The organism is Devosia sp. UYZn731 (assembly GCF_040546795.1).
In the GTDB taxonomy this organism is placed as follows: Bacteria; Pseudomonadota; Alphaproteobacteria; order Rhizobiales; family Devosiaceae; genus Devosia.
This window is the reverse complement of record NZ_JBEPOL010000001.1, coordinates 862,140-917,084: the sequence shown is the minus strand read 5'-3', so window position 1 is coordinate 917,084 and position 54,945 is coordinate 862,140. Positions and strand designations below refer to the sequence as shown.

General features: G+C 63.1%; 59 protein-coding genes and 1 tRNA gene (2 of these 60 running past the window's edge). 33 read left to right on the top strand and 27 right to left on the bottom strand.

Features of this window, described 5'->3' with window-relative positions; all coding sequences use genetic code 11:
- A protein-coding gene (locus ABIB57_RS04300; RefSeq protein ID WP_354038695.1) for a PA0069 family radical SAM protein crosses the window boundary here: on the bottom strand, nt 1-948 show its 5' portion. The gene continues 201 nt to the left of window position 1, outside the view; only the first 948 of its 1,149 coding nucleotides appear in the window; the start codon lies at nt 946-948; its stop codon lies beyond the left edge, outside the window.
- 439 nt (nt 949-1,387) lie between these two features.
- On the opposite strand from ABIB57_RS04300, the gene ABIB57_RS04295 reads away from it, so the two are divergent.
- A complete protein-coding gene (locus tag ABIB57_RS04295) occupies nt 1,388-2,866 on the top strand; it encodes a DHA2 family efflux MFS transporter permease subunit (RefSeq protein WP_354038694.1) in 1,479 nt (492 codons plus the stop codon).
- A gap of 335 nt (nt 2,867-3,201) precedes the next feature.
- Here ABIB57_RS04295 and infA read toward each other — a convergent pair whose 3' ends face one another.
- Complete coding sequence (infA, locus tag ABIB57_RS04290) at nt 3,202-3,420, bottom strand: translation initiation factor IF-1 (RefSeq protein ID WP_299729566.1); 219 nt, start codon at nt 3,418-3,420, stop codon at nt 3,202-3,204.
- Between the two features lie 192 nt (nt 3,421-3,612).
- Nucleotides 3,613-5,265: a cation:proton antiporter gene (locus ABIB57_RS04285; RefSeq protein WP_354038693.1), complete on the bottom strand. Its 1,653-nt coding sequence runs from the start codon at nt 5,263-5,265 to the stop codon at nt 3,613-3,615.
- A gap of 496 nt (nt 5,266-5,761) precedes the next feature.
- On the opposite strand from ABIB57_RS04285, the gene ABIB57_RS04280 reads away from it, so the two are divergent.
- Both ABIB57_RS04280 and ABIB57_RS04275 read left to right on the top strand, forming a co-directional pair.
- Nucleotides 5,762-6,160, top strand: coding sequence for a MarR family winged helix-turn-helix transcriptional regulator (locus ABIB57_RS04280; protein ID WP_354038692.1), 399 nt, complete (start codon nt 5,762-5,764; stop codon nt 6,158-6,160).
- Between the two features lie 69 nt (nt 6,161-6,229).
- Nucleotides 6,230-7,522 (top strand): MFS transporter, encoded by a 1,293-nt coding sequence (locus ABIB57_RS04275; protein ID WP_354038691.1) that lies wholly within the window; start codon nt 6,230-6,232, stop codon nt 7,520-7,522.
- Between the two features lie 3 nt (nt 7,523-7,525).
- Here the strand turns inward: ABIB57_RS04275 and moaB are convergent, their stop codons facing one another.
- The 3 genes from moaB to ABIB57_RS04260 all read right to left on the bottom strand — a co-directional run bounded on the left by moaB (nt 7,526) and on the right by ABIB57_RS04260 (nt 10,304).
- Nucleotides 7,526-8,062 carry a molybdenum cofactor biosynthesis protein B gene (moaB, locus tag ABIB57_RS04270; protein WP_354038690.1) on the bottom strand — a complete coding sequence of 179 codons (537 nt, stop codon included), beginning with the start codon at nt 8,060-8,062 and terminating at the stop codon, nt 7,526-7,528.
- Nucleotides 8,040-9,341, bottom strand: coding sequence for an MFS transporter (locus ABIB57_RS04265; protein ID WP_354038689.1), 1,302 nt, complete (start codon nt 9,339-9,341; stop codon nt 8,040-8,042). The genes moaB and ABIB57_RS04265 overlap by 23 nt, the downstream gene beginning before the upstream one ends.
- 135 nt (nt 9,342-9,476) lie before the next feature.
- Nucleotides 9,477-10,304, bottom strand: coding sequence for a uracil-DNA glycosylase (locus tag ABIB57_RS04260; protein WP_354038687.1), 828 nt, complete (start codon nt 10,302-10,304; stop codon nt 9,477-9,479).
- 165 nt (nt 10,305-10,469) lie between these two features.
- Between ABIB57_RS04260 and ABIB57_RS04255 the strand changes: the two genes are divergently transcribed.
- On the top strand, nt 10,470-12,191 hold the full coding sequence (locus tag ABIB57_RS04255; protein ID WP_354038686.1) for a tetratricopeptide repeat protein: 1,722 nt from the start codon (nt 10,470-10,472) through the stop codon (nt 12,189-12,191).
- A 7-nt stretch (nt 12,192-12,198) separates the two neighbouring features.
- Nucleotides 12,199-13,068, top strand: coding sequence for a 4-(cytidine 5'-diphospho)-2-C-methyl-D-erythritol kinase (locus tag ABIB57_RS04250; RefSeq protein ID WP_354038685.1), 870 nt, complete (start codon nt 12,199-12,201; stop codon nt 13,066-13,068).
- Between the two features lie 161 nt (nt 13,069-13,229).
- On the opposite strand, the gene ABIB57_RS04245 is transcribed toward ABIB57_RS04250, so the two are convergent.
- Complete coding sequence (locus ABIB57_RS04245) at nt 13,230-14,165, bottom strand: polyprenyl synthetase family protein (protein ID WP_354038764.1); 936 nt, start codon at nt 14,163-14,165, stop codon at nt 13,230-13,232.
- Between the two features lie 252 nt (nt 14,166-14,417).
- On the opposite strand from ABIB57_RS04245, the gene ABIB57_RS04240 reads away from it, so the two are divergent.
- From ABIB57_RS04240 to glyS, 8 genes are all read left to right on the top strand, one after another.
- Nucleotides 14,418-15,125: a tRNA1(Val) (adenine(37)-N6)-methyltransferase gene (locus ABIB57_RS04240; protein ID WP_354038684.1), complete on the top strand. Its 708-nt coding sequence runs from the start codon at nt 14,418-14,420 to the stop codon at nt 15,123-15,125.
- A gap of 48 nt (nt 15,126-15,173) precedes the next feature.
- Nucleotides 15,174-16,019, top strand: a complete 846-nt coding sequence (locus ABIB57_RS04235; protein ID WP_354038683.1) for a S49 family peptidase — start codon at nt 15,174-15,176, stop codon at nt 16,017-16,019.
- On the top strand, nt 16,020-16,247 hold the full coding sequence (locus ABIB57_RS04230; protein ID WP_354038682.1) for a hypothetical protein: 228 nt from the start codon (nt 16,020-16,022) through the stop codon (nt 16,245-16,247).
- A gap of 69 nt (nt 16,248-16,316) precedes the next feature.
- Nucleotides 16,317-17,243 carry a glycine--tRNA ligase subunit alpha gene (locus tag ABIB57_RS04225; RefSeq protein WP_354038680.1) on the top strand — a complete coding sequence of 309 codons (927 nt, stop codon included), beginning with the start codon at nt 16,317-16,319 and terminating at the stop codon, nt 17,241-17,243.
- Between the two features lie 252 nt (nt 17,244-17,495).
- Nucleotides 17,496-18,047, top strand: a complete 552-nt coding sequence (locus tag ABIB57_RS04220) for a LemA family protein (protein WP_354038762.1) — start codon at nt 17,496-17,498, stop codon at nt 18,045-18,047.
- 4 nt (nt 18,048-18,051) lie between these two features.
- Nucleotides 18,052-19,971 (top strand): DUF2207 domain-containing protein, encoded by a 1,920-nt coding sequence (locus tag ABIB57_RS04215; RefSeq protein ID WP_354038678.1) that lies wholly within the window; start codon nt 18,052-18,054, stop codon nt 19,969-19,971.
- A 3-nt stretch (nt 19,972-19,974) separates the two neighbouring features.
- Complete coding sequence (locus ABIB57_RS04210; RefSeq protein ID WP_354038676.1) at nt 19,975-20,349, top strand: hypothetical protein; 375 nt, start codon at nt 19,975-19,977, stop codon at nt 20,347-20,349.
- Nucleotides 20,350-20,415: 66 nt separating this feature from the next.
- Nucleotides 20,416-22,440, top strand: coding sequence for a glycine--tRNA ligase subunit beta (gene glyS, locus ABIB57_RS04205; RefSeq protein WP_354038674.1), 2,025 nt, complete (start codon nt 20,416-20,418; stop codon nt 22,438-22,440).
- A 168-nt stretch (nt 22,441-22,608) separates the two neighbouring features.
- On the opposite strand, the gene ABIB57_RS04200 is transcribed toward glyS, so the two are convergent.
- On the bottom strand, nt 22,609-22,947 hold the full coding sequence (locus ABIB57_RS04200; RefSeq protein ID WP_354038672.1) for a hypothetical protein: 339 nt from the start codon (nt 22,945-22,947) through the stop codon (nt 22,609-22,611).
- Between the two features lie 64 nt (nt 22,948-23,011).
- Between ABIB57_RS04200 and ABIB57_RS04195 the strand changes: the two genes are divergently transcribed.
- Entirely contained in the window at nt 23,012-23,992 is a 981-nt protein-coding gene (locus ABIB57_RS04195; RefSeq protein ID WP_354038670.1) for a DUF808 domain-containing protein, read from the top strand.
- A gap of 143 nt (nt 23,993-24,135) precedes the next feature.
- Here the strand turns inward: ABIB57_RS04195 and rnhA are convergent, their stop codons facing one another.
- The 3 genes from rnhA to ispH are packed head-to-tail and all read right to left on the bottom strand — an operon-like array spanning nt 24,136 to nt 26,118.
- Nucleotides 24,136-24,606: a ribonuclease HI gene (rnhA, locus tag ABIB57_RS04190; RefSeq protein ID WP_299729663.1), complete on the bottom strand. Its 471-nt coding sequence runs from the start codon at nt 24,604-24,606 to the stop codon at nt 24,136-24,138.
- On the bottom strand, nt 24,599-25,126 hold the full coding sequence (locus ABIB57_RS04185) for a GNAT family N-acetyltransferase (protein WP_354038669.1): 528 nt from the start codon (nt 25,124-25,126) through the stop codon (nt 24,599-24,601). The genes rnhA and ABIB57_RS04185 overlap by 8 nt, the downstream gene beginning before the upstream one ends.
- The gene (ispH, locus tag ABIB57_RS04180; RefSeq protein WP_354038667.1) at nt 25,123-26,118 is read right to left on the bottom strand and encodes a 4-hydroxy-3-methylbut-2-enyl diphosphate reductase; all 996 of its coding nucleotides are present in this window, start codon (nt 26,116-26,118) and stop codon (nt 25,123-25,125) included. The genes ABIB57_RS04185 and ispH overlap by 4 nt, the downstream gene beginning before the upstream one ends.
- A 75-nt stretch (nt 26,119-26,193) precedes the next feature.
- Here ispH and ABIB57_RS04175 point away from each other — a divergent pair, with 75 nt between their 5' ends.
- The 3 genes from ABIB57_RS04175 (at nt 26,194) to ABIB57_RS04165 (ending at nt 30,522) form a co-directional block, all read left to right on the top strand.
- A complete protein-coding gene (locus tag ABIB57_RS04175) occupies nt 26,194-28,479 on the top strand; it encodes a putative PEP-binding protein (protein ID WP_354038665.1) in 2,286 nt (761 codons plus the stop codon).
- 74 nt (nt 28,480-28,553) lie between these two features.
- A complete protein-coding gene (locus ABIB57_RS04170; RefSeq protein ID WP_354038663.1) occupies nt 28,554-29,099 on the top strand; it encodes a hypothetical protein in 546 nt (181 codons plus the stop codon).
- A 448-nt stretch (nt 29,100-29,547) separates the two neighbouring features.
- The gene (locus tag ABIB57_RS04165) at nt 29,548-30,522 is read left to right on the top strand and encodes a cell wall hydrolase (RefSeq protein WP_354038661.1); all 975 of its coding nucleotides are present in this window, start codon (nt 29,548-29,550) and stop codon (nt 30,520-30,522) included.
- Between the two features lie 30 nt (nt 30,523-30,552).
- On the opposite strand, the gene ABIB57_RS04160 is transcribed toward ABIB57_RS04165, so the two are convergent.
- The 3 genes from ABIB57_RS04160 to ygfZ all read right to left on the bottom strand — a co-directional run bounded on the left by ABIB57_RS04160 (nt 30,553) and on the right by ygfZ (nt 32,833).
- Nucleotides 30,553-31,062 carry a hypothetical protein gene (locus tag ABIB57_RS04160; protein WP_354038660.1) on the bottom strand — a complete coding sequence of 170 codons (510 nt, stop codon included), beginning with the start codon at nt 31,060-31,062 and terminating at the stop codon, nt 30,553-30,555.
- Between the two features lie 112 nt (nt 31,063-31,174).
- Nucleotides 31,175-31,777 (bottom strand): HD domain-containing protein, encoded by a 603-nt coding sequence (locus ABIB57_RS04155; protein WP_354038659.1) that lies wholly within the window; start codon nt 31,775-31,777, stop codon nt 31,175-31,177.
- Nucleotides 31,778-32,023: 246 nt separating this feature from the next.
- The gene (gene ygfZ, locus ABIB57_RS04150) at nt 32,024-32,833 is read right to left on the bottom strand and encodes a CAF17-like 4Fe-4S cluster assembly/insertion protein YgfZ (RefSeq protein ID WP_354038658.1); all 810 of its coding nucleotides are present in this window, start codon (nt 32,831-32,833) and stop codon (nt 32,024-32,026) included.
- 82 nt (nt 32,834-32,915) lie between these two features.
- On the opposite strand from ygfZ, the gene ABIB57_RS04145 reads away from it, so the two are divergent.
- Nucleotides 32,916-34,244 carry a dihydroorotase gene (locus ABIB57_RS04145; protein ID WP_354038657.1) on the top strand — a complete coding sequence of 443 codons (1,329 nt, stop codon included), beginning with the start codon at nt 32,916-32,918 and terminating at the stop codon, nt 34,242-34,244.
- Here the strand turns inward: ABIB57_RS04145 and ABIB57_RS04140 are convergent.
- Nucleotides 34,192-34,863: a DUF2306 domain-containing protein gene (locus ABIB57_RS04140; RefSeq protein ID WP_354038655.1), complete on the bottom strand. Its 672-nt coding sequence runs from the start codon at nt 34,861-34,863 to the stop codon at nt 34,192-34,194. The genes ABIB57_RS04145 and ABIB57_RS04140 overlap by 53 nt on opposite strands.
- 13 nt (nt 34,864-34,876) lie before the next feature.
- Between ABIB57_RS04140 and ABIB57_RS04135 the strand changes: the two genes are divergently transcribed.
- Nucleotides 34,877-35,341: a hypothetical protein gene (locus ABIB57_RS04135; RefSeq protein WP_354038653.1), complete on the top strand. Its 465-nt coding sequence runs from the start codon at nt 34,877-34,879 to the stop codon at nt 35,339-35,341.
- Nucleotides 35,342-35,518: 177 nt separating this feature from the next.
- Here the strand turns inward: ABIB57_RS04135 and ABIB57_RS04130 are convergent, their stop codons facing one another.
- From ABIB57_RS04130 to ABIB57_RS04120, 3 genes are all read right to left on the bottom strand, one after another.
- Nucleotides 35,519-35,797 carry a hypothetical protein gene (locus ABIB57_RS04130; RefSeq protein ID WP_299729694.1) on the bottom strand — a complete coding sequence of 93 codons (279 nt, stop codon included), beginning with the start codon at nt 35,795-35,797 and terminating at the stop codon, nt 35,519-35,521.
- A gap of 94 nt (nt 35,798-35,891) precedes the next feature.
- Nucleotides 35,892-36,257 (bottom strand): TIGR02301 family protein, encoded by a 366-nt coding sequence (locus ABIB57_RS04125; protein WP_354038651.1) that lies wholly within the window; start codon nt 36,255-36,257, stop codon nt 35,892-35,894.
- 34 nt (nt 36,258-36,291) lie between these two features.
- The gene (locus tag ABIB57_RS04120; RefSeq protein WP_354038650.1) at nt 36,292-36,690 is read right to left on the bottom strand and encodes an NUDIX hydrolase; all 399 of its coding nucleotides are present in this window, start codon (nt 36,688-36,690) and stop codon (nt 36,292-36,294) included.
- Between the two features lie 67 nt (nt 36,691-36,757).
- Here ABIB57_RS04120 and ABIB57_RS04115 point away from each other — a divergent pair, with 67 nt between their 5' ends.
- On the top strand, nt 36,758-37,489 hold the full coding sequence (locus ABIB57_RS04115) for an SOS response-associated peptidase (protein ID WP_354038648.1): 732 nt from the start codon (nt 36,758-36,760) through the stop codon (nt 37,487-37,489).
- A 78-nt stretch (nt 37,490-37,567) separates the two neighbouring features.
- Entirely contained in the window at nt 37,568-38,464 is an 897-nt protein-coding gene (locus ABIB57_RS04110) for a DMT family transporter (protein WP_354038647.1), read from the top strand.
- 9 nt (nt 38,465-38,473) lie between these two features.
- On the opposite strand, the gene ABIB57_RS04105 is transcribed toward ABIB57_RS04110, so the two are convergent.
- Entirely contained in the window at nt 38,474-39,034 is a 561-nt protein-coding gene (locus tag ABIB57_RS04105) for a hemerythrin domain-containing protein (RefSeq protein ID WP_354038646.1), read from the bottom strand.
- An 85-nt stretch (nt 39,035-39,119) separates the two neighbouring features.
- Nucleotides 39,120-40,532, bottom strand: coding sequence for an FAD-binding oxidoreductase (locus ABIB57_RS04100; RefSeq protein WP_354038644.1), 1,413 nt, complete (start codon nt 40,530-40,532; stop codon nt 39,120-39,122).
- Nucleotides 40,533-40,730: 198 nt separating this feature from the next.
- Between ABIB57_RS04100 and ABIB57_RS04095 the strand changes: the two genes are divergently transcribed.
- From ABIB57_RS04095 to aroC, 4 genes are read left to right on the top strand one after another with little or no spacing between them, the layout of a single operon-like run.
- The gene (locus ABIB57_RS04095; RefSeq protein WP_354038642.1) at nt 40,731-41,351 is read left to right on the top strand and encodes a histidine phosphatase family protein; all 621 of its coding nucleotides are present in this window, start codon (nt 40,731-40,733) and stop codon (nt 41,349-41,351) included.
- A gap of 60 nt (nt 41,352-41,411) precedes the next feature.
- Nucleotides 41,412-41,654, top strand: coding sequence for an antitoxin (locus tag ABIB57_RS04090; RefSeq protein ID WP_354038641.1), 243 nt, complete (start codon nt 41,412-41,414; stop codon nt 41,652-41,654).
- An 11-nt stretch (nt 41,655-41,665) separates the two neighbouring features.
- Complete coding sequence (locus ABIB57_RS04085; RefSeq protein ID WP_354038761.1) at nt 41,666-42,055, top strand: PIN domain-containing protein; 390 nt, start codon at nt 41,666-41,668, stop codon at nt 42,053-42,055.
- Between the two features lie 48 nt (nt 42,056-42,103).
- Nucleotides 42,104-43,219, top strand: a complete 1,116-nt coding sequence (gene aroC / locus ABIB57_RS04080; RefSeq protein WP_354038639.1) for a chorismate synthase — start codon at nt 42,104-42,106, stop codon at nt 43,217-43,219.
- A gap of 36 nt (nt 43,220-43,255) precedes the next feature.
- Here aroC and ABIB57_RS04075 read toward each other — a convergent pair whose 3' ends face one another.
- From ABIB57_RS04075 to ABIB57_RS04060, 4 genes are read right to left on the bottom strand one after another with little or no spacing between them, the layout of a single operon-like run.
- Nucleotides 43,256-43,990 carry a TlyA family RNA methyltransferase gene (locus ABIB57_RS04075; RefSeq protein WP_354038637.1) on the bottom strand — a complete coding sequence of 245 codons (735 nt, stop codon included), beginning with the start codon at nt 43,988-43,990 and terminating at the stop codon, nt 43,256-43,258.
- Nucleotides 43,987-44,589, bottom strand: coding sequence for an SCO family protein (locus tag ABIB57_RS04070; protein WP_354038635.1), 603 nt, complete (start codon nt 44,587-44,589; stop codon nt 43,987-43,989). Before ABIB57_RS04070 ends, ABIB57_RS04075 begins: the two co-directional genes overlap by 4 nt.
- A 33-nt stretch (nt 44,590-44,622) precedes the next feature.
- Nucleotides 44,623-44,868, bottom strand: a complete 246-nt coding sequence (locus ABIB57_RS04065) for an exodeoxyribonuclease VII small subunit (protein WP_354038633.1) — start codon at nt 44,866-44,868, stop codon at nt 44,623-44,625.
- A gap of 9 nt (nt 44,869-44,877) precedes the next feature.
- Nucleotides 44,878-45,825, bottom strand: coding sequence for a histone deacetylase family protein (locus ABIB57_RS04060; RefSeq protein ID WP_354038631.1), 948 nt, complete (start codon nt 45,823-45,825; stop codon nt 44,878-44,880).
- Nucleotides 45,826-45,891: 66 nt separating this feature from the next.
- On the opposite strand from ABIB57_RS04060, the gene ABIB57_RS04055 reads away from it, so the two are divergent.
- Complete coding sequence (locus tag ABIB57_RS04055; RefSeq protein WP_354038629.1) at nt 45,892-46,818, top strand: L-threonylcarbamoyladenylate synthase; 927 nt, start codon at nt 45,892-45,894, stop codon at nt 46,816-46,818.
- 210 nt (nt 46,819-47,028) lie between these two features.
- On the opposite strand, the gene ABIB57_RS04050 is transcribed toward ABIB57_RS04055, so the two are convergent.
- Nucleotides 47,029-47,964 (bottom strand): DnaJ C-terminal domain-containing protein, encoded by a 936-nt coding sequence (locus ABIB57_RS04050; protein WP_354038627.1) that lies wholly within the window; start codon nt 47,962-47,964, stop codon nt 47,029-47,031.
- A gap of 96 nt (nt 47,965-48,060) precedes the next feature.
- Here ABIB57_RS04050 and pdxH point away from each other — a divergent pair, with 96 nt between their 5' ends.
- From pdxH to ABIB57_RS04030, 4 genes are all read left to right on the top strand, one after another.
- Nucleotides 48,061-48,690, top strand: coding sequence for a pyridoxamine 5'-phosphate oxidase (pdxH, locus tag ABIB57_RS04045; RefSeq protein ID WP_354038625.1), 630 nt, complete (start codon nt 48,061-48,063; stop codon nt 48,688-48,690).
- Between the two features lie 75 nt (nt 48,691-48,765).
- Nucleotides 48,766-49,980 (top strand): DUF898 family protein, encoded by a 1,215-nt coding sequence (locus ABIB57_RS04040; RefSeq protein ID WP_354038623.1) that lies wholly within the window; start codon nt 48,766-48,768, stop codon nt 49,978-49,980.
- Nucleotides 49,980-51,134 (top strand): M48 family metallopeptidase, encoded by a 1,155-nt coding sequence (locus ABIB57_RS04035; RefSeq protein ID WP_354038622.1) that lies wholly within the window; start codon nt 49,980-49,982, stop codon nt 51,132-51,134. The genes ABIB57_RS04040 and ABIB57_RS04035 overlap by 1 nt, the downstream gene beginning before the upstream one ends.
- Nucleotides 51,135-51,383: 249 nt before the next feature.
- Nucleotides 51,384-52,274, top strand: coding sequence for a DUF1499 domain-containing protein (locus tag ABIB57_RS04030; RefSeq protein WP_354038620.1), 891 nt, complete (start codon nt 51,384-51,386; stop codon nt 52,272-52,274).
- A gap of 11 nt (nt 52,275-52,285) precedes the next feature.
- Here the strand turns inward: ABIB57_RS04030 and ABIB57_RS04025 are convergent, their stop codons facing one another.
- Nucleotides 52,286-53,203, bottom strand: coding sequence for an MBL fold metallo-hydrolase (locus ABIB57_RS04025; protein ID WP_354038618.1), 918 nt, complete (start codon nt 53,201-53,203; stop codon nt 52,286-52,288).
- Nucleotides 53,204-53,298: 95 nt separating this feature from the next.
- On the opposite strand from ABIB57_RS04025, the gene ABIB57_RS04020 reads away from it, so the two are divergent.
- From ABIB57_RS04020 to ABIB57_RS04010, 3 genes are all read left to right on the top strand, one after another.
- The gene (locus ABIB57_RS04020; RefSeq protein ID WP_354038617.1) at nt 53,299-53,937 is read left to right on the top strand and encodes a biotin transporter BioY; all 639 of its coding nucleotides are present in this window, start codon (nt 53,299-53,301) and stop codon (nt 53,935-53,937) included.
- Nucleotides 53,938-54,054: 117 nt separating this feature from the next.
- The gene (locus ABIB57_RS04015; RefSeq protein ID WP_354038615.1) at nt 54,055-54,309 is read left to right on the top strand and encodes a GlsB/YeaQ/YmgE family stress response membrane protein; all 255 of its coding nucleotides are present in this window, start codon (nt 54,055-54,057) and stop codon (nt 54,307-54,309) included.
- 22 nt (nt 54,310-54,331) lie between these two features.
- On the top strand, nt 54,332-54,826 hold the full coding sequence (locus ABIB57_RS04010; RefSeq protein WP_354038613.1) for a YidB family protein: 495 nt from the start codon (nt 54,332-54,334) through the stop codon (nt 54,824-54,826).
- Nucleotides 54,827-54,900: 74 nt separating this feature from the next.
- Here ABIB57_RS04010 and ABIB57_RS04005 read toward each other — a convergent pair.
- Nucleotides 54,901-54,945: transfer RNA gene (locus tag ABIB57_RS04005), tRNA-Pro, on the bottom strand (it continues 32 nt past the right edge of the window).

Sequence of the window (54,945 nt, the reverse complement as noted above, 5' to 3'; positions counted from 1 at the left end):
CAGCGACAGCACGTGGCGCACCCGGTCGGGGAAATGGCGCAGCAGCCATTCGCGGAAAATGTCGCGTACTTCGCCGGGCAGGCGCAACAGCACCATGCCGGCGCCCTTGGCGCCCTGCGCCGCCGCCGCGTCGAGAATGCGCTCCAGCTCCATGTCGTTGATCGCCGGGATCATCGGCGCCGCCAGCACCGAAACCGGCACACCCGCTTCGCTGAGCAGCCGGATCGCTTCCAGCCGCCGGGCGGGGGACGACGCACGCGGTTCCATCTTGCGGCTGAGCTTGTGATCCATGGAGGTCATCGAAATGCCCACCTTGACCAGCCGCAGTTTGGCCAATTCGGTCAACAGGTCGAGATCGCGCACGATCAGCGCCGATTTGGTGACAATGCTCACCGGATGCTTGGTTTCCAGCATCACTTCCAGAATGCCACGCGTCAGCTTGTGCTTGCGCTCTGCCGGCTGGTACGGGTCGGTATTGGTGCCCATGGCGATGCGCTTGACCTTGTAGCTCTTGGCTGACAGTTCGGCCCGCAGCGCCTCCACCGCATTGGTCTTCACATAGATATCGCGCTCGAATTCGATCCCCGCCGAATGACCCAGATAGGCATGCGTCGGCCGCGCGAAGCAGTAGGAGCAACCATGCTCGCAACCGCGATAGGCGTTGATCGACCGATCGAAGCCGATATCGGGGCTGTCGTTCGACGTGATGATGGTCTTGGCGCGTTCGAGATGTTCAATGGTCTCGAAAATGGGCAGCGGCTCGACGCTGTTCCAGCCATCGTCGAACCCTTCGCGGCTTTGCTTCTCGAAACGGCCGCTACGATTGGACTGCGCGCCCCGGCCGCGATTGCGGCTCGGGTCCACCAGTTCGCGCCGCGCGAGATCGGCGTCGCGGCTGCGGCTGAGCTTTTCCAATGCTTCGAAAGACGGGGCCTGATAAAGGGCCATGCTGTTCTCCTGCCGGCGAAACCACAGTCGAATCGTGAATTCAACGTCCCCCGAACATAGGGGTTGCATAAGAACATAACAAGAACAGATTTTACGGGGCACACTCCCGCTGCCCATGAGATGGTCATCGCGGGGCCGCCCTTCAATGCCGTTTCAGTTCCACCATCGCAAGGCAGGACTGCGCCGCGGTGGCTGGACAGGATAAGGTCATCGGCCTAAACCAGCCAACCCTTCCGAACCCTGCTGCCGGAAGGCGATTTATTCTTAAGCAGTCGATTTAGTATTGACCCTCGGGGGAGGGCGGATTACTAAACAATTCGCTTAACTATTAAACTCGGCCTGCTGACACACGCTGTCGTGGATTTGTTGCACCACCGTGTCGAAGTGAACCGAAGTCATTCGTCTTTATGGCGATACCGCTCGTATGAAGGGAAAGCCCATGACCACCGACGCTCCAACCTTGGCCGATTTCGAGGCTGCTGCCCCAGCCGAGGACCATAGCGCCCGCAACAAGCTGGTGATCGGCCTGCTGCTGGTCTCGGCCTTCGTGGTGATCCTCAACGAGACCATCATGGGCGTGGCCCTGCCGCACCTCATGGCCGATCTCGATATCACGGCCAGCGCTGCGCAGTGGCTCACCACCGCATTCATGCTGACCATGGCCGTGGTCATCCCGATCACCGGCTTCCTGTTGCAGCGGCTCAATACGCGGCCGGTGTTCATTCTCGCCATGTCGCTGTTTTCCGCTGGTACGCTGATTTCGGCGCTGGCGCCCGGTTTTGGCGTGCTCGTCATCGGCCGCATCGTGCAGGCTTCCGGCACCGCCATCATGATGCCGCTGCTGATGACCACGGTGATGAACCTGGTGCCGCCCGAATCGCGCGGCAAGACCATGGGCAATATCTCCATCGTCATCTCGGTCGCCCCCGCTATCGGGCCGACCATTTCCGGGCTGATCCTGTCGGTGCTCGAATGGCGCTGGATGTTCATCCTGGTGCTGCCGATCGCTCTTGGCGCCCTGGCGCTGGGTGCCTCGCGCATCAAGAACGTCACCACGCCCACCAATGCGCCGATCGATATAGTGTCGATTATTCTCTCTGCCATCGGCTTCGGCGGCCTGGTCTATGGCCTCAGCGGTCTGGGCGAAGCGGCGATCCATGCGCCGCTCGTCTCGCCCTACATTCCGCTCGCCGTGGGCGTCGTGGCCATCGTGGTCTTCGTGCTGCGTCAGTTGCAGTTGCAGAAGCAAGATCGTGCACTGCTCGATCTGCGCACGCTCGCCATCCCGGCCTTCACCATCTCGGCGGCCATGATGTCCATCCTGATGATGGCGATGTTCGGCGCCTTCATCCTGCTGCCGATCTATCTGCAGAACGTGCTTGGCCTAACGACGCTCCAGACCGGCCTACTGCTGCTGCCTGGCGGTTTGATCATGGGCCTCTGCGCGCCAACGGTGGGCAGCCTGTTCGACAAATACGGCCCGGTGCCGCTGGTCATTCCCGGCGCCATCCTGACCAGTGCCGCCTTGTGGAGCCTCACCTTCATTCAGGTCGATACGCCATTCTGGGCGCTGCTGATCGCTCACCTGGGGCTTAGTGTCGGGCTTGCTCTGATGTTTACGCCGCTGTTCACCGTTAGCCTCGGCTCGCTGCCGCCGAACCTTTATTCGCATGGTAGCGCGGTGATCGGCACCACCCAGCAAGTCGCTGGCGCTGCCGGCACGGCTCTGTTCGTCGCCATCCTCACGCTGCAGTCGGCGCGCTTGTCTGCCGGCGGCGCCGATATGCTGACCGCCACGACCGGCGGCATCAAGGCGGCGTTCCTCTGCGGCGCCATTATCTCGCTGCTTGCAGTGGTTGCGGCCTTCTTCATCCGCAAGCCCGCCGGCGGCGCGCCGGGCATGGCCCACGGCCACTAGGCGTCAGAGCAGCCGCAACAATTCAGCGGCAACACCATCGAGGGGGGCGACGTTCCCCTCGGCCCGGCACAGGATCATCGCACCCTCCATCCCGGCCGCCGCACAAGCTGGGTATGACCCGCGAGATGACCGACATCATCGTCGCCGCATCCGGGAATGCGACGCCAAAGGAGCATGTCTGGGTACAGATCGTGGAGGCGCCCGATGGCGGCTGGGGCATTGGCGGCCACGCCTATCTCAATGACGAAATCGCCACCGAAGCGCGCCGCCGCCTCGGCATTGCCCAGGCCAGTTGGCCCAGCGCCGGTCGAGCTGACCGGCGCGACTGCCTGATTCTAGCGGAAGCGGTAAGTAAGGCGACCCTTGGTCAGGTCGTACGGCGTCATTTCGCACAACACCTTGTCGCCGGCCAGCACGCGGATGCGGTTCTTGCGCAGCTTGCCGGCAGTGTGGGCAATAATCACGTGGTCATTCTCCAATTTGACCCGAAAGGTCGCATTGGGCAGCAATTCGGTAACAACGCCCGGAAATTCGAGCACGTCTTCTTTGGCCATGTAGGCTCCTGAGTAGCCCCGAAGCAGGGCCTCGGCAGACGCCGGGCGGGTTCGGGTATGTTGGGATCATCACGTCTGGCAACCGGGTTTCCCCAGAGGCGTCGACAGGCAGAATAATCTGATAAGCCTTATATAGTGTAGTTCACCTGCTTTGTGAACCACTTGCCGGTTCTCGGCTCGCAATGCAGCTATCTATTCGCTGCGCCGCGCGATGACTGCTTGTTCGAGGTCAATATCCTCGAGCATTTCGCGCACAATTTCATCGTCCAGCCGTTCGGCATCGCGCTCCGCCAGCAGGGCGCCACGACGCGCCGCCTGCATCTCGCCGACAATCACCATCATCTTCTCGCGGCCAACGCTGTCATTGGCGCCCCGGCCTGCCGGACTGACGCTGAAGTCGCGTTTCACATTGGCCAGCATGCGATCGCTGAACGCGATCCCCGCTTCATCCTGCTGGGCGTCACGGATTTCCTCCAGCTTTTGCACCGAGGCCTTCTGCGTTGCCGATCGCGCCAGCGCCACCTGCTCCTTGCGATAGGCGATGTCTCCATCATTGGTGATGCCGAGCGCCTTGATCAGCCAGGGCAGGCTCAACCCCTGCAGGATCAGCGTTCCCAGAGCCACCGCAAACGCGATGGTGACGATCAGGTCGCGCTCCGGCAGAATGAGCGGCGTACCGGCCGCCGCCGCCAAAGTCACCACGCCGCGCATGCCCGACCAGGACAGCACCAGATTTTCGCGCCAGCCCAGCGGCTCGGCCAGTTTGGCATCCCGGCTGCGCGGCTGTCGACCGCGCCTGGTCGGCTTCGCATGGATGCTGGCCAGGCGCCGCTCGAACCCTTCTTTACGGCGCGGATGGCTCCACTTCGACAGCACTGCGCTGAACATCACCCAGATCACCCGCACCAGGATCACCGCCACCAGCGTCAACGCCGATAGTCCCGCCAGCGTGCCTAGGCTATAGCCATGCTCGATGGCTTCTTCGACGACGAAGCGGAACTGCAGGCCCATATAGGCAAAGACGAATGCTTCGAGCAGCGCATCGACCACGCTGAGAAATTCACGCTGCTGGATGCGGCCGTCGAACTTGAGGTCCGACGAATTGTGCCCCAGCGACAGGCCGGCAAACACCACCGCCATCACGCCCGATGCCGCCAGCTCTTCCGCCACCATATAGGCGGCGAACGGGGTGATGACCGTTATTGCGGTGACCAAGGTCGGATTGCCCAGGCGCCGGCGCACTTCGTGCACAAACCCGCCCATTACCACGCCCAAAATGGCGCCCACGCCCGCCGCGAACAGGAAATACAGCGCCGCATTGTCGATGGGCATTTTCTCGCCAGTCGCCCCGGCTACCGCTGCGCTGAACAGCGCCAGTGCCGCCGCGTCGTTGATCAGGCTTTCGCCCTTGAGCACGGTCATCAGCCGATTGGGCAATTTAAGCTTGGCGCCGATCGCCACGGCGCTGACCGCATCGATCGGCGCGATCACCGCGCCCAAAATCAGCGCCGCCGGCAGCGACATCACGGGATACAGCCACCCCAGCAGTGCGCCCACCGCCACCGTGCTCACCAAAATCAGCGCCACGCCCATATTGAGGATCGAGCCGATCCGCTTCATGAAGCTGAAGAACGAGAAATTCACCGCCGCCGAAAACAGCAATGGCGGCAGCACCAGCCCGAGGATGATCTCGGGCTCAAGCTCGGTGCGCGGTACGCCCGGCACGAAGGACACCGCAATGCCCACGATCGCGAGGAACAGCGCGGCTTGATACCCCTTGCGCTCGGCAAAGATCGTCAGCCCGATCGCCGCCATCATCACGATCAGGATTTGGGATGCGCCCATGTGCCGTCTCCACCGCCGAGTGTGATCATCGGCTAACCCAGAAATGGCAACGGACAAAGCGGTTTTGATATCGCGCGGATCACCGCCGCGCTTTCTTCTCTCTCCCCATTGTGGGGAGGGGGGCCCCGTAGGGGTCGGGTGGGGGAGCTATCAACGGGCACGGCGCTGGCGGGAAGAACCCCCACCCTCAATCCCTCCCCACAAGGGGGAGGGAGGCAGATCGGGGCTCTCAAGCAGGGGTACGAAGCCGCGAGTTAGATTCGGATTCTGCTATTCCCCAAGCCCTTCTTCTCCCTCCCCCTTGTGGGGAGGGTGGCCCCGCAGGGGTCGGGTGGGGGAGCTATCAACGGGCACGGCGCTGGCGGGAAGTACCCCCACCCTCAATCCCTCCCCACAAGGGGGAGGGAGGCAGATCGGGGCTCACAGGCAAGAGTGCAAAGCGGCGAGTTGGTTTCTCCCCTTGCCAACATGCGGACACGGGCATATACCCGCATCCATGGATCAAACTTGCCTCTGCATCGCCGTCCGTAAAGCCTCGCGCCGCATGACCACGGTCTATGACGATGCGCTGGGGCCTGTCGGCATCAACCTGGCGCAATATAGTCTGCTCAAGAAAATCCGTCGTATGGCACCGGTTTCTCTGACGGATCTTGGCGCCGCCATGGAGCTTGATCGCTCCACCATCGGTCGCAACGTTAAGGTGTTGGAGCGGATCGGCCTGACCCAGGCGGTCACCGGCAAGGACCATCGCGAAGCCACCGTCGAGCTCAGCGAAACAGGGCAGGGGGTACTGACCACCGCCATCCCGCTCTGGGAGCGGGCGCAAGAGCAGATCAATACCAGGCTGGGTGCCGATAAAGTCGCCCAGCTCGAACAACTGCTGGCCGAACTCTGATTTTTCACCCACAAGCGGGTATATACCCGAAGATGGACGCCACATGACTTTACCCGCAGGATGCCAGCCATGATTTCCAATCGTCTCGCCGCCTTCCTCGCGGCCCGGGGCATCCATTACGGTTGGGTCGCCGCCGGCACGACGTTCCTCGTCATGCTCGCCACCGCCGCTGCCATGGGCTCAGCCGGCGTGCTGATCGAGCCGCTGCAAAAGGAGTTTGGCTGGAGCACCACCGAAATCTCCACCGCTTTCGCCATCCGCCTGGTGCTGTTCGGCCTGCTCGGGCCTTTCGCTGCCGCCTTCATGAATCGCTTCGGCATCCGCAAAGTGGTGGTCACCGCATTGATCTTGATCTCAGGCGGTATTCTGGCCTCCTTCGTCATGACCCAGGTCTGGCAGCTCGTCCTGCTCTGGGGCGTGGTCGTCGGTGTCGGCACCGGCATGACTGCCCTAGTGCTCGGCGCCACCGTCGCCACCCGCTGGTTCGACAAGCGTCGCGGCCTCGTCGTCGGCATGATGACTGCCAGCAATGCCACCGGCCAACTGGTCTTCCTGCCGCTGATCGCAGCGCTCACCGAGCAGATCGGCTGGCGCACCGCGCTCACGCTCGTCGTCGGCATCCTGTTGGTCGCCATGCTCGCCGTCCTCGTTCTGATGCGCGACCGTCCCGCCGATCTCGGCCTCGCCCCCTATGGCAGCATCGCCATCGTCCCAGCCCCACCGCGCGGCAACATGCTGTCACTGCTCACCTCACCCATCGCCGCCCTGCGCGACGCCGCCAAGACCTCGGTGTTCTGGGTGCTGTTCCTGACCTTCTTCGTCTGCGGCTTTTCCACCAATGGCCTGATCCAGACCCACTGGATTTCGATCTGCGGTGATTTCGGCATCGCCGCCGTCGGCGCCGCCGGCATTCTCGCCGTCATCGGCATTTTCGATTTCGCCGGCACCATCAGCGCCGGCTGGCTCTCCGATCGCTTCGACAATCGCTGGCTGCTGTTCTGGTTCTATTTCCTGCGCGGCCTGTCGCTGCTTTACCTGCCATTCAGCGGCTTCTCGCTCGAAGCGCTAGCGCTGTTCGGCGTTTTCTACGGCCTCGATTGGGTCGCCACCGTCCCGCCCACGGTCAAGCTGGCTGCCGAACGCTTCGGCCCGGAAAAGGCGGGCCTGGTGTTTGGCTGGGTGTTCGCCGGCCACCAGCTTGGCGCCGCCAGCTCGGCCTTCTTCGCCGGAGCCTCGCGCACCCAGTTCGATAGCTACATGCCCGCCGTCTTCATCGCCGGCGCTCTCTGCGTACTCGCGGCTTTGCTCATTTTGACCGTGGAGCGCCCGGCATCCTTCAAGGCTCGGCTGCAGATGGCCTGAAGCCTAGCGCTCGTCCAGTCGGGGCATCAGCTCGACGAAGTTGCACGGCTTATGCCGATAATCGAGCTGGTGGGTCAAAATGCCTTCCCAGGCATCGCGGCAAGCGCCGCGGGAGCCGGGCAAGGTGAAGACGAAGGTGGTGCCGATCAGCCCCGCCGTGGCGCGCGACTGGATCGAGCTGGTGCCCACCGTGGTGCCCGAATATTGGTGGAACAGCACCGAAAACCCCTCCATCCGCTTGTCGAACAGGGGCTCGATGGCTTCGGGGGTGACATCGCGGCCGGAAAAACCGGTTCCCCCGGTGGTCAGGATCACATCCACCTTGGGATCGGCGACAAAATTCTGCACCGCCGCGCGGATCAACTGGATATCGTCACGCACCACAACCCTGTCGGCACATTTGTGCCCGTCGGCCTCCAGCAAGGACTTCAGCAGGGCCCCGCCGGTATCGGTTTCCAGCGTCCGCGTATCCGAAACAGCGATAACGGCGATCGTCAGCGGAACGAAATTGCGGTCTTCAAACCGGGCTGACTTGAACATCGCTTCTCTCCGCTTCCTCGGTTTCCGCATCGTTTGGCGGGATGTCTTCACTATCAGCCCGGGGGTCGAGCGCAACCGATTCCGGGGTCACCTGCTTGTCATTGCCCATGGGCTGGAACGGCGCGCGGTTGGCCGCCACCGGCGCGCTGCGCACCCGCATGCGCAGGAACGCCGTAACCGCCAAAGCGCCGTGGAAGGCGGCCGTAACGATGAACAGCCCCACCGGCGCAAAAGCGCCCATGATGAACGATGCCACGGCAGGGCCAATCGCCAGCCCCACGCCCAGGATCAGCAGCATGCCGCCGGCGATCTTGGCGAATTCCCCGTCCTTGGCAAAGTCGTTGGCATGGGCAACCGCGACGGCGTAAATCGGATTTGCGCAGAAGCCATAGAGCGCGAACAATACGTACATCATCCAGCCCGCGGAAGGATTGATGATGACGGTCAGCGCTCCGATCACCGCCGCCGATCCCGAAAGCCCGATCAGCACGATGCGGCGGTCGATCCGGTCGCTCAGCCGCCCGAACGGGATTTGCGCCACGGCGCCCAAAATGGCCGCCAGCGCGAACAGGAACGCGATGCCGCTGGCATCCAGCCCCTGCTCATAGCCATAAACTGGCGCCAGCGTGCCGAACGAACCATTGGCCATGCCCACCGAAAATGCCGCGATCGCGGCCACCGGCGAAGTCTTGTACAGCAGCCGCACATCGAGCCGCGCCGAGGCCAGCGGGCGCGGTTGCGGGCTCGAAGTCAGCGCGGTGGGCAGCACGGCGCAGATGAAGCTGATAGCGCCGAGCACGAAGGGGATATAGCCGGCAGTGCCGGTCATCGACATGGCGATCTGGCCCATGGTTGAAGCGGCCATGTTGATGGTGACATAGATCGAGAACACCGTGCCGCGGCTCTTGTTGTCGGCAACTTCGTTGAGCCAGCTTTCCACGATCATCGCCGCGCCGGCAAAGCAGAAGCCGCTGAGCGCACGCAGCACGATCCAGCTCCAGTCGTGAATCATCATCAAGTTGAGTAGGATGGTGACCGTGCCGATCGCCGCCATCACCGAAAACGCCCGAATATGGCCGACCTTGCGCACGATCAGCGGCACGCAGATCGAGCCGGCGACGAAGCCGACCGACCAGCCAGTGCCGATCAGGCCCAGCGACAGCAGTGAAAACCCTTCCTCGGCTCCGCGTACCGAGAGCAACAGTCCCTGCAGCCCACCACCGAACATCAGCAGGGCGGAGCCCAGGAACAGGGCATAAATCTTGATTACGGAGGACATGGACGCTTCCGGCTGGGGGATTTCAAATCATCACGCGATGGTGACCATATCCCGGTGTCATTGTTTCGCACGGCAAAAGTGCGGCGGGATGCGAATTTGTTTGCATCGGCAACGACTAATCGGTGAGCGCAGTGCTTACGCGATCCCCAGCGCGTCGATCTTCTGCTTCAGGCTCAGCATATCGCGCCATGCCTGCTGCTTGGCGGCTGGGTTGCGCAACAGATAGGCTGGATGCAGCGTCGGCATGGCCTCGACGCCATGAGTGCCCACCGTCAATTCGCTCCAGCGCCCACGCATCTTGAGAATGCCGATGGTGGTATTGAACACCGTCTGCATAGCCGGGCCGCCCAGCGTCAGGATTACCTTGGGCGCCACCAATTCCACCTGCCGATGCAGGAAGGGCAGGCAGATCGCCAGCTCCTCCGGCGTCGGGGTGCGATTGCCCGGTGGCCGCCACGGCACTGTATTGGCGATATAGACCTTGGTGCGGTCGAGCCCGATGGCGGCCAGCATGCGGTCCAGCAATTGCCCTGATTTACCGACGAAGGGCTTGCCCTGGCGGTCCTCTTCGGCGCCCGGCGCTTCGCCGATCAACATGATTTGCGCTTGTGGATTGCCGTCGGCGAAACACAATTGCGTGGCGCGCAGTTTCAGACCGCAGCCGTCATAGGCGCCCACAATGGCTTCGAGTTCAACGAGGCTTTGCGCCGTCGCCGCCAGCCCGCGAGCTTCGCCCGGATCGGTAACGAAAGAAGCTGGCGCAGCCGGCGCGGCCTCGGCAAGACCCTGCGGCGCCGGTCGCGATTCTGTCGCTGCCGCAGCCACTTCGGCGGGTCGCACTGGCGGGCGTTGGGCGAACCGGTTGACGGGCTCCTCGCCCACCGCAACGTCCACTCCGGCAGCCCGATACCAGTCGAGCACCGACAGCAATTCGCTGGGATTGAGCGGTCGATCTTGAGCCATGGGCCGACTTATGTCACAGCACTGGACGGCCTGCCAGATGCGGTGGACTGCCACAACAGCACAATGTGACTGCCTGCGTGATGCGCCGAGCTTGCGCGGCAGCCGCAAAATCGACACTGTTTGCGCGAAAACCGGCCTGCACCGGCCAAGGGAGAACTGAGCCTCGTGACCAAGCTTTTCAACCGTCTCACGCGCCCCGCTGTTCTGGCGCTGGCTCTGGGCAGTCTTGCGGCGCCGGTCCTCGCGCAGCAAAGCCCGCTGCCGCAGCAGGCGATGAACATGCTCAACATGCTCAGCCCCAGCGAAACCGGCAGCTATCTGGCGGGTCAACAGGCGCTCAAGGAACTGCGTACCAAGGAAGCCGCCAGCTATTTCATGCAAGCCGCGCAGGCCGATTGGAATAACCCGATCCTGGTCGAGCGCGCCTTTATCGGCTTTGCCGCCGATGGCCAGATTGGCCAGGCTGCCGCGACCGCCAAGCATCTGCTCGAACTCGATCCCAAAAATGAACTTGCGGAACTGGTCGTCGCCACCGAGGCGCTCAAGGAGCGCCGCTATCCGGCCGCCGAATCCGCCCTGTCCGACATCGGGCAGGACAGCTTCACCGCCATTACCGGCGGCATCCTGCGCGCCTGGGCCATGGTGGGCGATAACAAGGCCAAGGACGCCGAGTCCGAACTCGACAAGCTGGGGCAGGGTGGTCTTGAAGACTTCCTGCTGTTCCACCGCGCTTTGATGGCGGAAGCCGCCGGCGATACCGACAAGGCCATCGATCTGGCGGGGCAGGCCTTCGACGCGGAGCCCAATGTCGCCCGCGTCGTTGAAGTCTATGCCCGCATTCTCGCCAATGCAGGCCATTTCGACCAGGCCAAGGAAGCCATCGCCAAGTTCGAGGCCCAGGGCCTAAACCACCCCATCGTCACCATCGTCAAGAATATGATCGATGCCGGCAAGAAGCCGGGCGTCTTCGCGTCCAGCGTGCAGGTCGGCGCCGCCGAAATGTATCATGGCATCGGCGTGGCGTTGTCGCGCGATGGCAGCATGGATCTGTCGATCGTATTCCTGCGCCTCGCGCTCTACCTCGATCCGCAGGCCGACGTGATTTCGCTGGCGCTCGGGCAACTGCTCGATCAGGCAGGCCAGAACGAAGCCGCCAATGCCATCTATGATGGTGTCCCTGCCACCTCGCCGATGAAGCCGACCGCCGTCGTGCGCATCGCGCAGAACCTCGACACCATGGGCGATCGTCCCGAGGCCCTGCGTCGCCTCGGCAATATCGTGGCCACCCGCCCCAATGACCTCGACGCGGTTTCCGTAATGGGCGATCTGTTGCGCTACGACGAGCAATATCCCGCGGCCGCCGACGCCTATACCAAGGCCCTGGCAATCAGCGGTGGGCAAAGCCCGTCCGATTGGCGCTTCTATTACGTGCGTGGCATTGCCTATGAGCGCGCCGGCGTCTGGCCCAAGGCCGAAGCCGATTTCCTCGAGGCGCTCAAGCTCAATCCCGATCAGCCGCAGGTGCTGAACTATCTCGGCTATAGCTGGATCGACAAGGACATGCACTACGACCAGGCGCTGGAGATGATCCAGAAGGCCGTCGCCGCTGTGCCGCAGGACGGCTACATCGTCGATTCGCTAGGCTGGGCCTTCTACAAGCTCGGCCGCACCGACGAAGCCGTGACCACGCTTGAGCAGGCGGTGCAATTGCTGCCCAACGATCCGGAGATCAACGATCATCTGGGCGACGCCTATTGGAAAGCCGGCCGCGAGCTCGAAGCCAAGTTCCAGTGGAAGATCGCGGCCTCGGTCGACACCATCGGCGATGTCAAGAAACGCACCGTCTCCAAGCTGGCCAATGGCCTGACCGCCGACGCTACGCCCTAGCTGCGTGGTGTCGCTGAGCGTCCAGGCAGCACCCGCCAAGGTCAATCTCGCGCTGCATGTTACAAGGCGGCGCGAGGACGGCTATCACGACCTCGAAAGCCTCGTGGTCTTCGCCGACGTGGCCGATGACCTTGAAGCTATGCCGGCCAGGGCCGATACTCTGGTTATCACCGGCCCCTTCGCCAAGGCGCTGGGCAATGGCGATAACCTGATCACCCGCGCGGTCGCAGCCTTCCGTGCACAATGGCCCGGCGCTGTCGAGCAGCCGCTGGCTATGACGCTGCGCAAGAACCTGCCGGTCGCGGCCGGCATTGGCGGGGGTTCCGCCGACGCCGCCGCTGCCCTGCGGCTGATGGCGGGCCTGTCGACCGTGGCGATCCCTTTACTCGAACTCTCGGCCCTGGCCTTGCGCCTGGGCGCCGATGTGCCGGCCTGCCTGCTCTCGGTGCCGTTGGTGGCGCGCGGCGTCGGCGAAATCCTGGCGCCACTCCCCGAATTCCCCACGCTGCATATCGTGCTGGTCAATCCGCTGGTGCCGGTCGCCACTGCCGATATCTTCCGGCGCCTGCGCGCCCATGACAATTATCCGCTGCCCGCTTTACCGTCACCACTCACCCGTCCAGCTCAACTTGGCATCTGGCTGGCCGAAACCCGCAATGACCTGCAGCCGCCAGCGGTCAAGATCGTGCCGGTGATCGGTGACCTGATCGAGCTGCTCGGGCAAACCCAAGGCTGCATCTTGGCCCGAATGTCTGGTTCAGGGGCGACAGTGTTTGGGTTGTTTGGGTCGAGCGGGCAGGCCCACCAGGCCGCTCAGGAGCTGCGGCGGGCACATCCGGAATATTGGGTGGCGGCAGCGCCGATCATGGTGCCGTAGCGTCCGAGAGCCACGATCCGGCCCTCCTCCCCCTTTGAGGGGGGAAATTTCCGCAGACCGGGACTTTGGAAAACAGGGCTTCGGGGTTCGACCTGAGCAACCCCCGCCCTGGCCTTCCCCTCGAGGGGGAGGGGACGATGGAGCCGCGATATCGCGTTTGGCTAGTAAGCCCGGCGCACGCTGAATTCGACCACTTCGGCCAGCAGCGTCTTCATTTCTGAACCAGGCAATTTCGCCAGCGCATCCATGGCAGCCCGCGCATGGGCATCGGCCCGGTCGAGCGTCCGCGTCAGCGTATTATAGCGCCCCATGATCGTGACCACGTCGCGCACCTGCGCCTCGCTGGCCTCCGCGTCGCCCAGCGCCGACGAAATCAGCGCCTGTTCGGCCGGCGTGCCTTCAGCCAGCGCCAGGATCACCGGCAGTGTCATCTTGCCTTCGCGCAGGTCGTCGCCGGTATTCTTGCCCATGGCGCCGCTTTCGCCGCGATAATCCAGCACATCGTCAACCAGCTGGAACGCATTGCCCAGCTCCAGCCCATAGGCCTTGAGCGCCAGCCGGCCGGCATCGTCGGCACCGCCCGCCATGGCACCCACTTCGCAGGCCGCCTCGAACAGCGTCGCCGTCTTGGCGCGGATCACTTCGGCATAATCCTCGGGCGTGGTCGCAAGGTCGCCGGTCTTGGCCAGTTGGAATACTTCCCCCTCGGCCATCGCCGCGGCCGCTGCCGCCAGCACGCCAAGCGCCGCGATATCGCTGGTCTCGACCATCATCATGAAGGCCTGGCCCAACAGGAAATCGCCCACCAGCACGCTGGCCTGGTTGCCCCAGATCATCCGCGCCGCGGGCTTGCCTCGGCGCATGTCGCTTTCGTCCACCACGTCGTCATGCAGCAGGGTCGCGTTGTGCATGAATTCAACGGCCGCCGCGAACTTGATCGCGCTGCCCACGCCGCCACCGAACAGGCTCGCGGCTGCCACGGTCAGCATCGGGCGCAGCCGCTTGCCGCCACTCTCGATCAGATAGCGCGCCAGCTCGGGCACCATTTCAACATGGGAATCGGCGCGCTCCAGGATCAGCGCATTGACCTTGGCCATATCAGCGGAGGTCGCCGTCAGCAGGCGCTCGATCGCGTTGGCGCTGGGAGCCTGTTTTGTTTGCGTCGCCACTGACACCGGCACATCATCCTCGTTTGACCGCATTCGGCAATTCTGGTTGAGCACCGCGTGCCCAGGCATGTAAACTGGCGCCAAACCGGCCATTCGGATGCGATGTCCCTAGACCAGCCAAAAGACTTTGTAAAACACCAAACGCTGACGCGCGATGCCTTTTTGGGCGGCAGGATCACTGTGTCGCAGCCGCGCCATGGCTTTCGCGCCGGACTGGACAGCGTCCTGCTCGGCGCCGCCATTGCCCCCGATAGCACCGCATTGCTCGACCTCGGCTGCGGTGTCGGCACGGCGGGGCTGGTGGCGCTGGCGCACAACCCGGCTTTGGCCGCCTCCCTGGTCGATCAAAATTCCGACATCCTGGCTTTGGCCAGGCTCAATGCGGAGGAAAACCATTTCGCTGCGCGCACCACGGTGATCGAGGCCGATGTCGCGGGGAAGGGCGCCGCCCGCCTCGCTGCCGGCCTGCGCGAAAACGCCTATACCAGCGTCATCGCCAATCCGCCCTTCTTCGACAGTGCCGGCGGCACGCGGGCCCACGACGGCGCCCGCGCCGATGCGCGCCATATGGGGGCGGAAAACCTCGACCTCTGGGTGAAAACCGCGGCCGGTGCCGCTGCCGCCGGGGCCGAAATCATCTTCATCTATCCTGTCGAATCGCTGTCGCCGCTGCTATCGGCCTTCGCCGCCCGCTTCGGCGCCATCACCATATTGCCGCTCAGCCCCCGCGCCGACGCGCCGGTAACCCGGGTGCTGCTACGCGCCATCAAGGGCTCCCGCGCACCCCTGACCATGTTGGCCACCCGCGCACTGCACGATGCAGAAGGCCGCGCCTTTGCCCCCCAATTCGACGCAATTCTGCGTGGGACCGCCCAGCTCGTCTGGTAATTGGCACCAATGCCCCCTAAATCTGGCGCCAACAACATCGGAGCGGGCATGGCGCAGACACCGGCAAAACGGGGCAACTGGTTTAAGCGCCTGCTCGGGCGCGACAAGACCGTCATTCCCGTCATTCGCCTGCAGGGCGTGATCGCCGCCGACCAGCGCCAGGGCCGGCTCAATATTGCCAATGTGGCCCCGCTGCTGGCCCGCGCCTTTGCCATCAAGTCGGCGCCCGCCGTGGCCATCATCGTCAATTCCCCCGGCGGCTCGCCGGTGCAGTCGCGCCTGATCTCCAAGCGCATCCGCGACCTCGCCAACGAGCACAACAAGCCGGTGCTGGTCTTCGTCGAGGACGCTGCGGCATCCGGCGGCTATTTCATCGCCGTGGCGGGCGACGAAATCTTCGCCGATCCATCCTCCATCGTCGGCTCGATCGGCGTTATCATGGCCGGGTTCGGCTTTGTCGACGCCATCGGCAAACTCGGCATCGAGCGCCGCGTGCATACCGCCGGCCGCAACAAATCCACCCTCGATCCCTTCCAGCCGGAAAAAGCCGAGGACGTCGAGCGCATCAAGACCTTCGAACTCGACATCCACCAGGTGTTCATCGATCACGTCAAATCGCGCCGGGGCAGTAAGCTCAAGGGCGCCGACGATGCGCTGTTCACCGGCGAATGGTGGACTGGCGTTCGTGGTCTAGATCTTGGCCTGATCGACGCCATCGGCGACGTGCACGAAGTGCTGCGCAGCCGCTACGGCACGGATATCGTGCTCAAGCCCATTGCCCCCAAGCGCGGCCTGATCAATTTCCCCCGCTTCGGTTTTTCCGCCGAGAGTCTGGTGGGTGACCTCTCCGCCAGCATCGAGGACCGCGCCGTCTGGGCGCGGTTGGGACTCTAGATGACCTACATTTTCCTCCGCCTCGCCATCTATATCGGCATCGCGCTGATCATCTATCTCGGCATTCGCAAGATCTGGCGCGACTGGACCGGCACCTTCAAGAAGGAAGACGAGGACGCCCGCCGCGTCCGCCGGGAACGTGACCTGCGCGAACGCGCCGAGCCCGGCGTCATCGATCTCAAGCGCGACAAGGATGGCACGTTTCGGCCGGGGGACGACAAGCGCTAGGCACAATGCCGATTGACCGGTTCCGCCCGCGCCACTAGGTTCCGGCCGTTATTCAGCCGGACCTGACCCATGACCGATCGCCCCTCCTATATGGACCCACGGAACTCGTTCCAGGGCCTCATCCTGACGCTGCAGCAATTCTGGGCGGAGCAGGGTTGTGTCATCCTGCAGCCCTATGACATGCAGATGGGCGCCGGTACGTCGCATACCGCTACAGTGCTGCGTGCGCTCGGCCCCAAGCCGTGGAAGGCTGCCTATGTTCAGCCCAGCCGCCGCCCCAAAGATGGACGCTACGGCGAAAACCCCAACCGTCTGCAGCACTATTATCAGTTCCAGGTCATCCTCAAGCCGTCGCCAGCCGATATGCAGGAGCTCTATCTCAAGTCTCTCTACGCGGTGGGCATCGATCCGGCGCTGCACGATCTGCGATTTGTCGAGGACGATTGGGAAAACCCGACGCTCGGCGCTTGGGGCCTAGGCTGGGAAGTGTGGTGCGACGGCATGGAAGTTAGCCAGTTCACCTATTTCCAGCAGGTGGCCGGCTTCGAATGCAATCCCGTAGCCGGCGAGTTAACCTACGGCTTGGAGCGTCTGGCCTGCTATCTGCAGAATGTCGACTCCATCATGGAGCTCAACTTCAATGGCGGCAGCGGCGAGGACAAGGTTAGTTACGCCGATGTGTTCCTTCAGAACGAGCAGGAATCGAGCAAGTACAATTTCGAAGCCGCCGATACCGATATGCTATTTCGCCATTTCGCCGACGCGGAGAACGAATGCCGCTCCGTCCTGCAATTAGGCACTAATGGAAATCGTCAGACCATGGCTATTCCGGCCTATGAACAGGTGCTCAAGGCTGCACACAACTTCAACCTGCTCGATGCCCGCGGCGTGATCTCAGTCACCGAGCGCCAGAGCTACATCTTGCGCATCCGCGACCTCGCCAAAGCCTGCGGCGCCGCTTGGCTGGAGACGGCCGGCGGCGGCGCGGAGGGCTAGCACCTCTTCCCATCGCCCCTTGCGGGAGAGGGGCCGACCCGACGCGTTCAGCGGAAGGTCAAGGTGAGGGGGCCGCAAATTCCTGGCGCGGCGACATCGCTTACCCTCATCCGCCTTTCGGGCACCTTCTCCCGCAGGGGAGAGGGAAGCAGTACAGCACTAAATCCCCGTTGCTCTGTAATCGCCGCAATGCCAATGTCCCGCCGGGGCATTGGGGCGGATTTCCGCCTCGCTTTGGAGGCGCTTATGGCCATCTGGATTATTCTCGCTGTCGTCGTCGTCGCGGTCGTCTATGCGATCTCCATCTACAACAGCCTGGTCAAAAACCGGCAGTTGGTGCAGGAGGGCTGGTCGGGCATCGATGTGCAGCTCAAGCGCCGCACCGACCTGATCCCCAACCTGATGGAAGCCGTCAAAGGCTACATGAGCCACGAGCGCGATACCCTGCAGGCGGTGACCGATGCCCGCACCAATGCACAGAGCGCCGCCAATGCCAGCCCTGAGGAACGTGCCAAGGCCGAAGGCGCTCTGTCCGGCGCGCTGGGCCGCCTGATCGCCGTGGCGGAGGCCTATCCGGATCTCAAGGCCAGCACCAATTTCCTGGAATTCCAGCAGGCGCTGCAGACCATCGAAGACGAAATCCAGCTCTCGCGCCGCTACTACAATGGCGCTGTGCGCAACCTGAACACCACGGTGGAGAGCTTCCCCTCCAACCTGATCGCCAACAATTTCAAGTTCGAGAAGGCTGAGTATTTCGAGCTGGAAAACCCTGCCGATCGCGCCGTCCCGACCGTCAAGTTCTGACGCCATGCGCCCCATCGCCCGGCTTCTGCTTGGCCTGCTTGTCGGCCTGCTCCTGGCGCTGCCCGCCGCGGCGCGCGAGGAAATCCGCAATTTCACCGCCGATGTGATCCTGGCCACCAATGGTACGGTCAATGTCACCGAAACCATCGATGTGCAGGCCGAAGGCGACGAAATCCGGCGCGGCATCTATCGCGATATTCCGGTAACCCTGCTCGGGCCCGAGGGCGGCAAAATCCGCCCCGGCTTCGATGTGCTGTCGGTTACCCGAGACGCCCAGGACGAAACCTTCCGCGTCGAGCGCATGGGCGATTTCCAGCGCATCTGGATCGGCGATCCTGATGTCTTTCTCAATCCCGGCAAGCACCGCTACGTCATCAATTACACCATGACGCGCATGGCCCGCACCTTCGCGGACCACGACGAACTCTATTGGAACGCCACCGGCAATTACTGGATTTTCCCGATCGTCAATGCGGTGGCCAATGTGACGCTGCCCGGGGGCGCGGTGATCGCCGACACCGCCGGCTATACCGGCCAGGTTGGCTCCACCGAACAGGCGGTGACCATCACCCGCACCTCGGACAATACCGCCACCTTCCGCACCACGCGCGAGCTTGGCGCCGGGGAGGGGATGAGCATCGTTGTCGCTTTCCAGAAGGGCGTGCTGGTCCTGCCAACGGGTCTCGACGCCTGGCTGCAATGGCTTTCGGACCTGCGTGAGGTCATTTTTCCCGTCATCGCGGCGCTGCTGGTACTGGCCTACAATTTCCTCGCCTGGTCACGCGTTGGCCGGGACCCGGAAAAGGGGACCATCATTCCCCTGTTCCACCCGCCCAAGGATTTCTCGCCCGGCCTCGTGCACTACGTGCACAAATGGGGTTTCGATAAGTCCGGCTGGACCGCCTTCACCGCCACCATTTTCGAGCTGGGCGTCAAGGGCCTGGTGACCATCGACAATTCCGGCGACCACCTGCGCGTCACCGCCACCGGCAAGAAGCCCGACGGCCCGATGTTGTCCGGCGAACAGATCGTTTTCGACTATTTCGCCGCGCAGCGCGAAGTCACCGTCGATAAATCCAACGGTCTGGCCCTGCAGAAGAAGCGCGGTGAATTCGTTTCCGCCATCGAAAAGGAAAATCGCTCCACCTGGTTCAAGAGCAATATCGGCTATGCCGTGTTCGGCTATGTGTTGGCTTTGGCTTTGCTTGGCGCCATGGTGCTGTTCGACGTGCTCGATCCGCTCTGGTTGATCGGCTCGATCATCATTGGCGTGGTGCTGGGCCTGTTCGGAACCTCGTTCAGCTCGCTCGGCAAGGGCAGCATCTTCACCAAGCTGTTCGCCGCCTTCTGGGTCAGCATTGTGGCCTTCAACATCTTTGGCTTCGCGCTCGATTCCCTTACCCACCTGACGGTCAACACCGCTGCCATCGCGGCGATTTCCATCGTGCTGATCACCGTGGTCTTCGCCGTGCTGATGCGCGCGCCCACCATTCAGGGCCGCAAGGTTATGGACCAGATCGACGGCTTCAAGATGTATCTGGAAACCGCCGAGAAAGAGCGCCTCAACATCGCCGGCGAGCCGCCCATGACCGTGGACCGCTTCGAGCGCATCCTGCCCTATGCCATCGCGCTGGAGGTCGAAAAACCCTGGAGCGACCACTTCGAGGCTGAGCTGGCCCGCAACGCCGTCAGCGATGCCACTGGCGGCTATTCCCCGCTCTGGTATAGCGGCGGCAGCGGTTTCGGCGCCGGCAACATGGCCAGCAATATCTCCAACGCCGTCAGCGCCGCCGCAGCCGGCATGACCGCCGCCATGGTCGCGGCCCAGCCAGTGCAGGCCTCATCGTCAGGGTTCAGCTCCGGCGGGGGCGGTGGTGGATCGTCCGGTGGGGGCGGTGGGGGTGGCGGCGGGGGTGGGTGGTAACCTATGAGGGCAGATGAGACGCGCCTTTATCGGCAGGACATCATCGCGCCTGTCGCTGTGCGTCATCTGGTCGAGTATGGCGATACTAACCCGCCGCGACCGGGCCAGTTCGGCTATTGGTACAACTTCATCGATTATGATTTTGCCGATGGTGATCGAACCCTTGTGGCGCGTCACTATTTAGACGAGCCGGGCACAGCCCTATTGCTCGCCATGCCCGACGACGATGACCTGACTCTCCGCGTTCTAGTCTTCCTGCTGATGCGGTTCGAGCGCATCAAGGCGCAAACTCCCAATGGCTATCAACATCTGGCCGCTGCCCAGATGGTAGCGATACGCCAACGCATGGAACAACATCTAGCCGCCTCGGCCAATTGATTGGCATTGGACATCCGACGACGCTCTTGCTAGGCAAACCGCGCCTCTAACGTGTGGTGCGCCGTCATGCCCGAATTGCTGCTCGAACTTTTTTCCGAAGAAATTCCCGCCCGCTTCCAGCGCCGCGCGGCCGAGGATCTGAAGAAGGCCGTCACCAACGCGCTGGTCGATGCGGGCCTGGTCTACGAGGGTGCGCGCGCTTTCGTCACGCCGCGCCGCCTGGCGCTGACCGTGACCGGCCTGCCGGCCCGCTCGCCCGATAAGCGCGAAGAAAAAAAGGGCCCCAAGGTCGGCGCCCCCCAGCCCGCCATCGACGGCTTTTTGCGCGCGGCGGGGCTGAGTTCCATCGATCAGGCCAAGATCGAAAGCGATTCTAAGAAGGGCGATTTCTATATCGCCCAGATCGAAAAGCCCGGCGCCGATGCTGCCACGCTGCTGTCCGCCATCCTGCCCAAAATCCTCACCGATTTTTCCTGGGCCAAATCCATGCATTGGGGAAGCGGCAGCTTCAATTGGGTGCGCCCGTTACGCGCCATCACCGCCACCTTCGGCCAGGAAAACGAAGACCCCGTTGTCATCCCCTTCGCCAGCAATGAGCTGACCTCCGGTCAGACCACGTTCGGCCACCGCTTCCTCGCGCCCGACGCCATCAAGGTGCGCCGTTTCGATGATTACGTCACCGCGCTGGAACGCGCCAAGGTGGTGCTCGATCTCGATCGCCGCAAGGAAATCATCAAGGCCGATGCCGATAACCTCGCCTTCGCCCAGGGCCTGAGCGTCATCGCCGACGAGAACCTGCTGGAGGAAGTCGCGGGTCTTGTCGAATGGCCGGTGGTAATGATGGGCAGCTTCGATCCGGAGTTCTTGAAACTCCCCGAAGAAGTCATCATCGCCACCATCCGCATCAACCAGAAGTGCTTCTGCCTGCGCGACGCCACGGGCAAGCTGGCGCCCAATTTCATTATCACCGCCAATACCATTGCCAGCGATGGTGGCGCCGTGATCACCGCCGGCAATGAGCGCGTTATCCGCGCCCGCCTCAGCGACGCGGCTTTCTTCTACCAGGGCGATCTGACGACCCCGCTGGAGCATGGCCTGCCCAAGCTCGAAGACACCGTGTTCCACGCTAAGCTGGGCACCCAGTTCGCCCGCGTCGAGCGTATCGTCAAATTGGCCGGTGATATCGCCCCCATGGTCGGTGCCGACGTGGAGCGGGCAAAGCGCGCCGCCATGCTCGCCAAGGCCGATCTAACCACCGGGATGGTCGGCGAATTCCCCGAACTGCAGGGCCTGATGGGGCGCTATTACGCCATTGCACAGGGCGAGCCCGCCGATATCGCCAATGCGGTCGAGTTGCACTACAAGCCGCTTGGCCCCACCGACAAGGTTCCCACCGATCCCACCGCCATCGCCGTGGCCCTGGCCGACAAGCTCGACCTGCTCACCGGCTTTTGGGCTATCGACGAAAAGCCCACGGGTTCGCGCGATCCGTTTGCATTGCGGCGGGCCGCGCTGGGTGTGATCCGCATCATTGCCGAAAACGGCCTGCGCTTTCCGCTTCAGGTGGAGCCTGATCTGCTGTCCTTCTTCCACGACCGCCTCAAGGGCACGCTGCGCGATGCCGGCGCCCGTCACGATCTGGTCGATGCGGTGATTTCGACTGACAGCGACGACATCCTCGAAATCATCGAGCGCGTCACTGCCCTTAGCGAACTGCTGTCCTCCGACGACGGCGTCAACTTGCTCGCCGGCTATCGCCGCGCCGCCAATATCTTGGCCGCCGAGGAAAAGAAGTTCAATCTGACCTACAATGGTGCCGTCGATCAGGGCCTTCTTCGCCTGACCGAGGAAACCGATCTGGCCTTCGTCGTCGATGCCGTCCACGCCGCCGTCTCGGCCCATGTCGGCCGCAACGATTACAAGGGCGCCATGGCCGAACTCGCCACCCTGCGCGGTCCGGTCGATGCGTTCTTCACCGCCGTCATGGTCAACGACGACGACTCCATGGTCCGCGTCAACCGCCTGAACCTGCTCAGCCGCCTGCGCGAGACGATGCACCTGGTGGCAGACTTTTCGAAGGTCGCGGGGTAGGGCAGTCGCTCCGGGACTGCAATGGATATCCCCACCCACCGTCCTTCCCGCGGGCTTGACCCGCGGGCCTTTCGCCCCACCAACTGAACGACGTGTCTGCCGCGAGGGGCCCGCGGGTCAAGCCCGCGGGAAGAAAGCAAGCGGGGTGCCGATATTTACCCCCTCAGCCTATTGCGCCGGCAACGCACACAACACGCTGCCCATGGTCGTCGTGAACATGAACGACGCTTCGCCCTTGGCGTCGGTGGTGAAGCTGCCGGTCAGCCCGATATCGGCCAGCGGCCCGCTGAGCGCGTTGACACTATTGCCCGACGAGGCCACCTGGCCGCTGCCGCCCACTGTGGCCTTGGAGTCGAACTGATAGTCGCCGGCCACCTGCAAGGTCAGGATGCCGAAGGCCTTGCCGTTCATGTCGACGCATTGATAAACGCCGGGTGGCGGAAACTGTGCCAGCGCCGGAAGCGTTGCGGTCAGCGTGAATGCGGCGATCAGCAGTATTTTCTTCATGTCCGCGATATTGCGCCAAGGGCCAAGCGATGCCAAGTCACACTAGCGCTACAAAGGATCGACGATGAGCATTGGACTTCTTGCCCTTCTTGATGACGTTGCGGGCCTCGTCAAGATCGGCGCGGCCTCGCTGGACGATGTCGCCGGCCAGGCGGCCAAGGCCGGGGTGAAGGCCGCTGGCGCCGTGATCGACGATGCCGCCGTCACCCCGAACTATGTGCAAGGTTTCCAGGCCGACCGCGAACTGCCGATCGTGGGAAAGATTGCCTGGGGATCTATCAAGAACAAGCTGATCTTCCTGCTCCCGGCGGCACTGATCCTGAGCCTCTTCGCCCCATGGCTGATCACGCCGCTGCTGATGATCGGCGGCGCCTATCTGTGTTACGAGGGCGCCGAGAAAGTCTTCCATGCTCTGGCGCCGAAAAACGCCGAGTCGCATGAGGCCACGCTCGAACCCATTGGCGTCGATCCCAAAGTCATGGAAGATCAACGCGTCGCCGGGGCCATCCAGACCGATTTCATCCTGTCGGCCGAGATCATGACCATCATTCTGGCGGCTATCGACGTGCCCGATTTCTGGACGCGTGCCATGATCCTGGGTCTAGCGGGCGTCTTCATCACTATCGCCGTGTATGGCGCCGTCGCGTTGATCGTCAAAGCCGACGATTTCGGACTGTTCATGGCCAGGAATGCGCGTACCGGTGCTGGCCGGGCAACCGGCCGCGGCATCGTGGTATTCATGCCGGTTTTTATGCAGGTGCTGAGCGTCATCGGCACCGCCGCCATGACTTGGGTTGGCGGCAGCATCGTGGCGCACGGCCTCTTTCAATTCGGCCTCAACGGTCCCGAACTTGTCATCGAGGGGGCCGCCCATTGGGCCGAGCAGGCGCTGCCGTCAATCGCCGGCTTTGCCGGCTGGTTTGCTACGGCGCTCACCGATTTCGTTTTCGGCCTGGTGCTGGGAGCAATCCTGATCCCCATCGCCGGCTACGTGATCGCGCCAGCGTGGAAGGTCATCAAAGGGGTGCTGCCCAAGCGGGGCTAACTTCACCTCTCCCTTCGAGGGAGAGGTCGGCGCGCAGCGACGGGTGAGGGGGCCTTCCACCGGCACTTGACCCAGTAGAGGCCCCCCTCACCCGACCCAAGAGGGTCGACCTCTCCCCCAAAGGGAGAGGTGAAGGAGCGGGCCTAAACGGGCGGCATCAGCGGATCGCGCTTCTTCTGCTTGAACGGCGCCATGCCGTCATTGGCCAATTGGTCCGCGCGCTCGTTCAGGTCGTGGCCGGCGTGGCCCTTGACCCACTTCCACTCGATGGTGTGGCGCTTGGTCGCCTCGTCCAGCGCTTGCCAGAGTTCGAGGTTCTTGACCGGCTTCTTGTCGGCGGTTTTCCAGCCGTTTTTCTTCCAGCCCTTCATCCAGCTCTGCACGCCATTCTTGACGTATTGGCTGTCGGTATGGATTTCGACGGTGCAGGGGCGTTTCAGCGCATTCAGCGCCTCGATCGCCGCCGTCAGCTCCATCTTGTTATTGGTGGTCAGCTGCTCGCCGCCACAGAGTTCTTTGGTCTTGTCACCATATTGCAGGATGGCGCCCCAGCCGCCGGGGCCCGGATTGCCCGAACAGGCCCCGTCGGTATGGATGATGACGGTTTCAGTCATGGTCAGGCCGTTCGTAGATGTGGAATTGGCAGAGCAGCCCGCCGGGCTCGGTTTCGACCCGCGTCGGCTCCATGCCGATCTTGCGGAGGACCGCGAGGGAAGGGGCGTTGCGGGTGTCGGCAAAGCCGATAAAATGGGGAGCGTCGGTGTCCCGGAAGATCCAGTCGCGCAATGCTGAAGCCGCTTCCTTGGCATAACCCTGACCCTGATGCTCTTCAAAGAGCGCGTAGCCTATCTCGGGCTCGCCGGTGGGGGGATAAATGCCGTAGCCGGCCCGGCCTATGAAGGCGCCGTCAGACTTCCGGGTCAGCCGAAGCTTCCCCAATTTGCGGGTTTCGAAGAGGCCGATCCAGCCTTCCAACGTCTTGCGGGCCTGGGTCTCGCTCCAGGGCAGGCCGTCCACGCTCAAATAGCGCGAAACGTTGGGATTGCCATGCAGCCGCACCAGGTCATCGACCTGGTCCATCGTCCAGCCGCTGAGCACCAGCCGCTCGGTCTCGATCAAATCCAGTTCGTTCATTGCCCGGCGGCCGCTGCGATGGTGCGCAATTCCCGCGGAATGTTGAAGGCGATGTTTTCCCGCGCCGTCACCCGCGCCTCAACCTTGATGTCATAGCGCGCAGCGAACGCTTCGATCACCTCGTCCACCAGCTTTTCCGGCGCCGAAGCACCCGCCGAAACGCCCAATGTGCGAATGCCCTCGAGTCGGCTCCAGTCGATCTCCGAGGCCCGGTCTACCAGCATCGAGACCTTGCAGCCGGCGCGTTCCGCCACTTCCACCAGTCGCAGTGAGTTGGACGAATTGGACGAGCCCACCACGATCATCGCATCGACCTCTGGCGCCACCGATTTGATGGCTTCCTGCCGATTGGTCGTAGCGTAGCAAATGTCTTCCTTGTGCGGCCCGTTGATGGCCGGGAACCGCGCCTGCAACGCGCCGACGATTTCGCGCGTATCGTCCACCGACAGCGTCGTCTGGGTCACAAAGGCCAAAGTCTGCGCATCGCGTGGGGTGAACGTGGCCACATCCGCCACCGTCTCGATCAGCGTGATCGCGCCAACCGGCAATTGCCCCATCGTGCCGACCACTTCGGGATGCCCCTTGTGACCGATCAGCACGATCTCGTGGCCCTCGGCAAAATGCCGCTGCGCCTCGACATGCACCTTGCTGACGAGCGGGCAGGTGGCATCGAGGAAGAACATGTTGCGCGTCCGCGCATCGGCCGGCACGCTTTTGGGCACGCCATGGGCCGAAAACACTACCGGCGCTCCGGTATCGGGGATTTCGTCCAGCTCTTCGACAAAGATCGCGCCTTTGTCGCGCAGTCCGTCCACCACATATTTGTTATGCACGATAGCGTGGCGCACATAGACCGGCGCGCCGTATTTCTCCAGCGCCAGCTCAACGATCTGGATGGCTCGATCCACCCCGGCGCAAAATCCGCGCGGGGCGCACAGCAGAATGTCGAGATGTGGCCGCTTTTCCATTCCAGTGAGATGCTTTCTGATCATGGCCAAGTCAAGTCTTGTTGCGGTGACCGGCACTGATGGGCATTATGCAATACGATTGAAGACAAGGACTTATCGGTGAGTTTGGCGCAGGAAATGTTTGCGATTGCCCCCGCTCTGGGGAAGGCAAACCTGTCGGCCAGCCAGCTCAAGCTGCTTGCCGGCAAGGCCCGCTGGATTTTCCGTGTCGGCGAAACCGGCTTTCCCACCATCCCGACCATTGCGATTACCCGGGGCGCCTGGGAGGCTCTGCAGGCCGAACGCGCCCGTAAGGACACGCGGCTGCGCACCCATTGGATCGCCTGCCTGTTCAAGCTGGTGGGCGAGGACGCCAAGCCGCCAACGCTGGTGGTGCGTACTTCCGCCAGCCACCACAATGGCGGGCTCATGCCCGCAAAGACCGGCATCAGCCCGCCAGCCAGCCCTGAGGACGCGGTCGATCCTAGCCGCCCGCTGGCCAAGGCCATCAAGAATGCCTTTGATTCCTACGGCTTCGGCCAAGCCTGGTCTGGCCCAAGGCAGGACGATGACCGCTCGCGACAAATCGTCCTGGTGCAAACGGCCGCCGCGGGCGAGCTCGAGCAGTTCCTGACCCGCAATGCTGTCACCGGCGCGCTTGGCCCGGCCCCCGTCGATGGCTTCGCACTGCCGCGCCTGCCCGAGGGCATCCACGCGCTGGTCAGCCTGCTCGACGCCAAGGCGGGCCGCCACATGACCTGCCTTGTGGCAATTCAGCGCGGCCAAGTGCAGTTCGTCTCCGCGCGCGGCATCCAGGCGACCCCAGCTGCGGAACTCGAAGCCGCCGTCGATCGCGTGTCGCGTAAGGTTTGGTCTGCCCAGAACGCCGTCAGCCGCGTCGATCCGGCCCGCATGGCGCAATTGCTGCATCCGCGGCTGCGCTCCACAGAAAACGCCGCGCCCATCGCCATCGGCCTCGGTGTCGCGCCAGGCGCCGCCAGCGGCATCATCGTGTTCAATCCCGAGGACGCGGCGCGGCTGCGGGCTCGCGGCAAGCACTGCATCCTCGTCGTCAACGAAACCGGCCCAGCCGATATCGAGGGCATGAAGGCCGCCACCGGCATCCTGACCGCGCGCGGCGGCATGTCCAGCCACGCCGGGGTTATCGCCCGCATCACCGGCAAACCCTGCGTCGCCGGTGTTCGTAACCTGTCGGTCGATGCCACCGAAATGATCGCCCGCATCGGCGATCGCGAGTTCCGTAGTGGCGACCGACTCACCATCGATGGTAGCGATGGCCACGTCTATGCCGGCGTGCTGCCACTGGCCCAGCCCCATATCGGCGGCGCCATCGGCACGTTGCTCGGCTGGTCCGACGCCTCCCGCACCATCGAGGTGCGCACCAATGCCGAAACCGTCGAATCGGCGCGAACCGCGCTCAGCTTCGGGGCTGAAGGCATTGGCCTGGCGCGTTCTGAACACATGTTCTTCTCCACCGAGCGCATGGTGGCGCTGCGCCGCATGATCCTGAGCGAGGACGAAGACGATCGTGCCCGCGCCGTCGATGGGCTGGTGGGCTTCCAGACCGGAGACTATTCCGAGCTGTTTTCCACCATGAAGGGCCTGCCGGTCACGGTCCGCCTGTTCGATCCGCCTTTGCACGAATTCCTGCCGCGCACCGATGAGGATATCGAGGAAACCGCCCAGTCGCTCGGCCTTGCCGTGCGCGCTTTGCGATTGCGACTGGAGCGTATCGCCGAGATCAATCCCATGCTCGGTCACCGCGGCGTGCGGCTGGCCATCACCTATCCAGAAATTCTGCAGATGCAGATGCAGGCTGTTATCGCGGGGGTTCGCGCGGCCACCGAGACTCAGGACAAACCAGTCGAGTTCGAGGTCATGGTCCCCTTCGTGTCGACCGTCAGCGAGGTGGCCTGGGTGCGTGACAAGGTCAATGCCATCATCGCCAATTCGGGTGTGCTGCGCTCTGGCAAGGTCAAATTCTCCTTCGGCACGATGATCGAACTGCCGCGCGCGTGCCTCCGCGCCGGCGAGATCGCCCCGCTGGTGGATTTTTTCTCCTTCGGCACCAACGACCTGACGCAGACCACGTTCGGCATTTCCCGCGACGACGCACCCACCTTCCTCGCCGCCTATCAGCGTAAGGGCATCTATGAGCGCGACCCGTTTGTCAGCATCGACGAGAAGGGCGTCGGCGAATTGATCGCCATGGCCATTGCCCGCGGCCGCGCCACCAATCCCGGCCTCAAGATCGGCATTTGCGGCGAACATGCCGGCGATCCAGCCTCGCTGCGCTTCTTTGCCGGTCTCGGCATCGATTATGTGAGCTGTTCACCCTATCGTGTCCCGGTGGCCCGGCTGACCCTGGCGCAGGCGCTGGCTTAACTAACGCGGCCGCACACCCTATATACGTGTGGCGCAGCGCGGCACGAGACCGTGCACACATAGGGATGTTGCTTTTGAAACTTTTGCCGGTTCTGGCACTGCTGCTTTTGCCTCTGCTGCCCGCCACTCCCGCCTTCGCCCAGAGCAACGGCGCGGCCTGCGCCGCCATGACCGATGATCCCGAACGGCTTGCCTGCTATGACGCCATTTTCCGCGCTGCGCCCGGCGATCCCGCCAGCAGCGTGTCGTTCAACTCCGAGCAATTGATCCCCGCCCGGCCCAGCGGCCGCCAGGCCGCAGTGATGACGGTGGCCTGCTCTGCCAAGGTGCTCTCGGTCAAATTTGCCTTTGCGGGCAATACCATGTCGCCCATTGGCGGCGACGCCGGCATCAGCCTGCAACTCGATCTGCAGGCCGCCCGCAACCTGACTTTGCCAACCACGGACGCCAACACCGCACTGCTGGTGACTCGCGACGCCAAGACCTTTCTCGATTCGTTCCAGGGCGCCACGAATCTGACCGTCCGCGTTACCCCGGTCAGCACTCGTTCGCTCACGGTCCGCTTCCGCGTCCAAGGCCTCGACGAAGCGCTCGCGCCGGTCATTGCCGCCTGCGAGTAGGGCGGGGCACCGGCTCCGTTGGTTTTGTCGCCGCACTCTGGCGGCGCGCGGTGCAACTCTTGCCCATGACGGGAGAGAATGGGTGGGGGCGTTCGGAGCCACGATATTTGGATCGAGGCCAAACACCCCCCACCCTCGATCCCTCCCCGCAAGGGGAAGGGTGTCGACTGGAAAAGCAGTTTGTCCCACCGATGGCCCACAATCCTGCGACACAATCCCCCGCCACATCCGCGCCCGCATTTCCCCACGCTGTCGTCACATCGCCCGTTTACCGCCTGCTAACCCTAATCAGACATCATCAGGAACGTCGGCATTTTAGCGTCACTTTCGCCGATCATTAGTTTTGTTGCGTAGTGTTGAGTAGCGTTTGATGGCCCATCCACACCGGCCCGCCGCCCGAAAGGGCGCGGCCAGAGCGGTTGCTCGGCGACATCCTTTTGCCCGTCTGTTGGCATTGGGCGTCATCGGCACCCTGAGTTTCGCGGGCCTTACCGCCGCCGCCCATGGACCCGCGTCCGAGGGGCTGGGCGATCTGGGCAAGCCCATGCCCGCGCTGATCCAGGCCAGCATGGCCGGCTCCAGCACCGATGCAATCATCACCGGCTCGGTCAATACCCTGGCCGATACCGCCAGCTTCTCTGGCCCCAACCGCGCGGGAAAATCCGATCGCCACCGGCCCACGCCGAGCGCCATGGCCATCGCCATGAGCTTCGAGCGCGCCCGCATGCGCATTGCCGAACTGCGCGCCGGCCCGGCCCATCCCGCGCCCGGCCAGTCGCAACTCGCCGATGCCGATCCCATCATCTTGTCGCATGGCGAGGACCAGCCGCGCATTTCCATCGCCGGGCTCGATTCGGCGCTGGATTCAGACGCCTTGCGCGCCATTTCGGGCCTTGCCCCCGAAGGCTCGGTGACGCCCATCCCGATGCAGGCCTCCGAGCAACTGGCCTATGCCCGCGCCAATGCCCCGGCCACGGGTGCTTATGCCGCCGGTGCCGTCATGACGGCCGATGCCAAGCAGCTCTGGTGTCTCTCGACCGCGATCTATTTCGAGGCCCGCGGCGAAAGCTATCGCGGGCAGGTGGCCGTGGCGCAGGTGGTGCTCAACCGCGTCAAGGATCATCGCTATCCCAACACCATCTGCGGCGTGGTCTATCAAAACCAGACGCGCCGCAATTCCTGCCAGTTCTCCTTCGCCTGCGACGGTATTCCAGAGCGCATCGACGATCAAAAATCCTGGGCCCAAGCTGAGGAAATCGCCGGCAAGGTCACCTCGGGCGAGCTTTATCTCACCGAAGTCGCCGACGCGACGCACTACCATGCCAGCTACGTCCGCCCCGCCTGGGCGCCCCGCATGACCAAGGTCACCCAGATCGGGCTGCACATCTTCTACAAGTTCAAACGCGGCTGGCTTTTCGGCTAATTGTGGCAAGCATGCTGGATTTCTTCATCGTCAGCAGGTCGTCGTATGCCGGGTGAACACGCAGGTCACGCCATTGCCGCTGAAAGTCGAGTGGTCGCGGCTGCGGATGTGCACGAAGGAGTTGCCGCGCGCCAGCGGCAACACGACCCAATGGCGGCCAATGCCGATGACTGAAATCGCGCTGGCATTGTCCGACGGCACTTGGTTCACTTCAATGCCCGGATACTGGATATTGTTCGAGAACATTGCGTCGGTCGAATAGGTGCCGGTGGCGGTCGTGGTGATGTCCACATAGCTGACGCGTCCGAATTCGACCTTCTTGATCCGGCTCTTGCTGGTGGGCGTAGTGTCGACCGTGTCGTCGTACTGCACATCGTAGGTGCTGCCTTCGAACTTCACGAGGCCGTTCGGATCGATGCCGGTGCGCGTTTCGTCGGCAAAGGCAGCCATGACGGCGCCCGGCCCGATCGCAGCGACCCCCATGCCGCACAGTACCCCTACAGCCATTCCCAGCAGCACGTTACGATCCGGCAAAGCCATGGCGGTGTGTCCCGAAATGGAGCGAATGTTCGCGCCCTCTTAACACTTCATTACCCATACTGGCGGCGCCGGAGCAAAGTTCATCCTTTGTTAGGGTTAATCTCCACTGGCGCTAGAGCGTGATGGCGTGGAACGCGGCGACAAACCGGTCATGGGCTTCGCGGGTCGGCCAGGGGCGGATCAGCCGGTCAAAGGCGTCGACGTCGAAGGTGGGCATGCTAGGCTCACCGAAGAGTTTTCGCGCTTCGGGCGCCGCAAAGCCTGCCAGATGCACAGCCTCGAAAAACGCCGCCTCGCGATCCGCCTTCTTGATCTGCTTAGTCAGCGCCGCAATGGGCAGGGCCGGCAGCGAAAAGCGCAGGTGGATCGCCCCGAGCAGCCGGTTTTCCACGTCCTTGTAATTGCCGCCCATGGCCGCCTTGAACGGCGAGATAATATCGCCCATCACATATTCGGACGCATCATGCAGCAGCGCCTGCAATTGCGCGGCACCGTCGGCATCAGGATTGTGCGCACGGAACAGCTCCAGCACCAGCACCGAATGCTGCGCCACCGAAAACGGATAATCCCCGATGGTCTGCCCATTCCAGCGCGCCACGCGCGCCAGCCCATGGGCAATATCGCTCAGCTCCACATCGAGCGGGGAGGGGTCCAGAATATCCAGCCGCCGTCCGGACAACATCCGTTGCCAGGCGCGGTCTTTTCCGCGTGCCATGCCGCCCCCCAAATCCGATTGAATTTTAAGGGTAGGGCAGGGCCACCGATTCTTCAAACGGGGAGCTTTGGATGGAGGCGCCTACCCCCACACACTGCCTTCCCGCGGGCTTGACCCGCGGGCCTCTCGCCACCCCACCGCAGCGCGTGCCTGCGGACAGTGGCCCGCGGGTCAAGCCCGCGGGAAGATCGAGTGTAGGAATGGCTGCGGCTGTCTTGGCGCAACCCATCTCGCCTTCCGGTGAACCTAAGCCTCCTCCGCGCTCGCCTCGCCCAACGCATATGGCGCCCATGATGGCAGTTCCAACCTCACCGGCTTCCCCTCCGCCGTAGCCTCTATCCCCGGCCCAAACCGGTCCAGCCGCAAAATCCCCACCGCAACGCCATCCACCACGCGACCAACACTCCCGCTGTCCCGCCCGCCCGCCAGCACAGATCCCGCCACGCCCACCCCATGCACGATCACCGGCCGCCGCCGTGCCGTGCCGCGATGCTTCATCCGGCTGACCACTTCCTGGCCGACATAGCAGCCCTTGGCGAAGTCGATCCCGTCCAAAATATCCATGCCGATATCATGGGCAAACACGCTGTCCGGCGCAAAATCCTGCCCCAGTTCGGCAATCCCCGCCGCAATACGGGCCCGCGCATAATCGCTGTCGTCCGCCACCCAGCCCTTGGCCTCGTCGGCGCTGTCGATCACCCGATAGCCGACACGCCCCTCATGCACCACGCCACCCGGCTCCGCCGCACTGGCCCAGCCAACCCGATGGCTCGCCCGCAAATCATCGATCACCACGCTGGCGCGCAGCCGGTACATTTTCATCCGCTTGAAAAAATCATCGGCCACCGAGGCATGGACATCGAGCCACAGCGCCTCCTGCGCCCAGCCCGCCAGGCCCTCGGCCAGCACCTTGCCCTGTGGCGATAGCAGCGCCCACCAGGCCGCCTTGTTCCCCGCGCTGGGGATCGGGCCGGTCACCACGTCATTGAGTAATTTATGCGCGTCCGGCCCCGAAAAGCGGAACACGGCGCGGTCGGCACGCAAATGGATGGTCATGTTGACTTGCCCAAGATTACTTGCCTCACCGGCGCAGCTTCCGCTAAATCGGCCACGAACGAACGGCGAGCGGGACCAAGACATGACGCACTACGAGCAGATTTTCAAGAACGGCACGCTGGTCAACCACGATGGCACCGGCCTTGCCGATATCGGCATCCGCCATGGCCGCATCGCCGCTTTGGGCAGTCTGTCCGGCGATACTGCCGATCACGTCACCGATTGCCACGGCCTGCACATTCTCCCCGGCGTCATCGACACCCAGGTGCATTTCCGCGAACCCGGCCTGACCCACAAGGAAGATCTCGAATCAGGCTCGCTTTCGGCGGTCATGGGCGGCGTCACCGGCGTGTTTGAAATGCCCAATACCAATCCGCTGACCACCACCCGCGAAACCTTCGACGCCAAGATCGCCGCCGGCACCAACCGCATGCACTGCGATTTCGCCTTCTACGTCGGCGGAACCCACGAAAACGTCGGCGACCTCGCCGTGCTGGAAAGACTGCCCGGTTGCGCCGGCGTGAAAGTGTTCATGGGTTCCTCCACCGGCTCGCTGCTGGTGCCCGATGACGATGGTGTCGAAGCGATCCTGCGCGCCATTTCCCGCCGCGCCGCCTTCCATTCCGAAGACGAATACATGCTCGAAGAGCGCAAGCACCTGCGCGTTCCCGGCGATGCGTCCAGCCACCCCGTGTGGCGTTCGCCCGAAGTGGCGCTCAATTCCACCAAGCGCCTCGTCGCGCTCGCCCACAAAACCGGCAAACGCATCCACGTTCTGCATATTTCGACCGGTGAGGAGATGATTTTCCTCGCCGACCACAAGGATGTCGCCAGCGTCGAGGTCACCCCGCACCACCTGACCCTGGACGAAACCGCCTATACCAAGCTGGGCACCTATGCCCAGATGAACCCACCCGTCCGCGACGCCGCCCACCGCGCCGGCATTTGGGCCGGTGTCGATAACGGCGTCGCCGATATCCTGGGGTCGGATCACGCGCCGCACACGCGCGAGGAAAAGGACCATGCCTATCCCGCCAGTCATTCCGGCATGACCGGTGTGCAGACGCTGGTGCCAATCATGCTCGACCACGTCAATGCGGGCCGCATGAGCCTCACTCGCTTTGTCGATATGACCAGCGCCGGCCCCAACCGCCTGTTCGGCATCGCCAACAAGGGCCGTATCGCCGTGGGCTATGATGCCGACCTGACCATCGTCGACCTCAAACGCACCGAAACCATCCGCAACGCCGACGTCAAATCGCGCGCCGGCTGGACCCCCTACGATGGTGTCTCCGTCACCGGCTGGCCCGTCGGCACTATCCTGCGCGGCAATACGGTGATGTGGCAGGGCGAGTTGGTCAGCCCATCGCTGGGCCAGCCGATGCGGTTTCTCGAGGCGCTGCCGGCGTAGGGGGCCGCCTCCTGTTAAGACGCAGCCAAAGTGCCATTCCGATAAGCGGCAAACCCCAGGCTATCCAAGCATCAAGCGCATAAAACGCCTCAAAGTGTTCGGGTACGCCGAAGACTTTCCATAAACCCAGATAAACCCGGAAGAACAGGGCCCCCGACGTAACCGCCGCCATCATCAACATGCAGGCTCGGTGAGAAGCCACACGCCCACACCGAATATTCCAAATGCCAAGGCCTAGCAGGACTATCCAGGTGATGCCCTGGGCTACAAACCCCGCCGCCGACATTCCCGTCACCGGCACGACTACCGCAACCGGGATCGCGGTAATACCAGCGATAACGATGTTTATCGCCGTGATGCGCCCCACTAAACGGTGCCATCTTGTGCCGCGCAAATATAAAACCAGCGGCACTAGCAACAGCGCCAAACCGCCCGTCACCATGTGAACGGGGAAAATAATCGGCAAAAGTTCCAGTTTCACCGCCAGCGCTTCGGGAAAGCCCTCATTGTCGAAACTTTCGGAAATACCGCGCGCCGCAACATAAATGACAAAACCCGCCAAAGGCGCTAGTATCAGCCATCGGCAAACTGCCACAATCCTTGGGCTAACTTTATCCAAACCGGAGTTCCTGATGGCTCGTCGTACCCACATTATTGCAAGCCTGACACTCGGCCTAGCCCTCAGCATGAGCGGAACTCTGGCATACGCCGCAACCGATCACTACTACGGACGCTGGACTGTAAGCGATGAGAAGCCCGTCTATTCATCTAAAGGCATTCTCTATAAAACTATTGATGTTGCCCCCTGCGGCAAAGATTTCTGCGGCGTTTCCGTTGCCGATGATCACGCCTGCGGCGAAGTTCTATTTCGCTTTTTGACGACCCATGCGGACGATGAAGAGCTAGTTGGCAAGGCCAGGTGGGGCAAGGTCAAGAAAAAGCTGCAACTCGGTTTTGGCACCGTCGAAAACGATCCGCCCTATATGTATCTGGGCTTAGGGTCTGACGATATGGACCTAAGCGGCCGCGAGGGCAGCATTCCCACTTTCCAGGCTGATTATAAGCGGGACGGCGACGCCGCCTGCACAGCAGACTAAAACCAACATCTGGAACCTGTTCCACGTCAGTCGGCGTGGTGAGATGCGTCGGGAAACTCACCACGACTTATGCAGGTTGAGCGTCATCGCCGCCGTTAGCCGACCGCGCCGCTTCCGGGTGGTCAGGCAGGTGCTGTATGAACGCTGGGCGCCGTGGGCGCAGCATTGGGCCGGCTTCTATTGCAGCACGCGGTCCAGATTGTATTCGCCGGTGCGGATGCGCTCGGGCAGCATTTTCACCAGCTCGGCGGTGGCGTCGTCGCCATGCAGCTTGACGAAGGTCGCCAGTGCCGCGAACAGCGAGGCATGGGCCAGGGCGACACTGTCCACCCCGTCGTCCTCGGCGCTATTCCAGGCCTCGGCCAGGTATTCGAGCGCCAACTGCCGCTCGCCATGGTCGTGGTCCACCGTGCCGATGTCGTCGGCTTCTGGGAATGGGGTCTTGCTGATTGACATAAAGGCTGGGTTAGCATGGGTCCGGCGAACCGGCGTGCAAGAAGTAACCCGAAGGTTAACGCTGGCCTAGGAATTAGACTTAACGGGGAAAAGGCTACTCGGCAAAGCGCGTGTGGATATCGCGTGCCACCTGCTCGGCTTCGGTGAGGAGCCGCGTCAGCGCTTCCTTGGCGGCGGGGGTGCAGGCGTGGTGAAACCGCGCGAAGGCCGTGTAGCCGCCGTTGAACGCCCCGGCCAAGCGTTGCCGGCGGTCCTCTTCGGGCTCATCGAGGTTGATGAGGTCTTCCATCTGCGCGCGCCAATCGGTGGTTCCCGCTTGGCAGAGTGGCTGCAGGAAATAGAGGCTGCCCATGATCTCGGCCAACCGCTCCATCTGTGGCTGGTAGAGCGGATCGATGGCCCAGGCCGAGGGGCTGGTCAGCAGCATTGCTGCCGTCACCAATGTTCTGAAAAGCTTCAATTGTGCATCCGCATGCTGGCTCGCTTGCTCTCTATCAGCTTCGCTCGAACAGCGCGAATGCCTTGGCAAGCACAAGATCGAGACGGGAGGTGGTGGGCAGGCTGCCGACCTCTCTGGGGCTGGTCCATTGAACACCGGCGATCTCGTGCGATGGCACAATCTCGCCGGTAAAGCTTTGCGTGGCGAACACGGCCAATTGGAAAACCTTGTCTGCCCCCAGCGCCTGAACCAGGACCGGGCGCAGGTCAGTGGCGGTCAGGCCCAGCTCTTCCCTGATCTCGCGGGCGGCGCATTGCTCGATGGTTTCGCCCGGCTCGATCCGTCCGCCCGGCAGCGTCCACAAATGCTGGTAGGGCGCGTAGGCGCGCTTGATCAGCAGCACCTTTTGCTTGTGGATAAGGGCGACGCTGGCCGCATTGGCTGGACTGCTCATCACCGCTCCATTTGCGATTCTGCTGGCTCGGCACTACCTGTAACCCAGGCGTAAGGAGACCCCAAGCATGTGCGGACGCTACGCATCCACCCTGCCGCCCGAAATGATGCAGGAACTGTTCAAGACGCTCAACAGCATCGAGTTGATGCCGCGGTTCAATATCGCACCGACGCAGCCGGTTGCCGCCATCTGGGAAGAATCTAACCGTCGCGAGGCTCATTTTGCCCGCTGGGGCCTGGTGCCGCGCTGGGTCAAGGACCCGCGCGAGTTTCCGCTGCTGATCAATGCACGGGTCGAGACCATGGCCGAAAAGCCGGCCTTCCGCGATGCCCTCAAGCACGGCCGCTGCATCATCCCTGCCAGCGGCTATTACGAATGGCGCACCAATCCCGACAAGTCCAAGCAGCCGTTTTATATCACCCACGAGGACGGCCATCCGATGGCGCTTGCCGGCCTTTACGCCACCTGGTCCGGCCCCGAGGGCGAGGAAGTCGATACGGTGGCGACCATTACCGTGCCAGCCAACGGGCAGCTCTCGGTCATCCACGACCGGATGCCGGCGATTCTCGAGGGCGACGCGATAGAGCAATGGCTGGACGTGCGCGGCACCGATGCCAGGACCGCCTATCAGTTGGCGCTGCCGCTGGCCGACGGGGCGCTGAAGTTCCACCCGGTTTCGACGCGCGTCAATTCTGCTCGCATGGATGATCCCGCCCTGATCGAGCCGGTCAGCGATGTTCGGCCTGAGCCGGTCATCAAGAAGAAAGCCGGTGGCGGCGCGCAGATGGATTTGTTCTAGCCGCCCGTCGCATCTTCGTGCGGTCGTGCTAGACACTGTGATCATATCGATCCCCTCCAGACTGCTTGCGAGTTCCCCGTGTCCGCCCCCATCCTCCGTGCCGATACCGCCTCCCTCAAGGGCATGGCTCTGGGATTCCTCGCCTATTCGCTGTTCGCCGTGCATGACGCGGTGGTCAAGGGCATCATCATGGAACTGCCCGTTGTTCAGATCCTGTTCCTACGCAGTCTCGTCATCGTCGTGATCACGCTGTCCGTAGGACGCGGTGGAGTACTGACCGGCCTGCGCCTGTCGCCCAACAAGCATATGATGCTCTATCGGGCGGCGCTGACGCTGGCGGCCTGGTGCATGTACTATTCCACCGGCCGCACCCTGCAATTGGCCGAGATGACGACGCTGTATTATTTTGCGCCGGTCTTCACCATCGTGCTGGCCGTGATCTTCCTCGGCGAGCGGCTGACCCTGGCGCGCATCGGCGCCGCCGCCATCGGTTTTTTCGGCGTCATCGTCGCCTGCAATCCCGTCGGCATGAGCCTGGGCTGGCCGTCGCTGCTGGTGCTCGCTGCGGCGTTCTGCTGGTCCGTGGCGATGATCCTGATGCGCACCATCTCCAAAAGCGAGGGCACGCTGGTGCAGACCCTGGCGATCAACCTCTGTTACGTCGTCGTGATGGGCGCGGCCTCGATTTTCTTCTGGCAACCCATGGACGCCCGCAGCATCACCTTCGTCATTGCCGCCGGCGTCATCGGGGGCGTGGCACAATACGCCTTGGTCGATGCCGCGCGGCTGGTCCCGGCCGGCGTGCTGGGAACCGTCGAATATTCGGCGCTGATCTGGGCCTTCGTGTTCGGCTACGTATTCTGGGCAGAAAATCCGTCCACCTCGGTCTATCTCGGCGCCGCGTTGATAGCCACGGCAGGCCTATTGGTCGCCTTGAACGAGCGCCGGCGGGCGCCGGTCCTCGAAATGCCCTAGCCCGTCGGTTCAGGCGCCGATCCCGAAATAGCCGAGCGCGTCGCCGATCTCTTCTTCCTCGTATCCGAGATGCGACAGCAGCACGCGGCCAAGCGCCTCATAGACCTCCTTGGCGTCCTCGAAGCGCGAGGTGCTTTGCTCCCGCGCCAGCGTATTGAGCGCATCGATCTGGCGCACCAGTAGTTCATGCACCACCACATGCTCGGCCTGCAGCCGCTCCGCCACCTTCTTGAAGGCCTCGCCCTGCTTGCTCAGCTCCGGAAAGATCGCGTAATCCTCGATCGAATGGTGCGTATTGACGATCTGGCAGTGCCGCCCGCACAAATTGCCGAAGCGCCGGTAATTGCTGATGATCGCCAAGTCCGCCGTCTGCGCCGCAACCTCCTCGACCGAAGCCGCTCCCGCCGACGCCCGCTCGATCAATTCGCCGATAGCCTGCATGTTCTCGCGCAGGTGATCGTGGATCATCTTGAGATGCTCCCCCGGCGCGCGTTGCGCTGCCGTTAGCCCCTCGAGCTTGGGCGCCTTGGGGCGCGTGGCGTCATCGAGAAATTCAATATCGAGCAGCATTGGGTCTCCGAAACGAGAAAATGATCTGTTTCCCCGAAATGGGACCAGCGCCGGATGCGATCAAGTAGGTACATTTTGGTGACGATCACCCCAGCATCTTGCCCGGGTTCAAAATTCCATTCGGATCGAGCGCGGTCTTGATCGCGAGCATCATTTCCAGCGCCACCGGGTCCTTGATCCGCTTGAGCAGGTCGACCTTGAGCTGACCGATGCCATGCTCGGCCGAGAATGAACCGCCCAGCTTTAGCACGATCTCGTAGATTGCCTCATGCACGGCGTCGTCCTGCGCCATCACCCATTTCGGATCGGCGCCCACCGGCTGGCTGAAATTGAAGTGGATATTGCCGTCCCCCATATGCCCGAACGGCACCGGACGAATGCCGGGCATGACACGCTCCGCTGCCGCCGAGCCCTCGGCGATCAACTGCGGAATCGCCGCAATCGGCACCGACACGTCATGCTTGATCGAAGCACCTTCGCGCGATTGCACCTCGCTCATCTGCTCGCGAAAAGCCCACATATTCGTGCGGTCGGCAGCCGATTGCGCCATCGCCGCCGTTTCCAGCAGACCCAGGTCCAGCCCCGCTTCAAGCGCTGCCTCCAGCGCACCCGGCTCGGTGCCCTTCATCCGCGACAGTTCAACCAGCGCATACCAAGGAGAGGGTCCGGCCGTCGGATCACGACTCAGCATGCCGTGGCGCAATTGGAATTCCAGCCCGATCTGGGGGATCAGCTCGAATGCATTGAGGCGCGAGCCCGCTCGTGCCCGCAGCAGTTGAAACAGCTCCAGCGCCATTTCGGGCGAGTGCACGCTGACCAAAGCCGTCTCGTGATCTTCCGGCTGCGGGAAGATTTTCAGCGTCGCTGCGGTGATGATGCCCAACGTCCCCTCGGCACCGACGAGCAAGTCCTTGAGGTCGTAGCCCGTATTGTCCTTCTTGAGCGAATTGAGCCCGCGATAGAGCCGCCCATCGGCCAGCACCGCTTCGACGCCCATGCACAATTCGCGCGCATTGCCGAATGCCAGCACGTTCACGCCGCCCGCATTGGATGACAGCACGCCGCCAATCCGCGCCGACCCCTGCGAGGCCAGCCAGAGCGGGAACATCGCGCCCTCGGCCTCGGCGGCCTTATGCGCGTTTTCGAGAATGACCCCGGCTTCCGCCGTCATCGTCCCCGCCGCCGTGTCGACATTCCGCACCTTGTCCAGCCGCTGCAAGCTGACGATCACCTCGTCGCCGCGCAGGGGCACCTGCGCGCCAACCAGCCCGGTATTGCCGCCTTGCGGGATGAGCCCGATGCCTTGGGCATTGGCCCAGCGCACCACGGCCTGAACCTGCGCCACGTCGGCTGGCCGCACGATTGCCGCGGCCGGTGTGTGGAAGCGCTTGCGCGGTTCGTTCAGGTAGGGCGCCATGTCTTTCTGGTCGGCGATGACGGCGGCCGGCCCCAGCAGGCGGCTCAACTCGGCGGCAATTTCGGCGATGCTCAGGGCCATGAAATACCTAAACTCTTGCAATGGTTTCGCAGGGCAGCGAACTTGCCGGTTAGGGCACCCTGTGCCACAACCGATATGTTGGCTCCAACGTCGTTAGCATGAAATTGCTCGACAATGTCGAACCCCAGGCGGGCGAATAGTCGCTCGTTTGCAACTATGCTGCGGCAGGCGGGCGCGCGCCTGCAAGAGAGATCGAACATGACCGCCTTGATCTGGCCAGAGATCTATTTCGTTCGCCATGGGGAAACCCCCTGGAACGCCGAGCGCCGCTATCAGGGGCGCAAGGATATTCCGCTCAACGAAAAAGGGCAGGGGCAGGCCGACCAGAACGGCGTCGCGCTCGCCGCCCTGTTCGCCGCGCGGGGGCTCGATCCGATGGCTTTTGAATGGCACGCTTCGCCCCTCAATCGCACCCGCGACACCATGGACCGCGTCCGCGCCGGCTTCACCACGCCGCTGCCGCCGGTCAAATATGATGTCCGCCTGATGGAAATTTCCTTCGGTGTGCTTGAAGGCATGCTGTTCGAGGAACTGCCGGCCAACATGGCCCATGCCCCCGGCCTGCGCACCGAATCCTACTGGGAATATCGCCCGGAAAACGGCGAAAACTACCGCGACGTCGAGGCACGCCTCGAACAGTTTGCCCACACCATGACCGGCCCCTCCATCGTCGTCGCTCACGGCGGCATCGCCCGCACCCTACGCGTCCTCATCGAGCGCGCGCCCATCCTCGAAGTCATCAACTGGGCGCCGCCCCAAGACGCGATCATGCACTTCACGCCGGGCAAGATGGAACTGCTGCGGGCTGGAGATTTCTAGATTTCTTGCGTGGTTGTGCAATCAGGCATATGTTTAGGCATATGCCTGATGGAGGCGCCTATGAACGAGATCAAAACAGCAAGCCTGTTTCGCAATGGTCGCAACCAGGCGGTGCGCATTCCTGTCGAGTTCGAGCTGCCCGGCACGGAGGTCACGATCGTCAAGGAAGGCGATCGATTGATCATTGAGCCCAAGGAAAAAAAGCTCACCCTTCGGGAGTTTTTGAACGCGCTCGATCCTGTGGACGTTGAGTGGCCCGATGTGGATGAGGGGCTTTTGCCGCTCAAGGACATCAATCTGTGACCTATCGGGCGATGCTCGATACCAACATCGTGTCCAATGCTTTGCGGTTCCCCAGTGGCGGTGCCGCTGCGCGCATGACGTTGCCTGGCGAACCGCCTGTTTGCGTCTCTGTCATCGTCGCGGCAGAACTGCGCTTTGGCGCCGCTAAGCTTGGTGCTACTCGCTTGGTTGCCCAGGTCGAGGGAATTTTGCAGATCGTCGATGTGTTGCCACTCGAAGCGACAGCAACTCACATCTATGCGGACATTAGGGCTGGGCTGGAGCGAACGGGCCAGATCATTGGACCCTATGACTTGCTGATCGCGGCTCATGCCCTCGCGCTCAATCTCCCACTTGCCACCGATAATGTTCGCGAGTTCTCACGGGTCCCAAATCTGCGCGTAGAAAACTGGCTCGATTGACCTTCCCGCCAGCCGCTCCTAAAAAGCCCGCACGCAAAGGGCCATACCATGTCTTTCAATACCTTCGGACAGCTTTTCCGCTTTACCACCTGGGGTGAAAGCCATGGTCCTGCGCTTGGCGTGGTGGTGGACGGTTGCCCGCCGGGTATTGTGCTGACCCCCGAAATGATCCAGCGCGATCTCGATCGCCGCAAGCCCGGCCAATCCAAATATACCACCCAGCGCCGCGAGGACGACGCCGTGCGTATCCTGTCTGGCGTGTTCGAGGACGAGCGCACCGACGGCTCGCGCACCACCGGCACGCCGATCTCGCTGATGATCGACAATACCGACCAGCGCTCCAAGGACTATGCCGAAATCCGCGACAAATACCGTCCCGGCCACGCCGACTACACCTATGACCAGAAATACGGTATTCGCGATTATCGCGGTGGCGGGCGCACTTCGGCTCGTGAGACGGCTGCGCGCGTTGCCGCCGGTGCCGTCGCCCGCGCGGTCCTTGCCGGCATCACCATCCGCGCCAGCCTGGTCCAGGTCGGCCCGCACAAGATCGACTACGCCAATTTCGATTGGGACCAGGTCGACCAGAACCCGTTCTTCTGCGCCGACGCGACGGCAGCCACCCTGTGGGCCGAATATCTTGATGGCATCCGCAAGGCCGGCAATTCGGTCGGCGCGGTCATCGAGGTGGTTGCGGAAAATGTGCCCGCCGGCTGGGGCGCGCCGATCTATGGCAAGCTCAGCGCCGACCTGGCTTCGGCCATGATGAGCATCAATGCGGTCAAGGCCGTGGAAATCGGCGCCGGCTTCGAGGCCGCCAGCCTGACCGGCATCGAGAATGCCGATCAGATGCGTGCCGGTCCGGACCGGCCATATTTCCTGTCCAACCATGCCGGCGGCATTTTGGGCGGCATTTCCAATGGCGATCCCATAGTCTGCCGCTTCGCCGTCAAGCCGACGTCCTCCATCATCACGCCGCGCCAGACGGTGACGACGACAAATGAGGACACCGACATCATCACCAAGGGCCGGCATGATCCGTGCGTCGGGATTCGTGCAGTGCCGGTGGGCGAGGCGATGATGGCGCTGGCGCTGGCCGATCACGCCCTGCGCCATCGCGGGCAGACCGGTCGCGAGGGCGCGGTGGGGTTTGAGCGGAACTGAGCTTCTCACCGCTGCCAAAAGGGACAGGCGAAGGAGTTACCGCCCGAACACCAGCACCGTTTCGACATTGCCGTCCCCGCCGGCAATAGGGGATGTGACCGACGTCACGTGATCAAAGTCGTGGCCCTGCATGAAGGCAAAGACCTCCGTTATGGCGGTTTCGATAGCGAACTTGTCGGTTACGATGCCGCCTTTGCCAACATTTTGGCGACCGACTTCGAACTGGGGCTTAAACAGAATGACCGCCTGGGCCGTCGCTGTGCAGAGGGCCAGGGGGGCGGCAAGGACTTTGGTCACCGACACGAAGCTGACATCGGAAACCAGCAGGTCGATGGACTCGGGGATAATCTCGGCCGTCAAATCTCGGGCGTTGACGCCTTCCATGCTGACCACGCGATCACTGCCCTTGAGGCGTTGGTGCAACTGGTCGTGGCCGACATCGACGGCGTAAATTCGCCTGGCGCCGCGTTCCATCAGGACCTGGGTAAAGCCACCGGTCGAAGCGCCCACGTCCACGCAGGTCTTGCCGGCCACCTCGATCTGCCCGGCGTCCAGCCCCGCCACCAGCTTTAGCGCGGCGCGGGACACATAGTTTGCGGCGGGGTCGCTGAGCGCCAGTTTGTCGTCGCGGCTCACCATCTGGTTCTGCTTGACGGCGGTGATATCGTTGATGGTAACCGTGCCGCGCAAGATCGCGTCTCGTGCACGCGCGCGGCTGGGCACCAGGCCGCGCTGTTCCAGCGCCAGGTCGAGGCGGATACGTTCGCTCATCCGGCGATCAATCGTTTGATCTTGCCGACGGCGGTGTCGCTAGCCTCGTCATAGGCGACCGTGCTCTGGAAGGTGCCATCGGCATTGATCAGGTAGACCAGCGCCGTGTGGTCGACCAGGTAATAGGGATCGCCTGGCTCGCCCTTCTTTTCGGAAAACACGCCGAACGCCTTTTTGACCGCGTCGGTCTGCGCTTGGTCGCCGACCAGTCCGATGATCGATGGATCGAAGCCCTCGACATAGCCCTTGACCTTGTCGAGCGTGTCGCGGTCGGGGTCGACGGTGACAAAAATGATGCGCAGATCGTCAGCGGAAACGCCCAATTGCGCCCGCCATGCGGTGGTTTCCGCCAGTGTCGTCGGGCACACATCGGGGCAGAAGGTGTAGCCGAAGAACACGAGGCTCGGTTTGCCCTTGAGATCGGCTTGGGTGAACTCGCCGCCTTTGGTCGAGGCCAGTTCGAACGCCTGCCCGGTCACGCCCAGCGGTCGGGCGGGGGGCTTGAACAGGTACAGCGCCGTCGCGCCGATGGCGACGAGGGCCACAAGGCTCCACAAGACGATGCGGAAATTGCGCAGTGTTTTCGGATTTTGGGTCATGCTTTACCTTGATGCGGCAGGGTTCGCGGCGCTCTAGGCGTCCAGCGGCTCCGTCCCGGTAGGCTTGCCGTCGCGGCTGAGGGTGATCTTTTCGATCCGCGCTTCGGCCGTCCGCAGCAGCCCCTCGCAATGGGCCTTCAGCGCTTCGCCGCGCTCATAGATGGCGATCGATTCCGCCAGCGGCGCGCGGCCGCTTTCCAGCTTGCCGACGATTTCCTCAAGCTGGGCCAGCGCTGCCTCGAAGCTCAGCGCCTTGATGTCCTCATTGGCGTCAGCCATGGCAAATTCCTATTCTTCCAGCCGCCCGATGGCGCCGTCCATCAGCATGGCCACGTGGTGCGAAACACCCCCGGCCAGCCCCTTGAGGTCATAGCCACCTTCGAGCAGCGACACAATCCGGTTGCCGCAATGGCGCTCGGCTACGTCCATCAGCTTGCCGGTGAGCCAGCCAAAATCCTGCGTGGTCCAGTTGAGTTGCGCCAATGGATCGCGTTCATGGGCGTCAAAGCCAGCCGAAATCAGGATCAGGTCGGGGGAGAAATTCACCAGCGCCGGGAAAATCCGCCCGATATAGGCTTCGCGCATCGCCTCGCCATCGGTATCGGGATCGAGCGGGGCATTGGTGATATTGCCGACGCCAGTTTCGCTCGGCTTGCCGCTGCCGGGATAAAGCGGCATCTGGTGGCTGGAGGCGTAGAAGACGCTGGGATCGCTCTTGAAGATGTCCTGCGTGCCATTGCCGTGATGCACGTCGAAATCGACGATTGCCACGCGCTCGGCGCCATACTTGCGCTGCGCCTCTCGCGCCACGATGGCGATGGTGTTGACGAGGCAAAACCCCATCGGGCTGTCGAATTCGGCATGATGCCCCGGTGGGCGAATGGCGCAGAAGGCGTTGTCCGCCTCGCCCAGCAGGACCGCGTCCAGTGCCGCCAGCGCCCCGCCCAGCGCCGTGCTCACCGTGTCCAGCGATGTGGAGGAGATGAAGGTGTCGCCATCGATCTGGCCGATGCCCTCTGCCGGCCGCGCATCGCGCAGGATGCTCATGTACTTTGTCGAGTGCACCAGTTCCGCCAGCGTCAGGTCGCCCGATGGGGCGGGCCGGCGCAGCAGCGCGTCGAAGCGCGACTTGGCCAGCGCATCGTCGACGGCGCGGATACGATCGGCGCGTTCGGGATGGCCAGTCGGCGTGACGTGGCCGTCGAAATTGGGCTGGTTGATGAGAAGTGTGGTCACTCTTGTACTCTTCTCGTGGGTTCACTCCGTCTTGACGTGCCGCCGCCCGGTTGTCAAACAGCCCTCATGAGCGCTTTCCTCGATATCGCCGCCGCTGCCGCACTTCTGCGTGAGGGAAAGCTGTGTGCCTTCCCGACTGAAACCGTCTACGGCCTGGGCGCCGATGCTACCAATGCCGATGCGGTGTTGTCGATTTATGAGACCAAGGGCCGTCCCCGGTTCAATCCGCTGATCGTCCACGTCGCTGATCTGGAAATGGCCAAGACCCTGGCCGAGTTCCCGCCGCTGGCGGAGCGGTTGGCTGAGTTTTGGCCCGGCCCGCTGACTTTGGTGCTGCCCGCAAGGCCGGGGAATGGCTTGGCGGATGTCGCCACGGCAGGGCTGGACAGTGTGGCGATCCGGGTTCCGAACCATCCTTTGGCGCTGGAGTTGATCCGGGCGGCCGGCCGGCCGTTGGCCGCGCCTTCGGCCAATCCGTCCGGGCGGCTGTCACCCACGACGGCCGAGCAGGTGGTGAGCGGGTTTGAGGGGCGTGTCCCGGTTGTGAACGGCGGTCCATGCACATCCGGCCTGGAATCCACCATTATCCGCGTCGATGGCAACCGCCTGATCCAATTGCGGGCAGGGGCCTTGGCCCGCTCCGAAATCGAAGCCGTTATCGGGCAGACGGTGGAACTCGCGCCCAAAGACAGCGCTATTGCCGCCCCCGGCATGTTGCTCAGCCACTACGCGCCGCGTGCGGCCGTGAGGCTAAATACGGTGCCGCAGGCTGGGGAGGCTTGGCTGGCCTTCGGCGCGTCGCCGTCATGGGATGGCCCAATGCGCAACCTCTCACCCTCAGGCGACTTGCGCGAAGCGGCGCGGAATTTGTTCTCGATGCTGCATGAACTGGATGCGTCGGGGGCTTCGTTGATCGCGGTGACGCCGATTCCGATGGATGGCCTGGGTGAGGCGATCAACGACCGGTTGGAGCGGGCAGCGGCTCCGAGATAACCGGCAGACGAGCACTGCCATCGACCTTAAACGACACCCCCTCCCAGCCTCCCCCGTCAAGGGGGAGGTGTCTGCCGGTGGGTGGCACTGCATTGAGTCTCAAGAGTTGAACTCGATTGGGACTCAAGAGTTGAGAGGCACCTCCCCCGTGACGGGGGAGGTTGGGAGGGGGTGACGGGGTAGCCCCGATCTGGCGGTCAAGCGTCCTTATTAATCCCGCACCTTATACGGCTTGCTTTCCCGCATGAACCGCATCAGCGCTTCCAGGTCCGGATCGCCGCCGGGCGGCAGAACCACCTTCAAATTCACGTACAAATCGCCGTCACCGTACAGCCCCTTGCCCTTGAGGCGGAGGGCCTTGCCGGTATCGACGCCCGGGGGCAGGTTCAGTTCGACCGAGCCGCCCAGCGTCGGCACGCGGATTTTAGTGCCCAGCACGGCTTCGTAGAGCGCCAGCGCCACGTCGGTGCGCAAATCGGCGCCGTCGCGGCGGAACTGCTTGGATTTCTGGAATTTCACCGTCACCAGAGCATCGCCGGCCTCGCCAAACGGATTGGGCGTGCCCTGGCCCTTGAGCCGGATCTGTTGGCCTTCCTCGACCTTTTCGGGCAGCTTGACGGACAGCACCTTGCCATTTGGCATACGCACCTGCACCGAAGCCGCGTTGTTCGCGTCCTCGAGTGACACCGCCGCAGTCACGATCACGTCCTCGCCCTTGCGGCCGCCGCCACCTGGTTGCTGCGCGGCACCCGCAAAGGGGTCCCATTGCGCGCCGCCCGGACCCGGACGTGCACCGCCGCGCTGCGTGCCGCCAAAGCCGCTCATGAATTCCTTGAGGATGTCTTCGGCCGAAAACCCGCCCTGGGCCGTGCGCCCGCCGCGTCCCGCGCCAGCGGCGCCCGGATTGAAGCCGGCAAACTTGGGATTGCCGTCCGCGTCGATTTCGCCACGGTCGAACTGGCCGCGCTTTTCGACATTGTTCAGCAGGTCATAGGCATGCGTTGCCTCGGCAAACTTCTCGTGTGCCGCCGGGTCTTCCGGATTCTGGTCGGGGTGGAATTTCTTGGCCAGCTTGCGATAGGCGGATTTGATGTCCTTCTCGCTTGCCGAGCGGGTCACCCCCAGCACGGTATATGGATCGCGCATCGTGTCCTGTCGATTGAGTCTTGGCGTTGCTTCGCCATGGTTTCCCGTCCTATATGGCGAGCGTCCCCCGCCTTGTCCAGTTTTACGGCTGTCATCATGTTGCAGACCCTGACCGAACGCCTGTTTGACGATGGCGATCGCACCGATCTCGATCCCTTTGCGCTGTTCGAGGAATGGTTCGCCCTGGCCCAGGAAGCCGAGCCCAATGACCCGCACGCGCTGGCCCTCGCCACCGTCGATGCCGATGGCATGCCCGATGTCCGCATGGTCCTGCTCAACCAGCGAGACGCCCGCGGCTTCGCCTTTTTCACCAATTTCGAGAGCGCCAAGGGCGAGCAGCTCCATGCCCATCCCAGCGCCGCCATGCTGATGCATTGGAAATCGCTGCGCCGCCAAGTGCGCGTGCGTGGCCCGGTCGAAGTCGTCACCCCCGCCGAGGCCGACGCCTATTTCGCCTCGCGCCACAAGGGCAGCCAGATCGCGTCGTCCGCGTCCGAACAGTCGCGTCCGCTCGATAGCCGCCAGACCCTGATGGACCGCGTCAAAACCCTTGAGTCGCAGATCGGCGATGGCCCCGTCACCCGCCCATCCCACTGGTCCGGCTTCCGCATCGTTCCCGTGAGCATCGAGTTCTGGAAGGACGGCCAGTATCGCCTGCATGACCGCGTCCGGTTCACCCGCAAAACCCCCGACGCCCCCTGGACCAATACTCGCCTCTATCCCTGATCAAGAAATCTCCCCCCGTCTTCCAAATCGCCAAGCGCTCGCATAGACAGTATGCGGGGCATCTGGGGACGCGTGATGGTCTTGGAGAATGAGCAGGAACGGCCGGTACAGGTCGTTTTTACCGGCACGCGCCGCGAAATGGCTGGCATTGTACTGCGCGGCTATGCGCTGATGCTGCCCACCATTGGCCTTTACCGGTTCTGGGTCACCACCTGGAAGCGCCGCTTCTACTGGTCCAATACTGAAATCCACGGCGATCCGCTCGATTACACCGGCCACGCCCTGCAATTGCTGATCGGCTTCATGCTGGCGCTGATCGTCTTCGTGCCGATTTACGCGCTGTTTTTCTACCTCTCCACCCAAAGCGGGGAAGTGGCCGTATCCGGCTACGCCGTCGTCGCCGTCGTGCTGTGGTTCCTCACCGGTTACGCCACCTATCGCGCCCGCGACTTCCGCCTCTCGCGCACCCTCTGGCGCGGCATCCGCTTCGATCAGGCCGGCAGCGCTTTCGGCTACGCCTTCCGCCGCTTCGGCTGGACCATCCTCATGCTGCTGACCCTCGGCATTATCTATCCTTGGATGGCCAGCAATCTCTGGCGCTATCGCTGGAACAACACCTGGTATGGCGACCGCCAGTTCAGTTTCACCGGCCGCGCCCGGGCGCTGCTCGGCCCCTATTATCTGGCCTATGCCGTGGTCGTCGTCGTGGGCAGCATTGGCGCCTTGACCAGCGCCGGCATGGGCGCCTTCACCCCCGGCGGCCCCAGCAATCCGCTCAGCGTCGTCCCCGGCCTCGTCGCCGCGCTGATCTGCGGTGCTGTCATCCTGATCTACCAGTCGCGCGAAATGACCCGCTTCTGGTCGTCCGTTCATATCGGCCCCTCCAACCTGGCCGTCACCATCCGCGCCCGCAGCCTGATCGGCCAATATCTACTGTTCGGCCTGGCGCTGCTGGGCATCTACATCGTCCTCGCCATCGGCGGCATCATCGTGCTCTTCATCCTCGCCAATGACGCCTTTGCCGGCGACCAGTTCGACATGGCCCTGTTCATGGGCCGTCTGCAGGGCAGCGCCGGCGTGCTGATTGCCGTGGTGATCGGCTATCTGCTGATCCTCGCCGCCTTCAGCTTCATGCATGAGCTGTTTATCGGCCTCGCCTTTTGGAAGTTGGTCGCCAACCACGCCACCATCAGCGACATCGCCTCCCTCCGCACCGTGCGCGCCCGCGGCGAAGACAAGACGCTGGCCGGCGAAGGCCTCGCCGATGCGCTCAATGTGGGAGCCTATTAATGAGCGTCTCCGCCCGCTATCAGGATGGCCTCGTCGCCGAAGTCATCGATGTCGCCCTCGATTACGAAAGCGTCGGCAGCGGCGGCAATCTGCTGCTTCGTGATCCCCAGACCAATGCCATCCTGACGCGCTGGGCCGCCGCCGATATCCACCCCGCCCATGGCCGCAAGGGTGAACTGCGCCTCAGTTCGGTCAGGGAAAACTCCGGCGCCCGCATCATCGTCACCGGCCCGGCCGAAATCGGCCAGGTCCGCGCCATGCTGCCCGATCTGACCACCAAGCAGGCCATGGAGTTCTCCAAGCAGGTGCGCATCGGCGTCATCGCCACTGTCGCCTTGGCCACCGTCATCCTCGCCTACCTCTATGGTGTCCCCTTGCTGGCCGCGCGCGTGGTCGATTACGTGCCGCCCGATTGGGAGCGCACCATGGGCGATACCGTCGCCACCCAGATGGAGGCCAGCCTCAAGGAAACCGACAATTTCGCCATCTGCGATCCCGATCCCAATAGTCTCGCCAACGCCGCCATAGCCCGCTTCGGCGCAGCCGCCTTGGGCACCGGCTCGCCCTTCACGCTCGATATCAAGGTGGTGCGCACCGATGTCGCCAATGCCTTCGCGCTGCCCGGCGGCAAGGTTTATTTCTTCTCCGCCCTGCTCGACCGCGCCAAGTCCCCCGATGAATTCGCCGGCGTCCTCGCCCACGAAATCGGACATGTCGTGCATCGCCACGCCATGGAAGGCCTGATTTCCAGCGCTGGCACCGGCGCGCTGGTCGGCTTCATCCTCGGCGATATGACCGGCATTTCCATCGCCGCTGGCCTCGGGTCCACCATGATCGACACCCACTTCTCGCGCGAAGCCGAAAGCCAGGCCGATGCCTACGCCGCCGAAGTCGCCAGCCGCATGGATTTCCAGCCTGCCGGCCTTGCCGATCTGCTCAACCGCGTCGCCGAAGACGACGATTTCAGCAAGGCCCTGGCCCTGTTCAGCACTCACCCGCTCACCGAGGACCGTCGCGCCCATCTGGAAGCGCTGACCCGGCAAACTCCCGCCGGGCTGGAGCCGCCCTTCACCCCCACCGAATGGAGCGCCATCAAGTCCATGTGCAGCGAGCCCCTCAAGGCTTCAGCACCAAAAAACAAGCTGGGGAACTAGAAATTCAAACGCTGGTTTTCTCGTACCATCTTGTGCTGCCCGGGTCATCGGCTGTCGCTCGACGCCCCCACCCACCGGGTCATTCCCGCGCAGGCGGGAACCTCCGTTTTCTTTCTGGCATCGTCAACAGCGGTTCCCGCCTGCGCGGCAATGACTCCGTATGAACCTGAAAATTTCGCCGATCGAAAACTTTATTCAAACTCGCGCAACACCTTGCCGCTACGCTAGCAAGGCTCAGGGAAACGGCTTTTGCGCATACTGATCCGAACATCGAAATGGGCCATTCTGGCGCGCCGCTTCGGCAGCCTGGCGGTTCCCCTGACCGTAATTCCTGTGTGGCTGCATCGTGAACACCTGATCCCCAGCGATATCTTCCTGATCGCGGCCGTGCTCGCGGCGCTGGTGGCGGCCTCGGCGGTCTGCATCGCGTTGCTGGCGCTGATCCGGCTGTGGCATACCGGCGATCAGGGCTGGGGCCGCACCTTTTCCGGTCTGCTGCTGGGTCTGCTCTGCCTCGTGCCCGTCGCCTATTTCACCATGCTGGCGGTTCGCTATCCGCCCGTCACCGATATTGCCACCACCGATCGCGGCCGCATGCCGCTGGTGCTCGAACCCGACACCACGCTGATGCCGCCGCCCAAGCTGCTGTCCAATGCGCAGATCGACGCCATCTTCCCCAATGTGCGCACCCGCACCTATCCGCTCGATGCCCAGCAAGCCTATGACATCGTGCTGCGGATGGTCACCGATCGCGGCTGGGACATTCGCCGCCAGCAGGCTCCCGCCTCGCCCACCGACACCGGCCGGATCAATGCCCGCATCGTCACCCTGTTCGGCTGGCGCGAGGAGGCCGTGTTGCTCATCACCGGCACCGCCAATGGCGTCAGCGTCGACATGCGCTCCGCCTCGATCAACGCAATCCACGATTTTGGCTCCAACGGCCAGCGCATCGAAGACTTTCTGGTCGCCCTCGATACCGAAGTCACCACGCTGCTGCGCGACAATCCCAATGCCGACCAGCCCGTCGAGGCCGATCCGGATGATGGTGGCGCTAACGATGCCGCTCCCGCCAACCAGACGCCAATTCCCAGTCAGCCCCCACCGGCCGAAAATCCCGCAGAGGTTGTCGATCGCGGCTGAGCTATCGACTTCTACTCCGCCTTGAGCCGCGCCCCGAACGGACCACGGCGGACAGTGATTTTGCCCAGCTCCTCCAGATATTCCACATGCGCGGTCACGGTCATGCGCGCCGCCATCCGCAGTGCCACGCCAATCTTCGGGTAAACCGCCGACACCACCTTGCCCAGCGTATTCGCCCCCGCCTGCACCGCCGCCAGCACCTGCTCGTTCCGCGCGTCCCGATGCGCCTTGAGCGCCCGCGCATAGTTCACGCCATCCGCAATCGGCCCGCCATGCGCCGGCACATAATGGGAAAATTCCAGCGCGATAACCTTGTCCAGCGACGCCAGATAATCTGCCATCGAACCATCGGGCACTGAGACCAGCGTCGAATTCCAGCCCATGACGTGATCGCCGCTCAGCAGCGTTGGTGTTCCCACCAGCCCGAGCGCCAGATGGTTGGCGCAATGCCCCGGGGTCTTGTGCACGCTGATGCCAACCCCACCGACCGTCAGCACCTCGCCATCGCCCAGCGTTCGGTCCGGTACCAAATCCCAGTCGCAGGAGTTCTGAATCGGATTGCGCTCGAAGCGCCGCAAGGGCCGCGACAGCCGGTGCCGTCCCTCGAACCACAATGGCACGGTCCACGCATCGGCCAGCCGCCGCGCCGAAGCGCTATGGTCGCGATGGGTATGGCTGAGGATGATCGCCTCGATTCTCCGCCCCGACACCGCGCGCTCTAGCGCCGCCTGGTGTTCGCCATTGTCCGGACCCGGATCGATCACCGCGACGCTGTCATGTCCGACAATAAAGCTGTTGGTCCCCGTGAACGTATAGACGCTGGCATTGGGCGCCGTAACCCGCACCAGGCCCGGCACGACGGGCACTGCCTCCCCAGTCTGCGGATTAAACTCGGTATTGAAGATCAGGGCCGGGGCCGGGGATGCCATTGCGCGAAATATTCCAAGCGATTATGAAGTTCGGGTTCTGAATCGAGATGCTCCCGGGAGGGGTGCCGGTTCATCAGATGCATGGAAGGTATAAAATGGCTGTGACTTTGACCACGCCCAATACATTGCTCGGCGCTTTCCAGCCGAAATCGGACGCCGCCAAGCTCGCCATGGGCCTTGTGACCGTCGTTCTCGGCACCGCGCTGCTGACTGTCGCCGCCAAGATCAACGTGCCCGTCTGGCCGGTTCACATCACGCTGCAGAGCATGGTTGTCGCCGCCATGGCTGCCGCTTTCGGCGCCCGCATCGGTGTCGCCACCGTGATGCTCTATCTGCTCGAGGGCCTGTCCGGCCTGCCAGTGTTCTCCACCGGCGGCGGCTTCGGCTACATCATGAGCCCGTCCTTCGGCTTCATCATCGGCTGGTTGCCGATGGCCTTCATCATCGGCATGGCTGCCGATCGCGGCGCTGCCCAGCGCCCCCTCACCATGTTCGCCACCATGCTGGTTGCCGACGCGGTCTCCTTCGCTTTCGGTTTCGCCTGGCTGATGGTTGTTGCCAACCTCATCGTCCAGGGCGGCGGCGCGCTGCCCGCCTGGCTGTCCGGCGGCAATCTGCTCACCGTGGCCTTCGATGGCGCCATCAAGCCGTTCATCATCTGGGACGTGCTCAAAATGGCTTTTGCCGCGCTGACCGTCACCGGTGCCTGGGCCCTGTTCGGCGCCAAGCGCTGATCCCAATACATCTGCCTGATCGAGGCCGGTCCTTCGGGGCCGGCCTTTTTTGTTGTGCCCGGGCGGAACCGCCTTACCCAGCGCACGTTGCTGCTGCAGTTCATCAGGAGAAGCGTCATGGGTATCATCTGGACGATCATTATCGGGTTTGTCGCCGGCATCATTGCCAAGTTCATCATGCCGGGCAGCAATGAGCCCTCCGGCTTCATCATGACCACGATCCTGGGCATCGTCGGTGCATTCGTCGCTTCCTATCTCGGCCAGGCCCTGGGCTGGTATGCGCCCGGCGAAGGCGCGGGCCTGATTGGTGCCGTCGTCGGCGCCATCATCGTGCTGTTCGTCTGGGGCCTGATCGCCCGCCGCCGTGTCTGATCCACGTTAGAGGAGAGTAAAAATGGCGAATAATGGAATGCCGTCCATGGTTGCCTTGCTCGGCCTGCTGGCCGTCGCTGGTTTCCAGAACCGTGACAAGCTCGGTGGCCTGCTCAACGGACTTGGCAACCAGCCAGCCGATCCTGCTAATCCAGGTCGTGCGACCGGGGGGCTCGGCGATATCCTGGGTGGCCTCGGCGGGGCGCTTGGCGGCGCCTCCGCTGGTGGCGTCCTCAGCGGCGGCCTCGGCGATCTCGTCGATCGCTTTCGCCAGACCGGGCGTGGCGCGCAGGCCGATAGCTGGATCGTTCCGGGCCAGGATAACGCACCTGTTCAGCCCGCCGACCTGGAAGAGACACTGGGCGAAGACACCATCACCGAACTGACGAAAAAGACGGGACTGTCGCGCGCCGATCTGCTCGAGCGCCTGTCCAAGACACTGCCCCAGGCGATCAATCACCTGACCCCCGAAGGCCGCCTCCCGACCGAAGCCGAAGCCCAGCGCCTGGCTGGCTAGACTTCGATCGCAACGCATTCGGCGAATCATGGTCAAACAAAAACCCCGGCCTCGCGAGAGGCCGGGGTTTTGATTGGTCGGAGTAGAGTGATTCGAACACTCGACCCCCTGCTCCCGAA

Bases quoted from the DNA above. Each gene is read 5' to 3' on its own strand.
- ABIB57_RS04130 (WP_299729694.1), bottom strand. From the start codon at position 35,797: ATGTCAATCAGCAAGACCCCATTCCCAGAAGCCGACGACATCGGCACG.
- ABIB57_RS04280 (WP_354038692.1), top strand. From the start codon at position 5,762: ATGGATCAAACTTGCCTCTGCATCGCCGTCCGTAAAGCCTCGCGCCGC.
- ABIB57_RS04020 (WP_354038617.1), top strand. From the start codon at position 53,299: ATGGCTGTGACTTTGACCACGCCCAATACATTGCTCGGCGCTTTCCAG.
- ABIB57_RS04245 (WP_354038764.1), bottom strand. From the start codon at position 14,165: ATGGCCAAGGTCAATGCGCTGATCCTGGAGCGCGCCGATTCCCATGTT.
- ABIB57_RS04295 (WP_354038694.1), top strand. From the start codon at position 1,388: ATGACCACCGACGCTCCAACCTTGGCCGATTTCGAGGCTGCTGCCCCA.
- ABIB57_RS04035 (WP_354038622.1), top strand. From the start codon at position 49,980: ATGAGCGTCTCCGCCCGCTATCAGGATGGCCTCGTCGCCGAAGTCATC.
- ABIB57_RS04285 (WP_354038693.1), bottom strand. From the start codon at position 5,265: ATGGGCGCATCCCAAATCCTGATCGTGATGATGGCGGCGATCGGGCTG.
- ABIB57_RS04095 (WP_354038642.1), top strand. From the start codon at position 40,731: ATGACCGCCTTGATCTGGCCAGAGATCTATTTCGTTCGCCATGGGGAA.
- pdxH (WP_354038625.1), top strand. From the start codon at position 48,061: ATGTTGCAGACCCTGACCGAACGCCTGTTTGACGATGGCGATCGCACC.
- ABIB57_RS04145 (WP_354038657.1), top strand. From the start codon at position 32,916: ATGACGCACTACGAGCAGATTTTCAAGAACGGCACGCTGGTCAACCAC.
- ABIB57_RS04120 (WP_354038650.1), bottom strand. From the start codon at position 36,690: ATGAGCAGTCCAGCCAATGCGGCCAGCGTCGCCCTTATCCACAAGCAA.
- ABIB57_RS04070 (WP_354038635.1), bottom strand. From the start codon at position 44,589: ATGACCCAAAATCCGAAAACACTGCGCAATTTCCGCATCGTCTTGTGG.
- ABIB57_RS04040 (WP_354038623.1), top strand. From the start codon at position 48,766: ATGGTCTTGGAGAATGAGCAGGAACGGCCGGTACAGGTCGTTTTTACC.
- ABIB57_RS04235 (WP_354038683.1), top strand. From the start codon at position 15,174: ATGGCGCAGACACCGGCAAAACGGGGCAACTGGTTTAAGCGCCTGCTC.
- ABIB57_RS04260 (WP_354038687.1), bottom strand. From the start codon at position 10,304: ATGGCTCAAGATCGACCGCTCAATCCCAGCGAATTGCTGTCGGTGCTC.
- ABIB57_RS04275 (WP_354038691.1), top strand. From the start codon at position 6,230: ATGATTTCCAATCGTCTCGCCGCCTTCCTCGCGGCCCGGGGCATCCAT.
- ABIB57_RS04065 (WP_354038633.1), bottom strand. From the start codon at position 44,868: ATGGCTGACGCCAATGAGGACATCAAGGCGCTGAGCTTCGAGGCAGCG.
- rnhA (WP_299729663.1), bottom strand. From the start codon at position 24,606: ATGACTGAAACCGTCATCATCCATACCGACGGGGCCTGTTCGGGCAAT.
- aroC (WP_354038639.1), top strand. From the start codon at position 42,104: ATGTCTTTCAATACCTTCGGACAGCTTTTCCGCTTTACCACCTGGGGT.
- ABIB57_RS04055 (WP_354038629.1), top strand. From the start codon at position 45,892: ATGAGCGCTTTCCTCGATATCGCCGCCGCTGCCGCACTTCTGCGTGAG.
- ABIB57_RS04115 (WP_354038648.1), top strand. From the start codon at position 36,758: ATGTGCGGACGCTACGCATCCACCCTGCCGCCCGAAATGATGCAGGAA.
- ABIB57_RS04075 (WP_354038637.1), bottom strand. From the start codon at position 43,990: ATGAGCGAACGTATCCGCCTCGACCTGGCGCTGGAACAGCGCGGCCTG.
- ABIB57_RS04195 (WP_354038670.1), top strand. From the start codon at position 23,012: ATGAGCATTGGACTTCTTGCCCTTCTTGATGACGTTGCGGGCCTCGTC.
- ABIB57_RS04105 (WP_354038646.1), bottom strand. From the start codon at position 39,034: ATGCTGCTCGATATTGAATTTCTCGATGACGCCACGCGCCCCAAGGCG.
- ABIB57_RS04265 (WP_354038689.1), bottom strand. From the start codon at position 9,341: ATGTCCTCCGTAATCAAGATTTATGCCCTGTTCCTGGGCTCCGCCCTG.
- ABIB57_RS04090 (WP_354038641.1), top strand. From the start codon at position 41,412: ATGAACGAGATCAAAACAGCAAGCCTGTTTCGCAATGGTCGCAACCAG.
- ABIB57_RS04050 (WP_354038627.1), bottom strand. From the start codon at position 47,964: ATGCGCGATCCATATACCGTGCTGGGGGTGACCCGCTCGGCAAGCGAG.
- ABIB57_RS04200 (WP_354038672.1), bottom strand. From the start codon at position 22,947: ATGAAGAAAATACTGCTGATCGCCGCATTCACGCTGACCGCAACGCTT.
- ABIB57_RS04015 (WP_354038615.1), top strand. From the start codon at position 54,055: ATGGGTATCATCTGGACGATCATTATCGGGTTTGTCGCCGGCATCATT.
- ABIB57_RS04155 (WP_354038659.1), bottom strand. From the start codon at position 31,777: ATGGCACGCGGAAAAGACCGCGCCTGGCAACGGATGTTGTCCGGACGG.
- ABIB57_RS04215 (WP_354038678.1), top strand. From the start codon at position 18,052: ATGCGCCCCATCGCCCGGCTTCTGCTTGGCCTGCTTGTCGGCCTGCTC.
- ABIB57_RS04100 (WP_354038644.1), bottom strand. From the start codon at position 40,532: ATGGCCCTGAGCATCGCCGAAATTGCCGCCGAGTTGAGCCGCCTGCTG.
- ABIB57_RS04160 (WP_354038660.1), bottom strand. From the start codon at position 31,062: ATGGCTTTGCCGGATCGTAACGTGCTGCTGGGAATGGCTGTAGGGGTA.
- ABIB57_RS04185 (WP_354038669.1), bottom strand. From the start codon at position 25,126: ATGAACGAACTGGATTTGATCGAGACCGAGCGGCTGGTGCTCAGCGGC.
- ispH (WP_354038667.1), bottom strand. From the start codon at position 26,118: ATGATCAGAAAGCATCTCACTGGAATGGAAAAGCGGCCACATCTCGAC.
- ABIB57_RS04135 (WP_354038653.1), top strand. From the start codon at position 34,877: ATGGCTCGTCGTACCCACATTATTGCAAGCCTGACACTCGGCCTAGCC.
- infA (WP_299729566.1), bottom strand. From the start codon at position 3,420: ATGGCCAAAGAAGACGTGCTCGAATTTCCGGGCGTTGTTACCGAATTG.
- ABIB57_RS04210 (WP_354038676.1), top strand. From the start codon at position 19,975: ATGAGGGCAGATGAGACGCGCCTTTATCGGCAGGACATCATCGCGCCT.
- ygfZ (WP_354038658.1), bottom strand. From the start codon at position 32,833: ATGACCATCCATTTGCGTGCCGACCGCGCCGTGTTCCGCTTTTCGGGG.
- ABIB57_RS04025 (WP_354038618.1), bottom strand. From the start codon at position 53,203: ATGGCATCCCCGGCCCCGGCCCTGATCTTCAATACCGAGTTTAATCCG.
- ABIB57_RS04085 (WP_354038761.1), top strand. From the start codon at position 41,666: ATGCTCGATACCAACATCGTGTCCAATGCTTTGCGGTTCCCCAGTGGC.
- glyS (WP_354038674.1), top strand. From the start codon at position 20,416: ATGCCCGAATTGCTGCTCGAACTTTTTTCCGAAGAAATTCCCGCCCGC.
- ABIB57_RS04010 (WP_354038613.1), top strand. From the start codon at position 54,332: ATGGCGAATAATGGAATGCCGTCCATGGTTGCCTTGCTCGGCCTGCTG.
- ABIB57_RS04225 (WP_354038680.1), top strand. From the start codon at position 16,317: ATGACCGATCGCCCCTCCTATATGGACCCACGGAACTCGTTCCAGGGC.
- moaB (WP_354038690.1), bottom strand. From the start codon at position 8,062: ATGTTCAAGTCAGCCCGGTTTGAAGACCGCAATTTCGTTCCGCTGACG.
- ABIB57_RS04230 (WP_354038682.1), top strand. From the start codon at position 16,020: ATGACCTACATTTTCCTCCGCCTCGCCATCTATATCGGCATCGCGCTG.